At 59.5% G+C, this 57,340-nt stretch carries 50 protein-coding genes, 4 tRNA genes and 2 pseudogenes (1 of these 56 running past the window's edge); 26 read left to right on the plus strand and 30 right to left on the minus strand.

What is annotated here, in order from left to right:
• The 3 genes from ACVWNW_RS02150 to ACVWNW_RS02160 all read left to right on the plus strand — a co-directional run.
• Window positions 1-263, plus strand: the end of a protein-coding gene (locus ACVWNW_RS02150) for a hypothetical protein (RefSeq protein ID WP_454482774.1). The gene continues 1,243 nt to the left of window position 1, outside the view; the window shows 263 of its 1,506 coding nt (coding positions 1,244-1,506); its start codon lies beyond the left edge, outside the window; its stop codon occupies window positions 261-263.
• A gap of 80 nt (window positions 264-343) precedes the next feature.
• The gene (locus ACVWNW_RS02155) at window positions 344-1,042 is read left to right on the plus strand and encodes a hypothetical protein (RefSeq protein ID WP_454482776.1); all 699 of its coding nucleotides are present in this window, start codon (window positions 344-346) and stop codon (window positions 1,040-1,042) included.
• 272 nt (window positions 1,043-1,314) lie between these two features.
• A complete protein-coding gene (locus ACVWNW_RS02160) occupies window positions 1,315-1,785 on the plus strand; it encodes a GNAT family N-acetyltransferase (protein WP_052733363.1) in 471 nt (156 codons plus the stop codon).
• A 45-nt stretch (window positions 1,786-1,830) separates the two neighbouring features.
• On the opposite strand, the gene ACVWNW_RS02165 is transcribed toward ACVWNW_RS02160, so the two are convergent.
• The 8 genes from ACVWNW_RS02165 to rpmE form a co-directional block, all read right to left on the minus strand.
• The gene (locus ACVWNW_RS02165) at window positions 1,831-3,237 is read right to left on the minus strand and encodes a PIF1 family DEAD/DEAH box helicase (RefSeq protein ID WP_454482778.1); all 1,407 of its coding nucleotides are present in this window, start codon (window positions 3,235-3,237) and stop codon (window positions 1,831-1,833) included.
• 40 nt (window positions 3,238-3,277) lie between these two features.
• A complete protein-coding gene (gene orn / locus ACVWNW_RS02170; RefSeq protein WP_454482780.1) occupies window positions 3,278-3,979 on the minus strand; it encodes an oligoribonuclease in 702 nt (233 codons plus the stop codon).
• A gap of 194 nt (window positions 3,980-4,173) precedes the next feature.
• On the minus strand, window positions 4,174-5,721 hold the full coding sequence (guaB, locus tag ACVWNW_RS02175; protein WP_029678705.1) for an IMP dehydrogenase: 1,548 nt from the start codon (window positions 5,719-5,721) through the stop codon (window positions 4,174-4,176).
• A gap of 66 nt (window positions 5,722-5,787) precedes the next feature.
• Window positions 5,788-6,978 (minus strand): MraY family glycosyltransferase, encoded by a 1,191-nt coding sequence (locus tag ACVWNW_RS02180; protein ID WP_046323220.1) that lies wholly within the window; start codon window positions 6,976-6,978, stop codon window positions 5,788-5,790.
• The gene (locus tag ACVWNW_RS02185) at window positions 6,975-7,634 is read right to left on the minus strand and encodes an L-threonylcarbamoyladenylate synthase (RefSeq protein ID WP_454482783.1); all 660 of its coding nucleotides are present in this window, start codon (window positions 7,632-7,634) and stop codon (window positions 6,975-6,977) included. Before ACVWNW_RS02185 ends, ACVWNW_RS02180 begins: the two co-directional genes overlap by 4 nt.
• A 76-nt stretch (window positions 7,635-7,710) precedes the next feature.
• Complete coding sequence (prmC, locus tag ACVWNW_RS02190) at window positions 7,711-8,670, minus strand: peptide chain release factor N(5)-glutamine methyltransferase (protein ID WP_454482785.1); 960 nt, start codon at window positions 8,668-8,670, stop codon at window positions 7,711-7,713.
• A complete protein-coding gene (prfA, locus tag ACVWNW_RS02195) occupies window positions 8,667-9,755 on the minus strand; it encodes a peptide chain release factor 1 (protein WP_454482787.1) in 1,089 nt (362 codons plus the stop codon). Before prfA ends, prmC begins: the two co-directional genes overlap by 4 nt.
• Window positions 9,756-9,858: 103 nt before the next feature.
• Entirely contained in the window at window positions 9,859-10,071 is a 213-nt protein-coding gene (gene rpmE, locus ACVWNW_RS02200) for a 50S ribosomal protein L31 (RefSeq protein ID WP_015022244.1), read from the minus strand.
• A gap of 208 nt (window positions 10,072-10,279) precedes the next feature.
• On the opposite strand from rpmE, the gene ACVWNW_RS02205 reads away from it, so the two are divergent.
• On the plus strand, window positions 10,280-11,053 hold the full coding sequence (locus ACVWNW_RS02205) for a (S)-acetoin forming diacetyl reductase (protein WP_198230172.1): 774 nt from the start codon (window positions 10,280-10,282) through the stop codon (window positions 11,051-11,053).
• Window positions 11,054-11,130: 77 nt separating this feature from the next.
• Here the strand turns inward: ACVWNW_RS02205 and ACVWNW_RS02210 are convergent, their stop codons facing one another.
• Together ACVWNW_RS02210 and ACVWNW_RS02215 are read right to left on the minus strand one after the other, a co-directional pair.
• Window positions 11,131-12,342, minus strand: coding sequence for a MalY/PatB family protein (locus tag ACVWNW_RS02210; protein ID WP_198230173.1), 1,212 nt, complete (start codon window positions 12,340-12,342; stop codon window positions 11,131-11,133).
• Between the two features lie 71 nt (window positions 12,343-12,413).
• Complete coding sequence (locus ACVWNW_RS02215; RefSeq protein WP_198230174.1) at window positions 12,414-13,919, minus strand: amino acid permease; 1,506 nt, start codon at window positions 13,917-13,919, stop codon at window positions 12,414-12,416.
• 159 nt (window positions 13,920-14,078) lie between these two features.
• Here ACVWNW_RS02215 and ACVWNW_RS02220 point away from each other — a divergent pair, with 159 nt between their 5' ends.
• The 4 genes from ACVWNW_RS02220 to ACVWNW_RS02235 all read left to right on the plus strand — a co-directional run bounded on the left by ACVWNW_RS02220 (window position 14,079) and on the right by ACVWNW_RS02235 (window position 17,796).
• The gene (locus ACVWNW_RS02220) at window positions 14,079-14,900 is read left to right on the plus strand and encodes a helix-turn-helix transcriptional regulator (RefSeq protein ID WP_454482790.1); all 822 of its coding nucleotides are present in this window, start codon (window positions 14,079-14,081) and stop codon (window positions 14,898-14,900) included.
• Between the two features lie 1,442 nt (window positions 14,901-16,342).
• Entirely contained in the window at window positions 16,343-16,819 is a 477-nt protein-coding gene (locus ACVWNW_RS02225) for a hypothetical protein (protein WP_454482792.1), read from the plus strand.
• A gap of 195 nt (window positions 16,820-17,014) precedes the next feature.
• Window positions 17,015-17,599 carry a hypothetical protein gene (locus ACVWNW_RS02230; protein ID WP_454482793.1) on the plus strand — a complete coding sequence of 195 codons (585 nt, stop codon included), beginning with the start codon at window positions 17,015-17,017 and terminating at the stop codon, window positions 17,597-17,599.
• Entirely contained in the window at window positions 17,596-17,796 is a 201-nt protein-coding gene (locus ACVWNW_RS02235; protein WP_144177305.1) for a hypothetical protein, read from the plus strand. Before ACVWNW_RS02230 ends, ACVWNW_RS02235 begins: the two co-directional genes overlap by 4 nt.
• 162 nt (window positions 17,797-17,958) lie before the next feature.
• Here the strand turns inward: ACVWNW_RS02235 and ACVWNW_RS02240 are convergent.
• The 3 genes from ACVWNW_RS02240 to ACVWNW_RS02250 all read right to left on the minus strand — a co-directional run bounded on the left by ACVWNW_RS02240 (window position 17,959) and on the right by ACVWNW_RS02250 (window position 20,449).
• Window positions 17,959-18,035, minus strand: a tRNA-Ile gene (locus ACVWNW_RS02240).
• A gap of 70 nt (window positions 18,036-18,105) precedes the next feature.
• On the minus strand, window positions 18,106-19,734 hold the full coding sequence (locus ACVWNW_RS02245) for a peptide ABC transporter substrate-binding protein (RefSeq protein WP_454482795.1): 1,629 nt from the start codon (window positions 19,732-19,734) through the stop codon (window positions 18,106-18,108).
• Between the two features lie 88 nt (window positions 19,735-19,822).
• Complete coding sequence (locus ACVWNW_RS02250) at window positions 19,823-20,449, minus strand: ECF transporter S component (RefSeq protein WP_454482797.1); 627 nt, start codon at window positions 20,447-20,449, stop codon at window positions 19,823-19,825.
• Window positions 20,450-20,752: 303 nt separating this feature from the next.
• On the opposite strand from ACVWNW_RS02250, the gene ettA reads away from it, so the two are divergent.
• Window positions 20,753-22,429 carry an energy-dependent translational throttle protein EttA gene (ettA, locus tag ACVWNW_RS02255; protein ID WP_110413267.1) on the plus strand — a complete coding sequence of 559 codons (1,677 nt, stop codon included), beginning with the start codon at window positions 20,753-20,755 and terminating at the stop codon, window positions 22,427-22,429.
• Between the two features lie 38 nt (window positions 22,430-22,467).
• Window positions 22,468-23,382, plus strand: a complete 915-nt coding sequence (locus tag ACVWNW_RS02260; RefSeq protein ID WP_454482799.1) for an acyl-CoA thioesterase — start codon at window positions 22,468-22,470, stop codon at window positions 23,380-23,382.
• Between the two features lie 105 nt (window positions 23,383-23,487).
• Here the strand turns inward: ACVWNW_RS02260 and ACVWNW_RS02265 are convergent, their stop codons facing one another.
• From ACVWNW_RS02265 to ACVWNW_RS02310, 10 genes are all read right to left on the minus strand, one after another.
• Window positions 23,488-24,042 (minus strand): DUF3180 domain-containing protein, encoded by a 555-nt coding sequence (locus ACVWNW_RS02265; RefSeq protein WP_454482801.1) that lies wholly within the window; start codon window positions 24,040-24,042, stop codon window positions 23,488-23,490.
• On the minus strand, window positions 24,039-25,121 hold the full coding sequence (locus ACVWNW_RS02270) for a dihydroneopterin aldolase (protein WP_454482803.1): 1,083 nt from the start codon (window positions 25,119-25,121) through the stop codon (window positions 24,039-24,041). Before ACVWNW_RS02270 ends, ACVWNW_RS02265 begins: the two co-directional genes overlap by 4 nt.
• An 82-nt stretch (window positions 25,122-25,203) precedes the next feature.
• On the minus strand, window positions 25,204-27,318 hold the full coding sequence (gene ftsH / locus ACVWNW_RS02275) for an ATP-dependent zinc metalloprotease FtsH (RefSeq protein ID WP_198191070.1): 2,115 nt from the start codon (window positions 27,316-27,318) through the stop codon (window positions 25,204-25,206).
• Window positions 27,315-27,917: a hypoxanthine phosphoribosyltransferase gene (gene hpt, locus ACVWNW_RS02280; RefSeq protein WP_110425672.1), complete on the minus strand. Its 603-nt coding sequence runs from the start codon at window positions 27,915-27,917 to the stop codon at window positions 27,315-27,317. The genes ftsH and hpt overlap by 4 nt, the downstream gene beginning before the upstream one ends.
• Window positions 27,904-29,013: a tRNA lysidine(34) synthetase TilS gene (tilS, locus tag ACVWNW_RS02285; RefSeq protein ID WP_454482805.1), complete on the minus strand. Its 1,110-nt coding sequence runs from the start codon at window positions 29,011-29,013 to the stop codon at window positions 27,904-27,906. The genes hpt and tilS overlap by 14 nt, the downstream gene beginning before the upstream one ends.
• Before the next feature lie 19 nt (window positions 29,014-29,032).
• A complete protein-coding gene (gene dacB, locus ACVWNW_RS02290) occupies window positions 29,033-30,460 on the minus strand; it encodes a D-alanyl-D-alanine carboxypeptidase/D-alanyl-D-alanine endopeptidase (RefSeq protein ID WP_454482807.1) in 1,428 nt (475 codons plus the stop codon).
• Between the two features lie 115 nt (window positions 30,461-30,575).
• Entirely contained in the window at window positions 30,576-32,207 is a 1,632-nt protein-coding gene (locus ACVWNW_RS02295; RefSeq protein WP_313840686.1) for a hypothetical protein, read from the minus strand.
• Window positions 32,204-33,049: an ABC transporter ATP-binding protein gene (locus ACVWNW_RS02300; protein ID WP_144177528.1), complete on the minus strand. Its 846-nt coding sequence runs from the start codon at window positions 33,047-33,049 to the stop codon at window positions 32,204-32,206. Before ACVWNW_RS02300 ends, ACVWNW_RS02295 begins: the two co-directional genes overlap by 4 nt.
• A gap of 55 nt (window positions 33,050-33,104) precedes the next feature.
• On the minus strand, window positions 33,105-34,331 hold the full coding sequence (locus tag ACVWNW_RS02305; protein WP_110425676.1) for a glycosyltransferase family 2 protein: 1,227 nt from the start codon (window positions 34,329-34,331) through the stop codon (window positions 33,105-33,107).
• Window positions 34,331-35,770: an AI-2E family transporter gene (locus tag ACVWNW_RS02310; RefSeq protein WP_198230184.1), complete on the minus strand. Its 1,440-nt coding sequence runs from the start codon at window positions 35,768-35,770 to the stop codon at window positions 34,331-34,333. The genes ACVWNW_RS02305 and ACVWNW_RS02310 overlap by 1 nt, the downstream gene beginning before the upstream one ends.
• 90 nt (window positions 35,771-35,860) lie before the next feature.
• Here ACVWNW_RS02310 and ACVWNW_RS02315 point away from each other — a divergent pair, with 90 nt between their 5' ends.
• From ACVWNW_RS02315 to ACVWNW_RS02375, 13 genes and pseudogenes are all read left to right on the plus strand, one after another.
• Window positions 35,861-36,757, plus strand: coding sequence for a glycosyltransferase family 2 protein (locus ACVWNW_RS02315; RefSeq protein ID WP_110425678.1), 897 nt, complete (start codon window positions 35,861-35,863; stop codon window positions 36,755-36,757).
• A gap of 114 nt (window positions 36,758-36,871) precedes the next feature.
• Window positions 36,872-37,870 (plus strand): lipid II:glycine glycyltransferase FemX, encoded by a 999-nt coding sequence (locus ACVWNW_RS02320; RefSeq protein WP_454482811.1) that lies wholly within the window; start codon window positions 36,872-36,874, stop codon window positions 37,868-37,870.
• 104 nt (window positions 37,871-37,974) lie between these two features.
• A tRNA-Glu gene (locus ACVWNW_RS02325) sits at window positions 37,975-38,046 on the plus strand.
• A 971-nt stretch (window positions 38,047-39,017) separates the two neighbouring features.
• Window positions 39,018-40,280, plus strand: a complete 1,263-nt coding sequence (locus tag ACVWNW_RS02330) for a helix-turn-helix domain-containing protein (RefSeq protein ID WP_454482813.1) — start codon at window positions 39,018-39,020, stop codon at window positions 40,278-40,280.
• Complete coding sequence (locus ACVWNW_RS02335) at window positions 40,277-40,864, plus strand: WhiB family transcriptional regulator (RefSeq protein WP_015021885.1); 588 nt, start codon at window positions 40,277-40,279, stop codon at window positions 40,862-40,864. Before ACVWNW_RS02330 ends, ACVWNW_RS02335 begins: the two co-directional genes overlap by 4 nt.
• Window positions 40,855-41,454, plus strand: coding sequence for a ParA family protein (locus ACVWNW_RS02340; RefSeq protein ID WP_015021886.1), 600 nt, complete (start codon window positions 40,855-40,857; stop codon window positions 41,452-41,454). Before ACVWNW_RS02335 ends, ACVWNW_RS02340 begins: the two co-directional genes overlap by 10 nt.
• The gene (locus tag ACVWNW_RS02345; RefSeq protein WP_046323240.1) at window positions 41,451-41,702 is read left to right on the plus strand and encodes a hypothetical protein; all 252 of its coding nucleotides are present in this window, start codon (window positions 41,451-41,453) and stop codon (window positions 41,700-41,702) included. The genes ACVWNW_RS02340 and ACVWNW_RS02345 overlap by 4 nt, the downstream gene beginning before the upstream one ends.
• A 210-nt stretch (window positions 41,703-41,912) precedes the next feature.
• Window positions 41,913-42,305: a hypothetical protein gene (locus ACVWNW_RS02350; protein WP_046323241.1), complete on the plus strand. Its 393-nt coding sequence runs from the start codon at window positions 41,913-41,915 to the stop codon at window positions 42,303-42,305.
• An 11-nt stretch (window positions 42,306-42,316) separates the two neighbouring features.
• Entirely contained in the window at window positions 42,317-43,171 is an 855-nt protein-coding gene (locus ACVWNW_RS02355; protein ID WP_141650097.1) for a hypothetical protein, read from the plus strand.
• Window positions 43,172-43,182: 11 nt separating this feature from the next.
• On the plus strand, window positions 43,183-43,911 hold the full coding sequence (locus ACVWNW_RS02360; protein ID WP_015021890.1) for an ABC transporter ATP-binding protein: 729 nt from the start codon (window positions 43,183-43,185) through the stop codon (window positions 43,909-43,911).
• Complete coding sequence (locus tag ACVWNW_RS02365) at window positions 43,892-45,049, plus strand: ABC transporter permease (protein WP_046323242.1); 1,158 nt, start codon at window positions 43,892-43,894, stop codon at window positions 45,047-45,049. The genes ACVWNW_RS02360 and ACVWNW_RS02365 overlap by 20 nt, the downstream gene beginning before the upstream one ends.
• A gap of 42 nt (window positions 45,050-45,091) precedes the next feature.
• Window positions 45,092-45,592 (plus strand): hypothetical protein, encoded by a 501-nt coding sequence (locus tag ACVWNW_RS02370; protein WP_454482817.1) that lies wholly within the window; start codon window positions 45,092-45,094, stop codon window positions 45,590-45,592.
• A gap of 380 nt (window positions 45,593-45,972) precedes the next feature.
• Window positions 45,973-48,507, plus strand: a pseudogene (locus ACVWNW_RS02375) (LPXTG cell wall anchor domain-containing protein); the annotation flags it as partial.
• 68 nt (window positions 48,508-48,575) lie between these two features.
• On the opposite strand, the pseudogene ACVWNW_RS02380 reads toward ACVWNW_RS02375, so the two are convergent.
• The 4 genes and pseudogenes from ACVWNW_RS02380 to trmB all read right to left on the minus strand — a co-directional run.
• Window positions 48,576-49,115: pseudogene (locus tag ACVWNW_RS02380) on the minus strand (FGGY family carbohydrate kinase); the annotation flags it as partial.
• A gap of 24 nt (window positions 49,116-49,139) precedes the next feature.
• Window positions 49,140-49,526 carry a VOC family protein gene (locus ACVWNW_RS02385; RefSeq protein ID WP_198203535.1) on the minus strand — a complete coding sequence of 129 codons (387 nt, stop codon included), beginning with the start codon at window positions 49,524-49,526 and terminating at the stop codon, window positions 49,140-49,142.
• 112 nt (window positions 49,527-49,638) lie between these two features.
• Complete coding sequence (locus ACVWNW_RS02390; protein WP_454482819.1) at window positions 49,639-51,660, minus strand: GTP-binding protein; 2,022 nt, start codon at window positions 51,658-51,660, stop codon at window positions 49,639-49,641.
• Window positions 51,661-51,702: 42 nt separating this feature from the next.
• Window positions 51,703-52,515 carry a tRNA (guanosine(46)-N7)-methyltransferase TrmB gene (gene trmB, locus ACVWNW_RS02395; RefSeq protein WP_454482821.1) on the minus strand — a complete coding sequence of 271 codons (813 nt, stop codon included), beginning with the start codon at window positions 52,513-52,515 and terminating at the stop codon, window positions 51,703-51,705.
• A gap of 149 nt (window positions 52,516-52,664) precedes the next feature.
• On the opposite strand from trmB, the gene galE reads away from it, so the two are divergent.
• From galE to ACVWNW_RS02410, 3 genes are all read left to right on the plus strand, one after another.
• On the plus strand, window positions 52,665-53,675 hold the full coding sequence (gene galE, locus ACVWNW_RS02400; protein WP_454482823.1) for a UDP-glucose 4-epimerase GalE: 1,011 nt from the start codon (window positions 52,665-52,667) through the stop codon (window positions 53,673-53,675).
• Between the two features lie 72 nt (window positions 53,676-53,747).
• Window positions 53,748-53,821, plus strand: a tRNA-Asp gene (locus ACVWNW_RS02405).
• A 46-nt stretch (window positions 53,822-53,867) separates the two neighbouring features.
• Window positions 53,868-53,943 (plus strand) — tRNA-Phe (locus ACVWNW_RS02410).
• 1,085 nt (window positions 53,944-55,028) lie between these two features.
• On the opposite strand, the gene ACVWNW_RS02415 is transcribed toward ACVWNW_RS02410, so the two are convergent.
• From ACVWNW_RS02415 to ACVWNW_RS02425, 3 genes are all read right to left on the minus strand, one after another.
• The gene (locus ACVWNW_RS02415) at window positions 55,029-55,568 is read right to left on the minus strand and encodes a low molecular weight protein-tyrosine-phosphatase (RefSeq protein ID WP_454482825.1); all 540 of its coding nucleotides are present in this window, start codon (window positions 55,566-55,568) and stop codon (window positions 55,029-55,031) included.
• The gene (locus ACVWNW_RS02420) at window positions 55,568-56,236 is read right to left on the minus strand and encodes a dihydrofolate reductase (protein ID WP_454482827.1); all 669 of its coding nucleotides are present in this window, start codon (window positions 56,234-56,236) and stop codon (window positions 55,568-55,570) included. The genes ACVWNW_RS02415 and ACVWNW_RS02420 overlap by 1 nt, the downstream gene beginning before the upstream one ends.
• A gap of 89 nt (window positions 56,237-56,325) precedes the next feature.
• On the minus strand, window positions 56,326-57,201 hold the full coding sequence (locus tag ACVWNW_RS02425) for a thymidylate synthase (RefSeq protein ID WP_454482829.1): 876 nt from the start codon (window positions 57,199-57,201) through the stop codon (window positions 56,326-56,328).
• Window positions 57,202-57,340: the final 139 nt, after the last annotated feature.

The following is a 57,340-nucleotide window of genomic DNA, read 5'->3' on the forward strand; positions in this document are numbered from 1 at the left end:
GGACATTGGATGATGGTGCCAGCGTGTCCGCCTTCGTGCTGGAGCAGTTGCCCCAGCGCATGAGAGAGACCGTCTACGAGTCGATGGGCAGCAGAGGAAGCGGGGCATCCGGGATGGGAAGCGCCCGAGGCCCTGCCGCCGATCTGCTCAACGATGCCACTAATGAAGAGTTCCATGCCTATGTGCGTCGCAACCTCTCTGGGCTCGAACGCTGCGCCATCACGCCGTCCGATATCATCAATGATCTGGGGAAGAACCACTGATGGGCGGCCGGCATCGACGTGGTACCTTGAAAGGCGGAATCCCGGTCGGATGGTTGGCTGGGCGACGCCCATGGGCGGCTTTGGCATTTGTCGTGCTGGCTGTGACCGTGCCCTTCCTGCTTGCCACCGCCTCCGCTTCCGCTACCGGCGGGGAGATCTATGCCCGGCCAGCCTATTATGGGTACGTCTGCGTTCCTGATCCACATGCAGCGGTATTCAACGGCGCCGTACATACCCAATGCCCACAAGGTAAAAGCGCCGTGCCCAGTATGGTGCCCATGGCCGAGCTGGCCTACGCGGCGTTCAGCGCATGCGCCTTGGTCATGCTTGCCCCGCTTATGCCCACCTGGGAGCGCCTGAACCTGGCACGCGTCCGTTGGCGAGCCCTGGCCGCAGGGACAGGCGTGCTGATGCTGCCGTTTCTTCTCAGCTTTCTCCTTACCATACCGGACTCCCACGGCGGCCCAACCAGCGTACAGTCGCTGCTCAGACTGGCTGCCTGCAATGGCTTGGTCGACGCATCCTTGGTCATGCTCGGCATCGCATTGCTTGGTCGTTTCTACGGGCTTGGCCTGGGCGTAGGGCTGGCAGTGTTCAATATCGCCAGCCAAGGTATTCAGATAGGCATGGGAATGACGCTCCGTCTATACCCCGAAGACATCAAACCGCCCATTCCTGCGCAGGGGACTTGGCCGGCGATTGCAGCGGTCTTGACAGTCTTCGCCGTCTTATTCTGGACGGTCACCGGAGGCCGGGGAATGATCTTGGACAAGAAATAAAGGGCCAGCACAGCTGCTTGTGAGATGTGTGAGACCCTGCCAACTTTAACGGCGCAGGAGTTCGTCCGAGTCCCCCTGGCCGTCAACCGGATCTACGTATATGCCCCGTATGACCGAACCCGAACCAAACGGCACATACCGGAAAAGATCGGTAAATCCTCAACCTGACATCCGGCATCTCTCCAGCATTACCCTCCCCCATAAAGAGGGCCAAGATATGATGGTTGTATATCGAATAGGTTTTCTGATTTACAAGGACAAGGCGGGCACCTATGTCATCAGAGCCAGGTGTGACCATCCAGACCTTTACCAACCTTGACGCAGAGCACATGACACTCCTCCTGGAGGCCGATCCTTCAGAACTGATAATCCGTGACGTTTTCACCCATTCCTGTGCTTATGAAATCCGAGTGGAACACGCTCTGACTGGTGTCATGCTGCTTGTCAGACCAAACACGGATACCTTGGAAATCGCCAATATCAGTGTGGGCCGTGCTTATCGCCGGCAGGGACTTGGAAGCAGATTAATAGACCGAGCCAAGATGGAGACCGTCAGGCTGGGTCTGAGAAGATTGGAAGTAGGCACCGGATCCACCAGTTTTGAGGCCCTTTGCTTCTACCAAACATGCGGGTTTCGCATGGACCGCATTGAACGGGATTATTTTGTAGACCGCTACCAGCAGCCCATTGTCGAGAACGGAATCATCCTGAGAGACATGGTCCGCCTGTCATGGTGCCTCTAGCGACCCGGATGACTACACCGGATCAAGACCGGTAAGGGCAACCAATCAGAAAAGTTCGTTCTGGCTGAATTCGTCTTCTGGTTCCTGACCTACGGCGCGCTTGGTGAAGGACTCAGGACCCTCATCCTTCAGACGGGCGCAGGCCGCCTTGGACTCGGCCCTCAATCCCGCATCCAGAACGACGGCATCGGGAGAGACCAGGAAGGCATGCTCATTGATGCCCGTCAGGTAGAGCCCATCCAGGCTTTCCACACGGGAGAGGGCCACGTAGCCCATCCCCGGCGCGAAGGTCCGTCTCAGGTCCATGACTGCCCTGTCCAGGGTCATCCCCTGGGACTTGTGGATAGTGATCCCCCAGGCGCAGCGAAGAGGCACCTGGTTGACGGCGGCCAAGACAGTGTCCCCATCCATGGTCTCCCAGGCGGCCGGCTTCATGGTGACTATGTTGCCGTTCTGGAAGGAGACGATCGGCCATCCCCCCTTGGCCGAGCTGGTGAATCCGCTGACTGTACCAATAGAGCCGTTGACATATTGATGGTCCTGGTCGTTGCGCAGGGCCATTACTGCGGCTCCGGTCTTCAAGGCCAGATCCTCGGGGGCCAGCATGTTTTTCTTCAGCCGCTCCACCAGTCTGGCCTCGCCTCGGGATGTGGCCTGGTAATGGTGGGCCTCTTCGTCGATGGCGGCCAGGCGCTGGTCGTTGAGCGTGTCAGCCTGCTTGTTGACCGGGAAGAGGTGGACTGCCACCTGACCGGGTGCGGGCACTGCGCCGACGCGGGAGGCCAGGACCTCATGGTCCTCCTGGGTGACGCCGCCCTCCCTGATGTCAGTTAAGACGGTCAACAGCTGGCCATCGTCCTGGCGATGCTGCTCGGTCAAGTAACAGATAATCGGGTCCAGGTCCTGCCAGACCAGAGATTCGGTGACGAACCCGTCCGGGTCCTTGTCGGCCTGGGCATAGCGTTCCCGGGCAGCCTGGAATTCAGGGCTGGGCAGTATTCCTGCAACTCGGTTGGATCGAGTCACCGGCGGCAGCTGGAAGAAGTCCCCGGAAAGAACCACTTGGATCCCTCCGAATGGTTCGGGGCTGTGACGAACCGCCCGGCAGGCCTGGTCCACCATGTCGAAGAGCCAGGCATGCATCATGGAGACCTCATCGATGACCAGGATGTCGGTGCCCTCGATCTGTCTACGACGGCGGGTCTTGATCCGCTTCAGGAGCGATTCGGTCATGCAGGTGGCGATGCCCACACCGCTCCAGGAATGGATGGTCTGGCCGTTGATGTGCGTGGCGGCGATGCCGGTCGAGGCCGTCACCGCCACAACCGCTCCGGCCTGGCGAGCCTGGGCGACGAACTCATTGAGCACAAAGGTCTTGCCTGACCCGGGGGCGCCTGTGATGAAGGCATTGGCCCCCGCACTCAATATGGTCAAGGCTTCGGATTGCTGCATGCCTCCATGGTGCCACGTCAGAGGTACATGGCCACGCCTGTCAGTAGTCGGTCTTCTCAGGCTTGTTGGCACCCTCTACCGGATCGCCGGACTCTTCGTAGTGGCGCAGAAGGCTGGTCTGCTCGATTTGTTCCGCTCCGGCTTTGGACTGCGCCCCGTCAGGTCCGGGAGCCGGAAGGAAGAACATGGAGCGGTAGTAGCGCAGTTCGTCCATGGACTCGATGATGTCGGCCAGAGCCCTGTGGCCGCCATGCTTGGCTGGCTTGTTCTTGTAGACGTCCGGGTACCAGCGGCGGGACAGCTCCTTGAGGGTGCTCACGTCGATGACCCGGTAATGCAGAAGAGCCATCAGGTCGGGCATGTACCGGTCAAGGAACTTCTTGTCGGAGCCCACTGAGTTGCCTGCCAGGTGGGCTTTGCCATTCTTGGGCAGGAAGGGCTTGACGTACTCGATCACCTGACGCTGGGCCTCCTCCAGGTCAAGGCCGGTCTTCATCTCCTCAATCAGACCGGAGGAGGTGTGCATCTTCCTGACGAAGTCCCCCATGTGATCCAGGGCCGCCTGGGAGGGCTTGATGACCAGGTCGATACCCTTGTCCAGGACCTTCATGTTGAAGTCGGTGGGGACCACGGAGACCTCGCACAGCTCGTCATGGAAGATATCCAGACCGGTCATCTCGCAGTCTATCCAGATCATGCGGGATTCTTCCGCAGTGAAGGTCAGATCATTCTTGTCGCTCATCTGTACGCCTTTCAGATCCGGGTCGGGCCCCGGATCGCTCCTTCCGCCGCCTTGGACGGAACATTACAAGATACCGCCAGCATGTGACGGGCGGAGGGATCGTCAGCCCGTCCGACCGGACCGTAACGGGCACGAGATATGCAATCGGCGCAGGTCCTGATGAGATCCTGCGCCAATCACCTGCCTACGTAGGCTCAGTTGTGGAAGCCTGAGTAGTTGGGGGCCTCCTTGGTCATGACGATGTCATGGGGGTGCGATTCACGCAGACCAGCATCGGTGATCCGAATGAACCGGCCCTTGCGCTGCAGCTCGGGAATGGTGCGGGCACCGGTGTAGAACATGGTCTGATGCAGGCCGCCGACCAGCTCGTAGAGCACATAGTTGAGCGGACCACGGTAGGGCACCTCGCCCTCGACACCTTCGGGCACCACCTTGTCGGAGCTGGTGACGTCAGCCTGGAAGTAGCGGTCCTTAGAGTAGCTCTTCTTGCCGCGCGGAGCCATGGCGCCCAGCGAGCCCATGCCCCGATAGACCTTGTACTGCTTGCCATGCAGGAGGACCTTCTCGCCAGGGGCCTCCTCAGTGCCTGCCAGCAGACCGCCCAGCATGACCGAATCGGCCCCGGCCACGATGGCCTTGGCAATGTCTCCCGAGTAATGGATTCCACCGTCGGCCACCAGAGGAATCCCGGCAGGCCGACAGGCCAGGGCGGCATCGTAAACGGCAGTCAGCTGGGGCACACCCACGCCAGCCACCACGCGGGTAGTGCAGATGGAGCCAGGGCCCACACCGACCTTGACCGCGTCAACACCGGCATCGATCAGAGCCTGGGCACCCTCGCGGGTGGCCACGTTGCCGCCGATCACATCCACATGGTCGAAGGCATGATCAGCCTTGATCCTGCGGATCATGTCCAGCATGAGCTTGGCGTGACCATGGGCGGTGTCCACGACCAGAATGTCGACCCCGGCATCGGCCAGGGCGGTGATGCGTTGCCAGGCATCGCCGAAGAAGCCCACGGCGGCAGCCACACGCAGACGGCCGCGCTCATCCTTGGTGGCCTCGGGGTACTGCTCGGTCTTGACGAAGTCCTTGACGGTGATCAGCCCGGTCAGTTTGCCCTCATCATCAACCAGGGGAAGCTTCTCCACCTTGTACTTGGCCAGAAGCTGGTGGGCGTCTTCCTTGGTGATGTTGGACGGACCGGTGATCAGGTGGTCCTTGGTCATGATGTCGCTGACCTTGAGCCGGTCGAAGTCAGCGGGATTGACGAAGCGCATGTCGCGGTTGGTGATGATGCCCACCAGCCGCTGCCGACGATCCACCACGGGCAGACCGGAGACCTTGTAGGTGGAGCAGAGCTTGTCCAGGTCGGTCAGTGTGGCATCTGGAGTTACCGTCAGGGGGTCGGAGATCATGCCGGATTCGGACCGCTTGACAATGTCGACCTGATTGGCCTGATCTTCGATGCTGAGGTTGCGGTGGAGGACGCCGATGCCGCCGTTACGGGCCATGGCCACAGCCATGGTGGCCTCAGTGACGGTGTCCATGGCAGCCGAAAGGACCGGGGACTTCATGGTGATGTTCCGAGTCAGCCGGGTGGTGGTGTCTACTTCGGAGGGGATGACATCGGATTCGTTGGGTAGCAGGAGGACGTCGTCATAGGCCAGACCGATTTTCTGGAAGGCGTCGGGGAGTTGAGTGTAGGAGGAGGGTTCGCTTTGTGGGTTTTCCATAGCCATAGCACCATGCTACAAGTGCTTCTTGACCGTTAACGGTACCGTGTCCGTACTATTTCATCCAGTGAATCAGTTGTCGTCATCCTTATCATGATGGCTCTTGCGATGCCAGGGCGGTCTGGCCGCATGCTGTGGGCCTTGCGCGGCGAGGAGGGCGTTCTCACGCCTGATTTCGGGAAGTCGACGGCGGTAATAGGGGTAGAGGGTGGCGAAGGTCAGCAGTATGGCGGCCAGTGCCAGACCGATCAGGACATATCTCAGACGGAAGAAAAGAATAAAGAGCGAACCGAAGGCGATCAGGGCGGCCCAGCCCCAGAGAATAAGAACTGCAGAACGAACCGTGTGACCGATACGCAACATACGGTGGTGCAGGTGCATGCGGTCGGGGTGCATGGGTGATTGCCCGTGGCTGAGCCTTCGGATGATGGCCAGGCACATGTCCAGAACAGGCAGGAAAAGCACCAGGATGGGCAGAAGAATCGGCATGAAAGCCGGCAGATAGATGCTGGCATGAATAGTGGCCGGATCCAATCGGCCGGTGACCACAATAGAGGCGCAGGTAATCAGGTATCCCAGCAGCATGGATCCTGAGTCGCCCATGAAGAGTTTGGCCGGATGCCAGTTGTGCAGGAGGAAACCCACGCAAATGCCCACCATGGCCACGTCGATCAGGGTGGCCAGAGAGGCGTAGTCGGGCGAGATGCGGGCGATGATATAGGAGTAGATGGCGAAGGCAATGCCCCCGATGGCCACAATGCCTGCAGCCAGACCATCCAGTCCATCCACAAAGTTGACCGCATTGATGGAGGCCACGATCAGGAATGCCGTTATGGCCATGGACAAGCTGGGCGAGGCCGCCACCAAGGATCCCAAAGGCAGGGAGATGATCTGGATACCGCCCCAGGAGACGAAGACCGAGATCAGCAGCTGGCCAGCCAGCTTGAGCATCCAGTCCAGGTCCCAAAGGTCGTCGGCTATACCCAGCAGGCAGATGGCCACTGCCCCGGCCAGAATGACCCAGGCCTGATGCCCGGACTGGAAGAGGCCAGTGATGAAGGGAATACGGGAGGCAAAACACATGGCCACAGCAAAGCCGATCAACATGCCCAGGCCACCCATGCGAGGGGTGGGCACCTTATGAACATCACGAGCGCGAACCACGCCTACGGCACCAACACGGATGGCGAGATGACGGACCATGGGCATGACCAGCCAAGTGGCCCCGCCAGCGATAGCAGCAATGAACAGGTATACCCTCACTGGCCCTCCCCTACGTCGGTTTGGTCCGACAGAAGTGCACGGACCCGGGCCTCGCCGATCACGCCCTGCCGCAGTACATGTATCCCATCAGGATCAGTCTTATCAGCTTCCACCACCGTGCTGGCCACCGAACCGGGAGTCGGCCCCCCGTCCAGGTAAAGGTCGACACTGTCACCCAGCTCGGCTCTGGCCTGCTGGACGGTCTCCACACTGGGATTGCCCGATCGGTTGGCACTGGAAGCAGCCAAAGGTCCGGTCACCTGCAGGAGCGCCCGACAGATGGGCGAGTCAGGCACTCTGACGGCCTGGGTAAGACCATCGGGCTCCATCCGAGAGGTGCGCAGAGGGCAGGACTGTCCTACAAGGGCAATGGGCGAAAAAGGACCCGGTAGGAGCGCATCGGCCAGGCAATCCAGAGGTGTGGGCAAGCGGAGGTCCAGCTTATCCATGGCCTCCACTCCATCCAAAAGCACCTGGATTGACTTTGTTCTGGGACGATGCTTGGCCTGGAAGAGCCGATCGATGGCCGCATCGTTGCATGGATCGCAGACGATGCCATAAACCGTGTCGGTAGGAATGACCGCCAGCCCCCCGGCAGCCACCACCCGGGCCAGCAACTGCGGCGACCGACTGTCATAGGTCATCACCCGGCTCATACCCTGCATCACGACCTTTCGGCTCGACATGTTCATGTGACCAGCTACTAATCTATCCCAGGACCACGGCAGGCCGCTAGGAAGCAAAGACTGGCCGCCGAGCGGTAAGGTAGCGGTCTCGGCCGGCCAGATCCTGATGGGTGCATGCCTCAAGGTATCCTCGCTCCTGTGCGGCAGCAACCATGGCCGGCCCCTGGGAGGCATCATGTTCCATAACCAGCAGACCACCGGGAGCCAACAGGATTTTGGCCCTGTCCAGAATGCGGCAGGGCAAGGCGCACCCGTCAGGCGAACCACCGTAGAGGGCCAGATCTGGATCCCAGTCACGCACCTCGGGCTGGCTAGGAATCGCATCCAGAGGGACGTAGGGTGGGTTGCTGATAACCAGATCCACCTGGGCATCCAGATCAGAAAGGGTGGCGGAATCCGTGGCATCAGCCAGCAGCAGCTGATAATCGGATCCAGCCTCCCGGATAGCAGCCTCCTGAGCGGCGGCGTTCAATGCACCCCACCGATATGCCTGCTCGTCTACCTCCGCGGCCCGGACCCGCACCCCTGGAACCTCTATGGCCAGAGACAGCCCGATGGCCCCGCTGCCAGAGCACAGGTCCACCGCCAGTGGATGATCCATTCCAGCCAAGGCATCCACTCCCGCCTGGACAACCGTTTCGGTCTCAGGACGAGGGATAAAGACCCCTGGTCCCAGGCAAAGATCCAAATAACGGAAGTAGGCATGGCCAAGAATGTACTGCAGAGGTTCGCGTCCGGCTCGCCTTTGCAGATAGGACTGATAACGTTCAAGGGCCGCCGACTGGGAATTGTCAGTGTATGTGCGACCAGCACCTTTCGTCAGCAGTTCCTCAGCAGTCCGATCCAAGAGCAAAGCCTGATCCAGCTGATGCAGATCACACTGCAAGGCATCGGCCAGCAAAAGCCTGGCATCATTGAGCGGAGTAGGCACACCCGCCTGGGCCAGCAGGCGATGGCCCCTGTCAACCAGCTCAGCCAGACTGGCCCCGTGCTCCAGCTGATTCACCCCTGTGATGCCATTCTGCGGGCCTCGTCGGCCTGAATGTCGGAGTCGATGACAGCCTGCAGGTCGCCATCCAGCACCTGCTCCAGGTTGTAGGCCTTGTAGCCGGTGCGATGGTCCACGATGCGGCTCTCGGGGAAGTTGTAGGTCCTGATACGCTCGGACCGATCCAGGGAACGAACCTGGGAATGACGCATGTCGGCAGCCTGGGCAGCCTCCTCCTCGTGCTTCATGGCCAGAAGACGGGACTTGAGTACCCGCAGGGCAGCCTGACGATTCTGTATCTGAGATTTCTCGTCCTGCATGGAGACCACGATGCCGGTGGGAATATGGGTCATGCGCACAGCGGAGTAGGTGGTGTTGACGGACTGTCCTCCTGGGCCGGAACTCATGAAGATGTCAACCTTGAGATCCTTAGGGTCAATCTCAATCTCGTCATCGTCCTCATCGGCCTCCGGAAAAACGATGACTCCAGCGGCTGAAGTCTGAATGCGGCCTTGGGACTCGGTGACGGGAATGCGCTGGACCCGATGGACGCCGCCCTCGTACTTGAGCGAGGCCCAGACGCCGTCGGCAGGAGCTACCTGACCACGAGCGCGGATAGCCAGCTGAGCATCCTTGACTCCTCCCAGCTGGGTGCGGTTCTCGCTCATGATCTCGGTGGTCCAGCCACGTTTTTCGGCATACCGCACATACATACGCATCAGATCGCCAGCGAAGAGGGCCGCCTCCTCGCCGCCGCTGCCAGCCTTGATCTCCATAATCGTGTCACGGCCGTCATCGGGATCGCGCGGAATAAGAGCAGTACGCAGATTCTGCTCCAGGTCCGGTATTCGGTCAGCCACGGCTTTGGCCTCTTCGGCGAAGTCAGGATCCTCCCGTGCCATCTGTTCGGCCGCCTGACTGTCCTCCAAGGCGCTTTGATAGGCCTTATAAGCTTCAACGATGGGAGCGAGTTCAGCATGTCTGCGGCCCAATTTGCGGATCTGCACCGGATCTGATGCCGTTTCGGGCTGACTCATCTGCTTTTCCAGGCGACCGTACTCCTCGACGGCAGCCACCGCCGCCGGAAACTGCTCCTCGCTCATCTACACCCTTCCCGTCCGCTCATCCGCATGGTTCAAGTCATAAAAAACGCCAGTCCCCACCGGGCATAGCAGAGCGACCCGGAAGGGACTGGCGTTGGAAGTGCTACTTGGTCCTCTTGCCGTAACGGGCTTCGAACCGAGCCACGCGACCACCGGTGTCCAGAATCTTCTGCTTGCCGGTGTAGAAGGGGTGGCAGTGCGAGCAGACATCAACCGTCATATGATCGCCGGGAGCGGTCGAACGGGTGATGAAGGTATTGCCGCACGAGCACGTGACCTCAACGGGATGATAATCGGGATGAATTCCCTGCTTCATGGTTACTCCTAGATTCAAGGGCCCCGGGTCGACCGCCCCTGCGGCGGACGTGAACCGGCAACCGCGTAATAGTCTAGCGCAACCCGGGGAAAATACGACCCCCTTGCGCCACACGCCGAATCCACCAACCCGGAGCAGCCAGTCGAGCTTCCTTTAGAATCGAACAGTCGGACCGGCCGGCCCGACAAGGCAACAAAGGAGGGCAGCAATGCAGCAGGAAGTAGCGTTCGTTACCGGGGCGGCTCAGGGGATCGGCGAGGCTATTGCCCGTCGGCTCGCCAAGGATGGGTTCGCCGTGGCCGTGGCAGACATGAATACAGACAAGGCCCAGGCTGTGGCCAACTCCATCAATCAATCGGACGGACGAGCCATGGCCGTCACCCTGGACGTGACCGACCGTGTCCAGGTGCGTTCCGCCGTCGAGAAGACGGCTACCAAACTGGGCGATTTCAACGTGATCGTCAACAATGCCGGTCTGGGGCCGACCACCCCCATCGAGTCCATCACCCCAGAGCTGTTCGACAAGGTCTACCACGTCAATGTGGCAGGAACCATCTGGGGCATGCAGGCGGCCGTTCAGGCCTTCCGCGATCGGGGCCACGGAGGCAAGATCATCAATGCCACCAGCCAGGCAGGCGTGGTGGGCAACCCCAACCTTATGCTTTATTCCTCCACCAAGTTCGCCATCCGCGGCCTGACTCAGGTGGCTGCACGCGACCTTGCCAAGGAGGGCATCACCGCCAACGCCTACGCCCCCGGCATTGTCAAGACGCCCATGATGATGGACATCGCTCATCAGGTCGGGGTCAACGCCGGCAAGGATGACGAGTGGGGCATGTCCACCTTCTCGGACGGCATCGCCCTGGGACGGCTTTCCGAGCCGGAGGACGTAGCCAATGCCGTAGCCTTCCTGGCCGGGCACGACTCTGACTACGTCACCGGCCAGACCCTGATTGTGGACGGCGGCATGCAGTTCCAGTGAGTCTGCAGCAAGGATTCGCTCACATATGATGGACCCCCGCTGATCGGTTCCGCCCGACAGCGAGGGTCCATGATCATTCAGGCGTTGAAGACGTACTTGTCCAGACGGTCCATAGCCTCCTGGACGCGGCTCAAAGGCAGGGCCAGATTCATGCGGATGGCGCAGGGAGCCTTGAACTGCCGCCCATCCTGAACGGCTACACCCACATCCCAGGCACGCTTGAGCAGCTGATCCAGGCTCAGATCGTGGTCCTTGCACCATTGCGTGCAATCAAGGAAGAGCATGTAGGTGCCCTGGGGCTTGGAAAGCTCGACTCCCTCGAAATGCTGCCGGATGTAATCGTAGGCGTAGTCCACATTTCCGGTCAGAACCTGCCGGAGTTCGTCCACCCACTCCTGGCCCTGGGGCTTGTAGGCTCCGATCAGGGCATGCATGGACAGAACGTTCATGTCGTTGTAGTGGGCCTTGGATCCCTTGGCCACAATCCTGTCGCGCAGGTACTTGTTGTAGATGATGTGGTAGGAGCCGACCAGTCCGGCCAGGTTGAAGGTCTTGCTGGGCGCATAGAAGGCAGCCGTCCTGTTGCGGGCATCCTCGCTGACCGACTGGGTGGGGATGTGCTTGTTGCCTGCCAGGATCAGGTCTGACCATATCTCGTCGGAGATGACCACGCAGTCGTTCTCCTTATATACCTCCATGGCCTTCTCGATCTCCCACTTCTCCCAGACGCGGCCGCAGGGGTTGTGTGGGCTGCAGAAGACCGCCACGTGGATGTTGTTCTCCTTGAGCTTGCGGTCCATGTCCTCGAAGTCCATCCGCCAGACGCCCTGCTCGTCCTTCTTCAAGGGGCTGTGCACGATGTGGTAGCCGTTGTTCTCGATGCACATCGTGAAGCCGACATATGTCGGACTGTGAAGTAGCACAGCATCGCCAGGAGCCGCAAAGGCGGTCAAGGTGGAAACCACTCCGCCCAAGACCCCATTCTCATAGCCGATGGCCTCAGCCGTCAGGCCCTCCACGCCGTTACGGGTCCGCTGCCAGTTGATGATTGAATTGTAGTAGTCATCACTCGGATCGAAGTAGCCGAAAGCCGGATGCTTGGCACGCTCGATGATGGCCTCGGGGATGGTCGGCACCGTGGGGAAATTCATGTCGGCCACCCACATGGGAATGATATCGAACCCCTCCTTGGGCGGATCAGGAGCGAAACCAGGCTGGGCGCCCAGACCGTCAACCGCAATGGCATCCTTGCCATGCCTATCCATGATGCTGGTGAAATCGTAGGTCATTGTATTCCTTCCATGTTTTGGCCGGACGAGCCGACCGTCTTTTTCAATTAGCCAGATCCTCGGCGATACGATCAGGAATCCGCCATGGTCTCATGACCCTCGCCTGAAAGTGTAGTGTCCAAATCCGCTTCTCCGTTAGTGGGCGCCGGATTGACCAAGTCTTCATCCGAAGTTGTCTCAGTCTGCTTGTTGCTGCTTCTGCGTTGAAGAACGAACAGAACTGCAAGAAGGATCATCCAGGGTATGGTCACCAGGTAGCTGATTCTGTATTCCGGCATTATTGCCATCATTATCATGACCAGCCCCATGAACGCGAGCGCATAGAAATTGCTGAAGGGGTACAGAGGCAGCTTGAAGGTCAGCTCGTCCTCTTTGCCCTCACGGCGCTTTATGGAACGGAAGTGATACTCGCTGACAAGCTCGGCCACCCAGCTGAAGACCAGCATGAAGACCGTGATCGATGAGAAAAGTGCGAATGCACGCTCGGGAAGAACAGCCATCAGCGCTATGCCTACCAGCTGCATAAGCACTACAGTCAGCACGCTGACGTATGGAATCTTCTTCTTTGACACCTTGGAGAGTATAGGGGGAGCGCTGCCTTGGAGCGAAAGGTTGTAAAGCTGACGGCTGTACATGAAGATGCCGCTGCTTACGGCACTCAGGGACGCGGTGATGACGACAAAGTTGATGATGGAGGCCGCAGCCGGGATACCCAATGACGCGAAGACACGGACAAAGGGAGAACCCACACCCTTCATCTTATCCCAGGGCCACATGCACAGGATCACAAAAGTGGATCCCAAGTAAAACAGGACAATGCTCCAAAACACCCCGTTGACGGCGCGAGGCATGGTTTTCTTGACATCTTTTGCTTCACCTGCCGTATAGGCGACCGACTCCGAGCCTCCAAAGGCAAAAGCCACCATGACCACAGAAAACAGCAGCCCGGACAGGCCATTCGGCATGAATCCATCGACTGTCAGGTTCGTGAGCATGACTGGATGTCCCCCGTTGCCAATGCCGGTGAAGATGATGATCAGGCCACCGATGACCATAACAATAATGGTGACTACCTTCACGGCCGAAAGCCAAAACTGCGACTCACCATAGAAGCTGACGGATATCAGGTTGATGACGCCCATCAGCACCATGCCAATCAAACCGCTGGCCCATATGGGAAAGGAGGGAAACCAAAACTGGACATATTTACCCAATGCTGTAAATTCCGCTCCTGAACCAGCCACGCAACCGAGCAGACTGGTCCAACCAATTGCATACCCCACGAAAGGATGAATATATCTGCTGGCATACGATACGGTTGCGCCTGATACCGGTTCAGCAGTGGCCATTTCGCCCACTGCCCGACAGACTATGAATATAGCAGCGCCTGCCAGTGCGTATGCCAACAAAACGGATGGACCCGCATAAGATATTGCCCCGGAGGACCCGTAGAACAGGCCGACTCCGATTGCACCGCCAATCGCCATCATGGCCATCTGCCGAGTGTTGAGGCTACGTTTCAAATCCTCATCTTCATATTGCTCGGCCGAACTGGATTGTGAATCAGATCTACTCATGTGCTGCACCTCCTCCTTGAGTTGTTTATATTATTTTATCACAGCAATAATATTTTGTCTTTAATAAAATAGCTTTTTTGCATTGTGATAGAATTTCCTCTATATGTCGGTATTATTTCCTGTTTCAAATACAGACCTTCAGGGGGAAAGGAGTGCAATATGAACGGAACAGAGAACATCTCAACATCCCTACGCCCCTTTATTCCCTTGGTGGACTTCCTTGGCGAGCTATTGGGACATGACACCGAGGTCGTCCTGCAGGACGTAAAGGACTTCTCGCACTCAGTCGTTGCAATAGCCAACGGACATGTCAGCGGACGCAAAGTAGGCAGTCCCGCCACCGACCTTGTCCTGAGAATTTGGCAGAACCGCGAATACGAACACCGAAATTACCTGGTCCGTTACGCCGGCTATACACATGAAGGCCGCCCTATTGTCTCCTCCACCTTCTTCCTGCGTAATACAGAAGATCAGGTCATCGGTTTTCTCTGCATCAACTTTGACAATTCCATCTTCAAAGAGACCAGCAAGGCTCTGCGAACAGCCAGCGACTATCTGGATTCCATCAGTTCCAACGGATCTCCATTCCCTACACATCACATCATGAAAGATCGATCGGATCCTGACGCACAAACCATGGATACGCCCGATGAGCTTGGCGATGCAATAATTTCAAATGATGCATCTCTTCAGCAGGCGGTCACCGATGGGACGCATGAAACCCTATCCGTGAACGCGGAGGATCTGACAAACCAGCACATCCAATCATTTGTAGCGGAACACAGGGTTCAGCCCGAGCGGATGAACAAATCAGAACGACTGAAACTCATCACCGACCTTGACGATTCGGGTATCTTCCTGATCAAAGGTGCAATAGATACCGTGGCTGGTGCACTGGGCATTTCAGCACCAACGGTGTATAGATACTTGCACTTGATCAGAAAGGAAAAGAGAGGAAACAAGGAGCAGCCTGTCGAGTAACATCAATAAGAGATCTGAGGCCAACGGTTAATCATTTATGGACCAATAACACTCTTCTGTTGAAATATTCGCAACTGCAGATGTACCCAGCCCGGGATCACTGTCTAGGTGTCAGTCATATTCATGCCAATAAGTGGTTATGCCTGGATTTTGAAGTCCAAGAATGAACATACCTTCGGTTTCTGAGGGCCCAATATATTCAAGGGCGCCCCTAGAAAATAGACCCGACGAAACAATGCGAGCTACCCTATTAATTCAAGCAAGCAGGTAGCTTGTTTAGTAGGCACGTGCCGCTTATCCCCTTCAGCCAGGAGGAGCGGAGATGCGCAAACCGCTCTGCCCGAGGCCAGCAATCTTTTCATCAAATCCATCTGACCGGAAGCACGGTGACGGCACCCTTCTCAGCTTTGACACACCCCCTCCAGGGTGTATGATTAAGAACAGATATACGGGGGACGTATACACGATGGACCTACAGGGACTGAATTATCTTCAGTTCCAGAGGAGATGTACATGCGTATAGTTTCCCGGCATATGCCGACGGCTCTGACTCGAGCCCGTCCCGTATTCTTTTCCCTGATAAATTCTCATACTTAGCGGTTCTACGGAAACGCTTCCGGATTATTGTGGCATGCGCAGATTTTATGGCTGTCTACGTATGCACGCTTGGGGCACCGAGAAGTGGACATACACCGAGGGTGCTCTATGATCCGATATAAAAAACGCGCCTAGCTCTTTTCCCCCGGCTTACATGTGAAGCCATACATATTTGCATCGGTGAATCATGGATGCTAGAGCTAGGCAGCGAGAGGACGGCCCCGACAATAGCCGGGGCTAGTCCTTCTACTAAGACTATCAAGAAAGTTCGGTGCACAACACCATCGCTATTCCGCTGGCAGTCATTGAAGACACGGACCAGTGTTGGGCTAGGTTAACCAATTGACTTTAAGATGAGAGACCTTGATCCCCTAATTCGTCTTATCTATAAAGTCCGAACAACTTTTAGAAGATTCCGAAGGCTTGCTTGTGTTGTTCCTCAGGACCTTGAACCCTGGACCGAATGATTATGCGCGAGTCGTCCTTGAGTCGGTCGGTACTCTCTTAGGCGCACATCAGCAGATGGTCGACGTTCACCCGCTCTTGGGATGCGACCCAATGCTCTTCTCTCCCCAGTACATCCAAGCATGCGATAACAGCCAGGTCGACAGGTATCTGACGCCCAGGCGCAGGTCAGACTTCGCTGAGCATCTTTGCCGCATCAGCCGCATCAAACAATATGGAGGGGCAGCCTTTGCGCATCGGAGCGGTGGATACACTTTTGCTTTGACATTGGACGTTTAATCACTTTTTGTATCATTGCCGTTGCTATTATTCACAGTGTTTTTCTTGTGCTTGTTCCTGATAAACTTGAAACAGTTAATCATCTCCGAAAAGGGAACACCATGCACTTTGACTTGACCGTGACAATGAGCGTTTTACTAAGTCTCGTAGTCACTATCGCCGGTTCGGCCTTCAATTGGCTGAAGGCTCGGAAAGATACCGAGTCCGCTCAAAAACGACGGAGGGAAGATCTGAAGAACATTAGCGATCAGATCAAGGCACTCAAGGATCACGCCAACGCATTGAAGCTGCAAGCCGACTTGGAAATTAAGCGGGAGACGATACCTCGATGGGAACTCACAAACAATAATGGAATCATCTATGCCGTTTCCAACCTCAATTCTTATAAAGCAAAAAACGTAGAGGTTTCCTCTCCTATCAAGACTTACAAGTTGGGTGACATTGAAGCTGGTTCACAAAAGACGTTCAACTTTACAGAATCATCCTTGATGGACGACTTCAGCAACGTAGCAATCCGGTGGAAAGACCAAGAGGAGGAATCACATACTCTGACCATGGCCGTGCCTGCCAAACAGTGAAAGCAGCAATCACGCCACCAGCCTCTGGTCCTTGGGCTTAACAGCTGAGGCCATGTAAGAAAGCGACCCCTACCAGCGCGTACTCGATCCGACCACACGCACTGCAAAGCGCAGAGTTGATCCAACAAGTACAAATCACCGTACAGAACAGCTGGTACCCTGCTGGCAGTCACCAAGACAAGGAGAAAAAAAAAAATGAAGAGAACAGCAACTGCTACCTTAGTTGCTCTAGCTCTAACGCTGGGACTGTCAGGCTGCGGTGCAGCCAACAGCAAGTCAACCCAACAGGCAGACAAGACTGCCACGGCGTCGCAGACGCCCAAGAAAAACAGTCGAGGCAACATCGTCAAACACATCGGCGACGAAGCCGGCGTCATCGGCGAAGACGGCAAGGACGTTGCGGACTGGACGGTATCCAATATCATTCCTGACCCGACTTGCTCAAACCCCGAGCACGAGCAGCCAGAGCACGGCCATTTCATCGAATTCGACGTAAACGCCGCAACAACAGAGAATTACAATCCCGATCAATACGGCTCTTTGAATGTCGGCATCGCCTACCTTTGGAAGCTCATCCAGAAAGACGGTACACAATGGAACGGAATGCCCGGATCCTCAGCTGCGGAATCCTGCATGGCGGAAACCGAAAAACTGCCAGGTTCATTGAATCAGAATGCAAAAGCACAGGGGAAGGTTATATTCGATGTGCCCTCCCTGGATGGAACCATGTACTACTCGCAAATGGGCGAAGGGCATGGATGGGAGTATCCACTCCAATGAAGTTCGGCATGCGCACGCCCAGCCCCAAACGCTCGTTCAAGGCGAGGACCACGGGCAAGTGGAAGCGACAGGCAAAGAAGGCCCTCATCCCCGGCTACGGGAAGAAAGGCATGGGGTGGATACGAAACCCCAGGAAAGCCGCCTACAACAAGATCTATCGGAAGACCACGTTCAGCATCTGGGACCTGTTCAAGTAAGGCAAATCAGCAGCCCCGCTGCGGCGGGGCTTTCTCAATCCCCCTGACCGGGTCCGTTTCCCCTGCAATATAGTATGCATTTGGTATACATTTTGAGCCCGAACCCTATCCCAGCAGATATGAGAAAACCCCCGCAGGCTTTGTGCCCGTAGGGGTTTCGTCTGGTGGGGCCTCAGGGGCTTGAACCCTGGACCGAACGATTATGAGTCGTTTGCTCTAACCGACTGAGCTAAGGCCCCGCGCCGATCGTACCGGCCAGAGTCATGGTATCAAGACGACTCGTCATCAGCCAGGTCCGGATTGTCGGACCTACTTGGTGACCTGATTGTAGACAGGCAGACCCATGTATCCGAAAGGAGCCTGGCGAACCTGCCTGCCGGCCACTGCTGAGACCTTCCTGTACCAGAGTGGCAGTACCGGAAGGTCCTTGAAGAGAACAGCCTCGGCTTGGCGGTAATCCTGCATGGCTTCGTCCTGATCGGTCTTGGAGGCGGCGCGGGAAAGAATAGCATCATATTCCGCGCTCTTGTAGTCCCCATTGTTCAGACCCTTGCCATCGGCCTGGCTGGAGGCATACCCTTGAACCAAGTAGCCTTCGGGGTGGGGATAGTCCGAGGTGATGCCCGAATTGAAAATACTGTTGACCTGACGGTTATGAACTGCCGTATTGAATTCCTTGCCCGTAGGAAAGATATTTGGTTCCGTCTTGATGCCCAGAACTTGGGCATACTCGTGCAGAACCGCATCGACCCAGTCCTTGTCGGTCCCGTCAGCACTGTATGCGATGCGAAGAGTGCCCTCCCAGGGAGATATTGCATCAGCCTGCTTCCACAACCTACGGGCCTGGTCCGGATCGTGGCTCAGCACTTTTTTGCCTTTGATGTCGGAGGCATTCCCCTTGATGGTTGGGGCCAGGAAATCAGTGGCCGGCATAACTGAACCAGCGAAGACCTTTTCGGCTATTTTCGTGCGATCCAAGGCATATGACAGGGCTGCCCGACGAAGGGCGCCCTCCTGCCCCTGGAAATGCTTCAAGCCTTGCGGGATGGTCAGCGACCGGAATGCCGGCCCGGGCTTAATCAAGGGCTGCAGGCCCGAATCGGTATGGAAGGTTTTCAAGCGGGAGACCGGAACCGTATCAAGCACATCCAGATGGCCGGCCTCAACATCGGCATAGGCAGCATCAAGACTCTGGTAGTCCCTGAACTCCAGGCTTCCGTTCCGAGCCTTACGCGGTCCCTTGTATGCGGGATCCTTCTCCAGCTTGATTCCCTGATTGGGTACCCATGATTTGAAGCGGTAGGGCCCGTTCCCGATCGGTTTCTTGCCGAAGGCCTTGATGCCCTTGTAGGCGGATGCCGGCAGGGGTAGGAAGGCCACATCTCCCACCTTGTAGGGGAAGGAGGAATCCGGCTTACTCATGGTCACCTCCAGAGTCAGATCGTCAACCACCCGAAGACCCGACAGAGGGGCTTTGGGGTCGCCGTGCTCATCCTGGACTTGCTCGTACCCGGCGATGGTCGAAAAAGCCGAGGCACCCAGCTGCCCATTGGCTGCATTCGCCGCAAAAGACCAGGAATCCGCATAGGTCTTTGCTGTGATCTTCTCCCCATCGCTGAAGGTGAGTCCTGGTTTGAGGACAATCGTGTACCGGCTTGCATCCTGATTAGGAGTAATCGATTTGGCCTCGACCAGGGTCATCCCGCCTTTGTCGTCGAAGGTGACCAACCCATCGAAGAGCTGAGTCACCACCTTCCAGCCTGCGGTGTCGTTGGTGCTGGAGGGAATCAAGGGGGCCGTAGGTTCGGCATTGTTGACGCTGATGGCGGCCTTAGGGTCGACCCGGTCTTCCTGGGGAGCTGGGGAGGTACCGCAGGCGCCCGCTGCCAGGATGAACGGGAGCATCGCTGCTGCGAGGTAGGAACGAAGCTTGGTCATAATAGGACCCTTCCTGCCCGGTATGGGCTGTCACAGCTGCACAACAAACATATGGTCGATACAGTCGGTCTGACGAGGATACCGATATTCAGACCTGCCTGACATCCTGACCGGATGCCAGCCGATCCAGAGCACCGGTGCGACCGATGGCCCGGAAGAGGAACCAGCTGACCAGTCCAGCCAGAACCACTCCGCTGATCAGTTCACAGATGGTGCCGATAATCCCCCTCGGGCTGAGGAGGGAGACCCCCTGATAGTAAAAGGCCAGGAGAAAAGCGTTGTACACCAAAGATATCAGAATACCCCCCAAAACGGTCGTTCCCAGGGTCCATCGACGGTAACGGAAAATTCCAAAGGCCAGTTCCGCGCAAAGGGCCTCGACAATGGCCTCCACCAAAATCATCGGCACGTTATAGGCATTGCCAGGCAGAATCTCGACCAGGACGCTGATGACGCCAACGTAGACGGCTGCGCCTGGCTTGCGCAATATCAACAGGGAAAGGGTGCAGGGAAAGTAGAAGACCCCATGCAAAAGGGCCGCCGCCCCAGGAAGCAGGGCCGTCATCAACGGGAATATCCACGAGGCGAGCAGACTGGCCAACCAGTAAATCAACCCCGACACCGCGCCCAGGCCTGCGCCGACCGCAATGTCGAGCGGCCTCCAGCGCAGCCGATGAGCTGCGGAAATCCGACTCTGCTGCTGTTTCACCGTCATTGATACTCCCTTACAACCGCCCTAGAGCGGACGGCCCATTCCTCATGCGCACAGCGATAGGACGGGGGCCCACCCTGCCGGCAAAGGCCTGTCCGGCGCTCCTTGACCTGCGCATGCCGGGCGGGAACGTCGACTCAAGGCTACCCCGACCACGGCGGCAGAACCAGGGTCTGGTCATAGGTCTTGTTTATAGGCGGCCATGCACTGCTTCACCTGGCTTATCAGCCCGGCGCATAAGTCAGAAGTGCCCACTACGATGAATGCAGTTTGCACTGTCTTTCTAAGGTTCTGTGAGGTAGCTTCTTGGCCGAATTCATTTATCAGATGATCAAGGCGCGCAAGTCCTTCGGCGACCGCGTCATCCTGGACGATGTGACCCTGAGTTTCCTGCCCGGCGCCAAGATCGGCGTGGTGGGCCCCAACGGCATGGGCAAATCCACCCTGCTGCGGATCATGGCCGGCCTGGACACGGTCAGCAACGGGGAGGCACAGCTCACCCCCGGCTATACGGTAGGCATCCTCCAGCAGGAGCCGCCACTGGACGAAGACAAGACCGTGGGCGAGAACATTCGCATGGCCTTCGGCGACATCATGAGCAAGGTGGACCGCTTTAACCAGATCGGCGAACAGATGGCCGACCCCAACGCCGATTACGATGCTCTCATGACCGAGATGGGTCAGCTTCAGGAGCAGATTGATGCAGCCAACGGCTGGGACCTTGACTCCCAGCTGGACCAGGCCATGGATGCCCTGCAGTGCCCTGACCCGGACACTCCTGTCTCGGTCATCTCTGGAGGCGAGCGCCGCCGTGTAGCTCTATGCCGGCTTTTGCTTGAAGCCCCCGACCTGCTGCTGCTGGACGAGCCCACCAACCACTTGGACGCCGAGTCCATCCTCTGGCTGGAGCAGTACCTGCACACCTACAAGGGTGCCGTCCTGGCAGTGACCCACGACCGGTACTTCCTTGACAACGTGGCCGAGTGGATCTGCGAGGTGGACCGCGGCCACCTCTACCCCTACCAGGGCAACTACTCCACCTATCTGGAGACCAAGGCCAAGCGTCTGGAGGTCCAGGGGCAGAAGGATGCCAAGCTGGCCAAGCGCCTCAACTCCGAACTGGAATGGGTCCGGTCCTCCCCCAAGGCCCGGCAGGCCAAGAACAAGGCCCGTCTGGAGCGCTACGAGCAGATGGAGAACGAGGCCCGGAACAACAAGAAGCTGGACTTCTCCGAGATCCAGATTCCGCCGGGGCCCCGCCTGGGTTCCAAGGTGCTGGAGGCCGAGCACATCCACAAGGCCTTTGGCGACCGCGTCCTGATCGATGATCTGAGCTTCACCCTGCCTCGAAACGGCATCGTGGGCGTCATCGGCCCTAATGGCGTAGGCAAGTCCACACTCTTCAAGACCATCGTGGGCCTGGAGCCACTGACATCGGGCACCCTGGAGGTCGGCGACACAGTCAAGATTTCCTACGTAGATCAGAACCGCGAGGGCATCGACCCCAACAAGAACCTCTGGGAGGTGGTCTCCGGGGGGCTGGACTTCATCGAGGTCGGTGGCGTTGAGGTGCCTACCCGCGCCTACGTGGCCTCCTTCGGCTTCAAAGGCTCGGATCAGCAGAAGCCGGCCGGCGTCCTCTCCGGCGGCGAGCGCAACAGGCTGAACCTGGCACTCACCCTCAAGCAGGGAGGCAACCTGCTCCTCTTGGACGAGCCCACCAACGATCTGGACGTGGAAACCCTGGAAAGTCTGGAGAACGCCCTGCTGGCCTTCCCCGGCTGCGCTGTGGTCATCTCCCACGACCGCTGGTTCCTGGACCGAATCGCCACCCATATCCTGGCCTGGGAGGGCACGGACGAGAATCCGGCCTCCTGGTATTGGTTCGAAGGCAACTTCCAGGCCTACCAGGAGAACAAGGTCAAGCGTCTGGGCGAGGAGGCCTCCAGGCCCCACCGCATCCACCGCAAGCTGACCCGCTGAACAGATGCATTACAAGGAATCAAGGGCCGAGGAGAAGCATGAGCACCGAGGATGAACCGCTGGCTCGAGCCATCGCTGCGCTGAATCTACAGGAACAGCAGCACACCGACGGCCGTTCCAGCTTTCGGGGCGACTCGCTGGACTTCCCCACAGGTCGCCTTTATGGGGGCCAGCTGCTGGGACAGGCCATCATAGCCGGCGGACGGACAGTACCCGAAGGCCGACTGCCACACTCGATGCATGCCTACTATCTGCGCACTGGACTCCTGGATCAGGACGTTCAAGCGGAAGTCGAGACCATCCGCGACGGGCATTCCTTCTCCTCCAGACGAGTTGATCTGCACCAGGGGGAACGGACCATCCTCAACGCCCTGCTCTCCTATCAACAGGTCGGCCAGGAGGGTGTCCGCTATGACGACCCCATGCCCACGGGTCTGCCCGATCCGGAGGATTTGCCTGGCTCCCGGGAACTGATGGAGCACTATGCCGACCAATCCCCTTTCGCTGACTACTACGCCCATCAGAGCCCCTTCGACATGCGTCATGTAGGCGGCACGGTCCTGCTGGAAGATGCGGATGATGCACAAAATGGTAATTCCAAGGATGACAGCAGGAGTCGCCAGGCCGTTTGGAGCCGCACCCAGGGAAGGGCCGACCTGGACCCGCTGATGCGCCGGGCCTTGCTGGCCATGGAATGCGATCAAATCATGATGGAACCCGCCCTGCGTCGTGCCGGACTAAGCATGACCACCCCGGGGATTTCCTTCGCCTCCATCGACCATGCCATGTGGTGGTACCAAGATCTGGACCCCTGTGACTGGCACTGTTTCATTCAGGAGTCCCCCGTAGCCGACCACGGCCGTAGCCTATGCCTAGCCAAAGTCTACAACCGTCGGGGCGATTTGGCAGCCTACATGGTTCAGGAAGCCATGATCAGGGTGCCTAAAGACTGAGCTTCCACTAGGTCATCGAGTATTCTCACAGCAAAGGATCAACAGCCTGGTCGGCAGCAAGCCGTCCAGCTTCAGGAATGTCCTCAGCACCGCCTTGGACGCTGTTCAGGGGTGTCTTTTGCCTGAATCAGTTTTTATCTCCGCCCTATCAGCGGTATCGGCCGCATCGGGCATGGGTCTTCGTGAGGACTTGCGCCGATCGGGGTTCTCGGGCCCGTCGTCCGGAGGCAGTTGGCACAGCCACTCCCCCACAGCTCCGGCCACCACATCGATCAGACAGACAAGGGAGGCCACCAGACACTCCTGCATGACCCGTGTGTAATAGGGCGCACCTGCATGACCCATGCTGATCAGCGCCTGACTGCCATACCAGCCCAACAGGGCAGCACAGGCAATGCCCAAGGCCTTGCTCATAATCAGCACGTTGACCGCGAAGCGCAAATCCATCTCCTTGCGGTCTCCCTTGGCATAGCGATGCACCTGGAAGGCCATGACCAGGATGGCCACCCCCAGAAGGAAGAGCAGCACGCTGACCAGCCAGGGAACCCCCATGAGATCCGTCCTGGTAGACATACCGAGTTCTGATATACCGGCACCTCCCATCAAACCCAGGATCAGGGCGACCAGGTAGTGCACGAGCGGGGTGCGGCGGGCCCTCATGACAACCCGTCCAGAATCCAGTCCTCCGAGACCAGGCTGATGCGATCACGGTCAGGAGCACGGTTGGACAGACTTGCCAGACAGGATCCGCCAGCCCCAGGCAGGCAGTGTTCAGGCTCCAAATAAGCCCAGGGAATCAAAATGCGCGATGGCGCATCAGCAGCCAGCAGAGGCGGATGGTTTTGCGAAGACAGAACCGAACCGTCCAAGGTCTCCACTTCCACTACATCGGCATCCAGTCCACCCATCTGTCTGATAGGAGCGGCCACCATGTCCAGGGCCGACCGCAGCTCCTCCAGACTCAGCGGTGTCTGCAGGATAACCACGGCCGATAGGCGCTGATCCCCCTGACCGTCCCGGTAGGCATATAGGGGCGAGATGCCAACCAGCTGACTGCCAGGGATCCCGTCCAGGGCTGCAAGAGCACGGAGCATGGTCAGCCGGTCGGTTCCCGATGCCCCTTCCAGCGCAATCACATCACGCATCAGGAGGCCTTGCGGTTGAGCGCCTTCAACAGTCGACTGACTGGACACCTCGTTATCATTCTCCAGATCTGAGGACAGGTCGTTCTGCGTAGAAGGGGTCACAGGATGACGCAATCGCGCCTGCGCGGCATGAACGGAATCGGCCTGACCAGACAACAGGAGCGAGGGATGCCCTAGAGCAGCATTCCCGGCGCCGCTGACTCGTCCAGACTCCAAGCTGCCAGGGTTGCCCTCCAACTGGTCGTCGGCAGCTCGCTCCAAGGTGATGCCCACCTGAAAATCGACCCCTGTTCCCTGGTCAGCGCCCAGACGGGTGACTGTGACGCGGGTGCGACGGATCTGGTGGGAGAGCAGGATGGAATCAGCTACCTTGGCGGTCAGAGATTCCAGAATCTCGTTAGCCGGCTCGTTTTGAATCAGGTTTACAATCCTACGGACAATCTGCACATAGTCCACAGTCTGTGTGCCGTCGTTGAGTCTGCCTGCCTCACTCAAATCCAGGTAGAGGACGGCATCGACCTGATAGCTGAACCCAGGCTTCTGCTGGTCATGCAGGGGTGCGACCTTGATGGAGCTCAGACGAATGGAATCCATGATGTACGCTCCTCCCTTGCCTTGGAACATTCACTGCCACACGGCCCGGGACCATATGCAAGGCACCGAGCCGGTGCAGAATTCAGTGCTGGTCCTCTGTGGACGGCCCGTTTACGCTGCGCCTGAGTGCCTCGGGAATCTCCACGGGGGGCTGCTCGGAGTCCGGCCGATCTGGTGCAGACAGCCAGAGCTGACGCTCCGGAGCCTTGCGCAAGCCAGCGAAGACCGCAGCCAACTCGTCCTTGTTCAGGGTCTCTTTGACCAGGAGCTGCCGAACCAGTTCGTCCAGCACGTCACGGTTCTCGGTGATGATACGCCAGGCCTCTTGGTGGGCAGTCTCGATGAGATTGTGGACTTCCTCATCGATGGCCTCGGCTGTCTTCTCCGAATAGTTGTGGGGCTTCAAGGCATCGAGCCCGGCATCCTGGTCGTTCTCGTCAGCCCACTTGATGGCGCCAAGCTTTGACGAGAACCCATACTGCAGGACCATCTGCCGGGCGATGCTGGTGGCCTTCTCAATGTCATTGGAAGCGCCGGTGGTTGGGTCATGGAAGACCACTTCTTCTGCCACTCGGCCGCCCATGGCGTAGGCCATCTGGTCCAGCAGCTCGTTGCGGGACTGTGAATAGCGATCTGTGGTAGGCATGACCGCGGTGTAGCCCAAGGCGCGTCCACGCGGCAGAATGGTCACCTTGGTAACCGGGTCAGTGTGGTGCAGGGCCGCAGCCACCATGGCGTGGCCGCCCTCGTGATAGGCAGTGTTGCGCATCTCGGCCAGAGCCATGCCCTTGGTCCGCCGCCGAGGTCCGCTGAGCACACGGTCGATGGCTTCGTCGATGGCCCGATTGTCGATCAGCTGGGCATCCGAACGCGCAGTCAGCAGGGCAGCCTCATTGAGCACGTTGGCCAGGTCGGCGCCGGTAAAGCCGGGCGTACGCACAGCCACAGTGTGCAGGTCCACATCCGGCACAAAGGGCTTGCCCTTGGCGTGGACCTTGAGGATGGCCTCACGGCCCTCGAGGTCTGGGGCCTCCACAGCCACCTGACGGTCGAACCGGCCGGGCCGGAGCAGGGCCGGATCCAGAATGTCGGGGCGGTTGGTGGCTGCAATGATGATCAGGTTGGTGTCGTTGTCAAAGCCGTCCATCTCGACCAGCAGCTGATTCAAGGTCTGCTCGCGCTCGTCGTGGCCGCCGCTCATGCCGGAGCCGCGCTTGCCGCCCACGGCATCGATCTCGTCGATGAAAATAATGGCCGGTGCATTCTTCTTGGCCTCGTCGAACAGGTCACGCACTCGGGAGGCGCCCAGACCGACGAACATCTCGACAAAGTCGGAGCCTGCCATGGAGTAGAAGGGCACGCTGGCCTCGCCGGCGATGGCCCTGGCCAGCAGGGTCTTGCCGGTTCCAGGAGGACCATAGAGCAGGACGCCACGGGGTATGCGGGCGCCCAGAGCCTTGTACTTGGAGGGATCCTTGAGGAACTCCTTGATCTCCTCCACCTCCTGGACAGCGGCTTCCTCGCCGGCCACATCCGAGAACTTGGTCTTGGGGGTCTGCCCGTCGTTGAGCCGGGCGGAGTTCTTCTTGCCGCCCATGCCGAACATGCCGCCACCGGCCGCCGAAGACATTCGCGAGAGCAGGAACCAGAAGACTCCCAGAATGATCAGCATGGGCAGGATGGACGAGATCAGGTAGCTCATCATGCTGGTCTGCGGCACCACCGAGTTGTACCCCTCGGAGGGCTTGGCCTTCTCTACGGCCTTGACGACCTGCTCCCCCTGGGCCTCCACGTAATAGAACTGCACGTCCTTGCCGAAGTTCTTGGAGGTGCGGTTGCCGCGGAAGCCAGGTACATCCTTGACGAAGTCGCTATTGAGCTTGAGCTCGACGACCTGCATCTTCTCGGTGATCTCGGCTTTCTTGACCATGCTGCTGCGGTCGTTCAGCAGCTCCAGGCCATCCTGGGTGTCGATGGTCTGGGCGCCGTTCTGGCTGCTGAAGAAGCCAAAGATGGCCAGGATGATGACCACAGCCAGAATCCCCCAGAGCCAAGGGGAACGCCAGAAGGAGCGGTTGCCCCCGTTGGGACCAGAACCGTTGTTGCCTAGGTTGAAGTTGAAGGGGTTGTTCCCCTTGTCACCGTTGTCCCTGCCTCCGTTGGGCGGACCCTGCTGCGGTCCCTGCGAGTAGCTCATGACTGCTCCCCCTGATCCTGATGATCCTGTTCCTGGGTCGGGTCCATGTATTCCTCGGACCTGAGTACGGCTATCGAGTCAAGATTACGGTACTGCTCGTCGTAATCCAGCCCAAAGCCCACAACGAATTCGTCGGGTATGGCGAACCCCGGATACTTGACATCCACCTCGACCTCGTGTCGCGAGGTCTTGTCCAGCAGAGTGAAGATCTCCACCGATGCAGCTCCCCGCTCCTTGAGATGCTCAACCAACCAATGCAAGGTGTAGCCGGAATCGATAATATCCTCAACGATCAGAATATGCCGTCCGCGCACATCGCAGTCCAAATCCATTCTGATATCCAGGTCCCCCTTGGAAACACTGGTCTTGCCGGCCGGATAGCTGGAAATGCTCATGAACTCGATCTGAACCGGAATGGTGACAGCCTGTGAGAGGGCGGCAAGCGTGTTGAAAGCCCCCTTGAGCACGGCCAGCATGATTGGGTTCTTGCCCTGGTAATCCCGGCTGATCTGCTCAGCCGTCCGATTGATCAGCTCCTCTATCCGTTCCTTGGACACCAGTTCATGGTCGATATGGGATTGAATATCAGCGATGCGCATGGTCTCCATCATTGCATATGAGAATGACTTGACCCTTACGGATTGCTGTATGAGAGCTGGGAAAGCGTGGGCCCTGCTGGCCGTGCCATCGGCAGACCAAATCATCCAAGGCCCGGACCTGCACGGCCGTGAACCTTATTCCCAGCTTGGTCAACACCTGAGCCAGCAGACGGGTACGCAGAGCCGGGTGACAGTCGGCCAATCCGCGGGCATCCAAGCAGACCAGAACCCCTTCGGCCTTTTGGCCCGAGTCAGGGCTCGCAACCAGCCGCTGGTAGAGTCCATCCACCTGGGAGTCCAGGTAATCCTGATCCAAACGGGCCATATCCGCACCCAGAGCAAGGCGACGGACCATGTCCCGGCCAGCGAAGCGATTCAAGGCAGGCAGCAGGTCATGACGGATCCGCGAGCGCAACGGCAGCGTCTCGGGAAGCGTACAATCGGCTGGCTGATCGTCGCCGTTGGTGGGGTCGTCCCACCAGTCGATCCCCTGCTGGCGGCAAATGGCTGTGGTATCTTTCCGGTCCAGGTCCAGGAACGGCCGCAGGTAACGCATTCCTTCACGCTCTATATGCCGAGCCATCCCGGTGATGGCCTCCAGCCCCTGGGAGCGAATCAGGCCAATCAGCACTGTCTCAGCCTGATCATCACGGGTGTGCGCCAGGAGGACAGCCTTGGCGCCCAACTCAAGGGCCTGCCCGGAGAGGGCCTGGTAACGGGCTGCACGGGCATCGGCCTCAGGACCAGCCGAAGTGACGGGTACATCCACTTTGGTGACGCGGACCGGATCCAATCCCAACTCCCGGCAGGTTCCAGCCGCGCACTCGGCAACCCGATCCGAATCAGGCACCAGACCGTGATCAATCAGCAAAGCCCCGCACCGCAGACCGGTCATATCGGCCACCAAATGGGCCACGGAGGCCAGGGCCAGGGAATCCCGGCCTCCAGAACAGGCCACCAGGACCAGTGGAGCATCCGAATCGGGCCGGTGCACCCCGTGATGGGTGAACCGCCGATCCTGCAGGCCCAGGCCCTCCCGGTCCAGGGTCGAACGCAGGAGCCCCACCGCCTTTTTCATCTCCGCTGAATAGACCATGGTCCAGGCGTCCTCCCGTTCAGAGCCGATCCAGGGATCCGACCAAGGTGTCCACAGCCTGCTGGGCAGCAGCCACATCCTCGGGATCGTTGACGACTACAGCAAAGACCAGAACACCGCCTGAGCGTCGAATCACATTGCCTGCCAGTGAAGTCACCTGATCCAAGGTACCGGTCTTGACCCGGATCAGCCCGTCGGCCTGATTGTCGATTTCGCGTCTGGCTGCCGTGCCGGTCAGCCCCACCACCGACAGACCCTTGACCAGGGGGGTCAGCCCCTTCTCGGACAGGGCCAGCTGCTGAACATCCACCAAGGTTCCCACCTTTAGGCTCGAGCCAGGGGTCAGCCCCGAACAGTCGGCCATGTTGAGGCCCGCAGTGTCCACACCCAGCTTGTTCAGCGTGCTGGTCACGGCTTTCACAGCCCCGGCTGGGCTGTTGGGCATGTCCAGGGCCAAGGCGGTCAGGCGGCCGAAAAGCTCAGCCAGGCTGTTGTCGGAATTGCGCAGCATCAGCGACATGATCTCGCTGAGCCGTGCCGAGCTGATACGGGCCAGAACCTTGCCCTGGGCATGGTCGATCCTGTTTGGCTCCTGCGCATTGTCCACCTGAATCCCGGACTCCATCAGGCGACTGGCAAAGACCGCTGCAGCAGCCCCTGCCGGATTTTGAACCCTGGGCAGGTAGACACCGCCTGCATCTGGATAGGCAACAGGCTCGGCCTGTCCCTGCCTGGCCTCATCCACGGCCATAGCGACAGGCTCCTGGAAGTAGATTCCATCAGCATTGTTTTCTTCGATTCCCTTCGGCGCCCGATCGTCGCCGAAAAGCGTGTCCTGGTAAGCCAAGGTCACTCGGCCGACCCCCTGCTTGTGCAGGGCCTGGGCCGTCTTCACGGCCAGAGTTCCCAGTCCTGCCCGGCCGTTGACGTGCAGGGGATCGTCCTTGCCGGCGCCTAGCAGCATATCGCCGTGACCGCGTAGGGTCAGCGTCGCCTGTGAGGAGGAAGAGGAATTCAGAACCGCCTCAGTATCCAGCTGGGAGGACATATCCAGAACGGAAGCGGCTGCGGCTGCGGTCAAGGTCTTCATGGTGGAGGCCGGCTGGCGTGCCTGGTCGGCGTTCTTCTGAGCAAGCACCCGTCCGTCAGCCTGTCGCACAACCAGCGAGTATGCATTGCCTATGCCCGGTGTGTCAGTGAAAGCGTTGACCAGCTGCTGGACCTGACCGGCATCCACCGCGGACCCGGGCTTGTTGGCGGTGAAGGTCGGCGGTTCGCCCATCATGACAGCAGGGGGGACCGAAGAATGACTGGTCTTGGACAAAGTCAGCGGCCCGGGCACCAGGTCAGCCAGATCCATGCAAGCATAGCCGACGACCAGTATGACAGCCACAAGCATGGCCAAGGCCACCCGCCAGCGTCGCTTGATCTGACGACGGCGTGTCATGCGCTGCTGATGTCTGTCACCCAATTGCTCTCTCCCGGACTTGCATTCGCCAACCAAATTCGGCTCGGTTCGGTCGGCATCATCCAACTAGCCTAGTACTGGTCCTGTCGCTGTCTCAGGACTGCAGAGAGGCATAGCGATCCAGAGTCAGCAGAATGGCCGACTGACGACGATCGAAGATCCGAGACCCTAAAGCTACACCTACGGCAAGCACAACCAGGCCGTTCGCCAGTGCGACCGGCACAGGCAGCCAGAGCGGAAGAACCCCGCCCGTGGTCATGGCCAGCAATGTCACCAAGAATGTGGGCAGCATGATCACCAGGCTAGCCAGCAACTGCAGTATTGGCAGGAAGCCTTGGGCAACAGCACGTCCCTGCGGTGAGGTGAAGGGCTGGTCCATAGAAGGTACCGGATAGATCAGCAGGGCCGAGAAAATCTGGGCAACTCCCAGCCCAGACAGGAGCAATCCTACGGTCACAGCCAGCATATCCAAGGAGATGATCAGATCTCGCCCGCCCTTCATTGCCCCGGAAAGTGTCAAAGTCACCAACCCAAGCAGGAGCATGCAGGGCAGAGCTACACTCAGATGGCTGCGGACACGGGACTGCCGGTCCTCACGACCCTTCACTCCCGACGCTATCTCCATACGCAGTGCGAGCCCATCGTAGGCCAAGGCGTTGCCCTCGGGAATCTCCAGCATCAGGGCGCCCAAGATCGGTCCCAACCATAGCAACATGGGCATCTGGCGGAAGATCACCGCGTATAGAATCACCACGACAAGCAGAAGCGGATAGCTGGCAAGCTTGCGGGGATCCTGACGAAGATAAATCAGCAATCGCGCGGCCATGGCATCCACAGTGTCCCGGGACCGGCCCAGCATCCCCAGCCCCTTGGGTGCACCCGACCGTTCAGCCCTCGCCCCGGCGTACAAACGGTCATGACGCAGACACAGCATGCCGATCATGAAACAGAGAGCCAGGGTGGCCAGCTCCATACACAGCCGTCCGAGCAGAGCCCACCATGATCCCGAAAGGAAATCCTCCGGCAGGCGGACAGCGGCACCCAGTGGCGTCCAGGCCAGTATGTCGGCCGCGGACTTGAGGGAGTCAGTGTCGACTGCCATGCCATCCATAATCCCGCTGTCCAGCAGAGAGGGCAGCAGACACAAAAGCATGATCACCACGGTGACCAGCAGATAGAGCCCGGATCGGGAGCGCTGAGAAACCATCAAGGTACCGACCAGGTCCAAAACAGCCCGGGACAGGGCCAGCATCACCATGACAGCCAGGAGGGCCGCGACCAAAGCCACGATCGCGGCTCCGACACCCATGCGTGCATAGATGGCCGTCAGGGACAGGAAGCAGACGAGGCCAGTCAATCCCGTAGGCCCAGTCAGCCCGGCCAGGTAGAGCCCCACTTGCAGCTGGCTGTCAGGAATCCCGTAAAGGACGAATCGCGAGGGGCCCAGGATCGACCCCTGGCCCAGGAAGGCCAGTTGAATCAGGACCACTCCCAGAGTCAGCCCGACCAGGAACAGGACCAATAAGGTTCCCATACGCTGCCGGTTGCCCGAACCGGCACTGGGCAACCAGCCTCCCAGTGTCAGTGAAGCCTGCCATGAAGCCAGGCAGATGCCTATGACCATGAGCAGACTGATGATGGCTCCGACCATCTGCCAGGAAGAGTGCTTGATCGTGCTCCAGGTAATGGACCAACGCATGGCGATGATGGTGGATGCCGTGCTCATTCCGCCTCCCGGTCTTCCTCAGATCCGGAGCCGTTCAGCCAAGCGATTCGCTTAGCCTGGTGACGGCCGCCGACTAGCTCCAGGAAGCGATCCTCCAGATCCTCGCCTGCAGCGACCTGGGCCACCGTGCCATCAGCCCGAACCAGACCATGGTCGATGATGGCCACATGGGTGCACATCCGCTCCACCAGAGCCATGACGTGCGAGGAAATGACCACTGTTCCCCCGGTATCGACATACTCGGCCAGGATGTCCTTGAGATTGGCGCTTGAGACTGGGTCAACCGATTCGAACGGCTCATCCAGCACCAGGAGTCTAGGAGAATGAATCATGGCTGTGGCCAGGCAGATCTTCTTGGCCATGCCCGATGAATAATCACAGACCCGCTTGCCGCCGGCATCAGTCAGATCGAAGGCCTCCAGCAGGTCCCTGGCCCGGCCCAGCGCCTCACTACGCGGCATCCGTCTAAGCATGCCCGAATAGACCAGCAATTGCAGACCTGTCAGCCTGTCGAAGATCTGATCACCCTGGGGCATGACGCCGATGATCCGCTTGGCCGTATCCACGTCCGACCATACGTCCCTGCCCAGAATCATGACATTGCCGGAGTCCGGCACCAGAAGTCCGGTCATCATATTCAGCGTGGTGGTCTTCCCTGCACCATTGGGGCCGACTATCCCATAGAAGGACCCCTTGGGAATGTCCAGAGAGAGGGCGTTGACAGCAGGCCGACCCTGGTAGCACTTGACCAGGGCGCGAATAGAAACCGCTGCCTGCGGATCCGGCGGAGGGACCACTGCCGTCTGGGCGGTCATGCTGGTTGCTTGCACTTCATCGGACATGGCCTTAAGTCTACTAACAAGTCACTACCTCGCTGCCGATTGAGGGCAACAGACCTCAATGCCCTGAGTGCTCGATGGGTTTCCATCCCGGATTGGCGAAAATGGCCTGGAAGGAGATTGGCACGTAGCTGAGCATGAAGATGGGGAAACTCAGGCAGTAGGCGAAAAGCTCCTTGTTGGATGCGCCGATCTTGTCGCGCTCGGCCAGCACGGTAAGGGCAGCCAGGCCCATCATGGCCAGGAGGCCCAGAATCCCGGCTGCAATGCCATCCACCAGGGTGGTCATCTGGCTGGCCCAAGTCACGAAACCCAGAGCCGGGAAGAGCAGACCGAAGAAGCAGCGGACCAGCCCCAAAACTGTCAAGGGGCAGATCAGGATGGTCAGGTCAACGGCCGAGAAATCACGTTCGCGGAAGGCCCGGGAAATCAGAGCAGGCCCGTAGTAGCGGAAGACCTGAAGGAAGCCCTTGCTCCAGCGCAGCCGTTGCCGCCAGCTCTGCTTGAAGGTGACCGGCTGCTCGTCATAGAGGATGGCGGTGCCGCAATAGCCGATGCGCTCGCCGTGCAGAACCGAGTCCATGGTGAACTCCAGGTCCTCGGTCAGCAGGTGGAACTTCCAGCCGTTGTTGCGCTCCATAACCTCTCTGGAGAACATGAACCCGGTGCCGCCCACGTGGCAGCTGGAGCCGATGACCATCCTTGAGGTGTTGAGGAACCGGGATTCACGGATGAACCATAGGGCCGAACCCGAGGAAACCCAGTTATCCGCAAAGTTGACCGAGTTCCGGTAGCTGGTCAGTATGCGGAAGCCGGATTGGAAAGCCTTGTTCATTTCCTCGATGTAGTGGCGGTCCAGAATGTTGTCCGCATCAAAGACGAAGTAGGCATCATAGTAGGAGTCAAGACCCCGATCGAGTATCTGCTCCAGCAGAAAGGTCAGAGCGTAGCCCTTGCCCACCCGGTCCGGGTCCTGCCGCTCGACTACATGGCAGCCGAGGGATCTGGCCAGTCCGGCGGTGTTGTCGGTGCAGTTGTCGGCCACCAGCCATATGTCGACCATGGAGATTGGGTAGGTCTGCTCCTTGATGGAGTTGATCAGATGACCGACGACATGCTCCTCGTTGCGAGCGGAAATAAGGACGGCGAACCGCTTGTCAAAAGGAGCATCGGGAAAGACCACCGGCTTGGAGACAAAGGAGATGACGATGCAGATGGCCTGGTAGACGATGCCCACCCCGCCCAGCAGCATCATCAGTACGTCCAATACCTTGAGCAGGGCCATCAGCGCCACTCCTTGCGGGGGTTGTCCTCCCCCTCGGAGGCCTCGTCCCCGGTCTCGGTACCCTTGAGCGGCCTGTGCTTTACCGGGGCCGAGGCGGACTTGGGTATAGGCACCGTAGCCGACTCATCCAGATCTTTGGCCGTCGGCGAGGATGTCGGGTAAAGCTGGCTGGCAATGGTCATGACAGGGTCGTCCACTCGAACCCTGGCGCTGGTCCCCTTGGCGGACCGGCTGCCCACGTGGCTGGCCACCGGCTGGACCACGTGCTCGTTGAATGCCTCGACACCTTCGACCACCTTGGACTTGCCGACCGGCTTGGGATCCTGCATGAGCGGAGAATCAATCAGCTCGTAATGCTTGACCGAAGCCGAGAAGATGGCCTGGAAGCTGGCCGCCAGAGGCAGGGCCAGGAAGGCGCCCAGGGCACCGAAGACCGCGCCCAGTGCCAGTACGGACAGGAAGGCGATGGCAGGGTTGAGGTCCATGGTCCGCTGGGAGATCTTGGGGGCCAGAATCATGTTTTCGATCTGCTGGTAGATGATGATGTAAACCAGCACAATCACAGCCACCAGTAGTCCACGGCTCCCCCAGGCCACCACTATGGGGACGGCCCCGCCTATGTAGGTGCCGATGGTAGGCACGAACTGGGATACCAGCCCGCAGAAGAGGGCCAGCGGCAACCAGTAGGGCACCTTGAGAATGACCAGGAAGACCGACATGCAGGCTGCGGAGATGAGCGCCAGAATGGTCCTGCTGAACAGGAAGCTGGAGATCTGGTCCTGGGCGATGGTCCAGACGAAGAGGAAACGACGCTGGCTCCTGGGTGCCAGCCACTGACAGAGGCTGCGGCGCAGCTTGGGGCCTGCTGCGGAGATGTAGTAGATGACCAGCAGGACGGTCATGATATTGATGAAGGACCCTGCCAGCCCCACGGTGGTGGTCAAAGCCTGCCCCGCGAAGTCCGTCACCCAGGATGTCTGGATATTCTTGACGATCTCCCCGCCCAAATCCTGCATGGCCGGCAGGTGCCAAGGGGTGCGGCTGGCGATGAATTCCGCCACCTGCTCATAGAGGGCCGGCAGCCCGTTGGCCATGCCGATGACCTGCTGGACCAGCAGATTGCCGAACATACCCAAGAGGACGATCACAATAATAATCAGACCTATCAGGGTGACCGCCGAGGCCGCTCCTCGCCGCCAGCCATGCTTGACCAGCCTGAGCACCAGGGGCTCCATGGCCAGGGAGACGAAGATGGCGATCACCACGTCCAAGACCAGGAATTCGATCTTCCACCAGGAGGAGTAGGCGAACCAGGCCAGGAAGACGGCTATGACCACGTAGAGTAGGGCGCGGCCGAACCATTCCGGAGGTCGGCGTGGATCCCCCTTGGGCGGGAAGACCGTCGCGAAATCGAAGCGCTGCTTTTGCTCGTTGGCCATATGTTCCATTATCCCAAGATGGCTGACATGGCGGGCTATTGAGCGCAGGTTGAGCCGACGGTGTATCCGGGCACACGTATCCTGAGGGGTATGTTGACCGTTTCCATAGTCATACCCGCCTGGAATGAGGAAGAACGCATTGAAGACTGCCTACTGAACGCCACCAGGCAGAGCCAGGCACCCAAGGAGGTGCTGGTAGTCGACAACCACTCTACGGACGCAACGGCCTCCATCGTCCAGCAATTCATCGACCAGCACCCTGACCAGCATGTCAAGCTTCTCCATCAGGACAGCGAGCAAGGGTTGATTCCCACCCGCAATTACGGACTTGACCGGGCAACCGGCGACGTACTGGGCCGAATCGATGCGGACTGCATGCTGCGACCGAACTGGGTCGAGGTGGTCTCCGGCGTCTTCACCCGTGATCCAAAAGCCATGGGCGCCACAGGACCAGTGGCCTATTATGACATGCCGGGCAAGAAGATCGGGCTCAAGGGCGACAACACCATCCGCCGGGCCATCTACCGGGCCGACGACGGGCAATACCTGCTATACGGATCCAACATGGCTCTGCGCGCCACGGCCTGGCGGGCCATACGCAACCAGGTCTGCAGGGACAAAGAGGACATCATGCATGAGGATGTCGATATCTCCCTGCACCTGATCGACCAGGGGTTCAAGACGGTCTACTGCAAGGACATGAACGTGGGCATCAGCGCCCGCCGCATGGACACCTCCTTCACATCCTTCCGCCACTACATGCAACGCTTCAAGAACACCTTCGACGCCCACCCGCAGCACACCAGGGAGCAGAAGCCCGAGCACACCCTCTACGCTATCTACCCGATCCTGCGAGCCTTCTACCCCGTCTACCAGAAGTACCTGGAATCCGCCGATATCAACCCTGCGGAACGTGTCTGGATCCGCGAGCAGATGGAACTCTTCCACCGTCGCGACCAGGAACTGGGTTCGGACGACGACCGGTGAAGCCAGTCCTTATATCCTCTGAGCAGACTAGGATTTGCAATGATTGAATCCTCTTTGGGCCGATGCTTCCCCCTGTAGCAAAGATAAAAGAGGAATTACTGAGGAGTTGAGATAATGCCGATTCTGACCGCTGACGATTCACGGATAGACGCATATGAGGATTATGTAAGAAAGGCACCTTTCACCTCCGTAACACAGTCCGTTGAGTGGGGCAGGATCAAGAACAACTGGGGCAGTTTTTACGTTTATCTGGGCCCCATTGAGAGCCCGAGAGCAGCCATGTCGGTTCTGACCATCGACGGCTTCGCATACGCCACCAAGGGTCCGGTAGGCGACCGCTTCGACGTAGATACCCTCAATGCCCTCGTTGAGGAGGCCATGCCGGAGCTGGAGGCCCGGAACTGCTTCCTCCTCCGCCTGGATCCTGAAGTCCCCTTCGACGACGATCTCAACGCCAGGCTCAAGGCTGACGGTTACGTGATGCGCAACAGAAACCTCCCCAAGGAGGAGGCCCATGCCACCACCCAGCCCCGCTTCAATGTGGTCCTCGACATTGACGGCGTAGATCCGGATGACCTGATCATGACCTTCCATTCCAAGACCCGCTACAACATCCGTTTGGCTGGACGCAAGGGGGTAAAGGTGGAGCGTGACGAGACTCAGGAGGCCATGGACGAGTTCTACCACACCTATGAGGTGATGAGCCAACGCCATGGCATCGCCTACCGCCCCAAGGCCTACTTCGACAGAATGGTCCAGAACTGCGCCGGCAAGGGAATTCTGGGCATTTACCTGGCCCGCGTTGATTCCCAGGCGATCGCCGGTGCCCTCAACTTCGAGTTCGGCGACAAGTCGTGGTACATGTATGGAGGCAGCCTTAACATCATGCGCAACTACATGGCACCTTACCTGGTTCAGTGGGCGCAGATCGAACACGCGATTGCCAGCGGCAAGAAGCGCTATGACTTCGGCGGCATATTCGGCTTTGACGACAGTGACGGCCTCTACAAATTCAAGAGAGGGTTCACCCATAACAACGAGTGGGTCGAGTATATAGGCGAAATCGACAAGGTTCTCGATCAGGAACGGTACCAGGCCTTTATCAAGAAGTAGGCCAGGCGGCCAGGCGACACACTGCCCGGGACCTCACTCGAGCCGACCTGCGACAGGTCGGCATTTGCCATGGTCCAGGGGTATCGAGTACCATGGCTTCGTTCGCCCCCGTCGTCTAACGGTTAGGACACCAGACTTTCAATCTGACAGCGAGAGTTCGACTCTCTCCGGGGGTACCGGTTTGCTCCTGTCGCCATCATTGTGATTCGGCAGGAGCCTTTTGTTTTCAACGGGTCGCACCTGCCGGCGATGTGGCGTGCCAGGAGCGTCGAGGTCAGTGCTGCCACCAACGATGCACCTTTGCCTTCGTTTGTGTTCGTGTCGTCGTTGTTGACGATGTCGTACAGCGTGTCGTCGAGCAGTTCGGCCGGAGGCATGCCGAGGGTGACGGCCGCGGCCGCGATGGCGTTGAGGTCCCATGCGGCGTCGAGGTTCATTCTGGCCGATATGGTGGCCTTGGTCACGCCGGCCGCCTCGCACAGGGCCTGCTGTTCGAGTTCTTCCTTGGCCAGGTGCAGTCGCACGTTCCATGCGGCGACTTCCCGCAGGTGCTCTCCCAGTTCGACGGCCTGTGTCCTTGCCGTGGTGTTGCCGGTCATGTCCGTTCCTTTCGCTCGCGTGCCCTTGGGGGCTTGTGCGCACCATGCTATGGGCGGCGCGCTTGGTTGCGCAATACGACCGCCTCCCCGGTTCGGTCTGGTCGAACCGGGCCGGGAAAAACATGGAAAACGAAAGCGCTCCGCACTGTGTTGGCGCTTGGTGCGGGGCTGATCGACAACCTTGGGCGGGATTCCGAGCGATTCAAGTGACATGAGTCCCGGGATTCGCCCTCCATTGAAAGAGAGTTATCGCAATGACCAATCCTACCATCGCTTCCGCCCCGCGTGCGGCGGGAGCCATGAAAACCATCCCGTCGCTGCGTGTGCGGATCGCCCGCGCGCACCTGCTGGCGGTGTTGCTTCATCCCGCGCGCTCGTCGCGCCGTCGTCGCCGGAGCGCCTGAGATGGGCCGGGCTGTGGCGGCGGTGGCCGTCGTCGCAATCGTCGTGTGTCTGCTGGCGGTGTGGGCGTTGTGCCGCGCGGCCGCGTTGGGCGACCGCATCGGCGAACGGCTCCATGATGCCAGGGGTCGCGAGGAGGATGCGCGATGAGCGGGCCGGCGGAGCAGTGGGCGTGGCAGTTGCAGGACGAGCGGCTGAGCCTGTCGGAGAAGTTCGTGTTGGTGTATCTGGCGCGAAGGGCGTATTACGACGACGGGTGCGGCGCGTGGCCGTCGGTCAACACCATCGCGGCACATTGCCATTGCACGCGCCGTTCCGTGCTGCGCGCGTTGAAACGTTTGCAGGAGCTGGGCTACTTGCGCGAGGGTGACCAGGAGCTGGCCGCGCGCAATCCCCGCAGCCACGAGCCCATCCCCAGGGGGCATCGTTCCAAGGTGTGGGACGTGGTGATGAAGGGCGCGCAGACCGAGCCGGAGGATATCACCGATCCCGGCGAGACCGACGCAGGCAAGGACGTTCCAGCGAAACCCAGTACAGCCGAACCATCGCGGAGCAAGGAGTGCGCGCGGGGTGACATGGCGTCACCTGACGCAGTGTCACCTGACACAATGTCACCCCAGGGCGATCCCGCCGGTGAGGTGACATCTTGTCCGAAGAGAGGTGACATCATGTCACCCAATAGACAAGTGATAACCAATGCTCCCCTTGTCCCCTACGGGGACATTCCCCTCGCCGGGGAACAACCCGAGGAGGAGCGAAGCGAGCGTGATGCACCGGATTGGCGTCTGGCGCTGCCTCCCAAGGGCGTACGCGATCCGCTGTGGACGCCAGGGGCGGAGGATGCGGACGAGCGGGTGCGTTCCCGGGCCCTGCAGGAGGTTCGCGTGCTGACGCTGATCCATGACCGTGTGGCGGCCATCGACCCGAAGGCAGCCAGGCCGGCGTCGATGCGAGACCGACGCAAGGTCCACGAGCTGCTGATGGAACGCTCTCTGACGGAGGTCGAGACGATCCTTGATTGGGCGTATGGCAATCCGCGCTGGATCTCATGGCTGGTGGACGGCACGATGGTCGAACGCTACTTCGCGCAGGTCAGCCTCGACATGCGCACCAAGCGGGCACGAGGTCCGCAGCATTCCGGCAGCCATGCCGCTGCTGCCGAGCTCACGCCGGTCCATGATCCAGACCGGCCGGTGGCGGTTAGTTCGGGCTTGGCCTGGCGGGTGCCGGTCTACGGCGGCGGCATCCTGTCGATCGCATTGTGCCAGGCGCACCTCGACGGCGAAACCAAGCAGGCAGAGTGTCCGGTGTGCGCCTACGACCGGCGCAACCAAGCCAGCCACGCCATCGGCCTAGAGAAAACCGACCGCGCCGAAGACAAGGAATCCCACGAGGAGGCCAAGGCATGACCGGCATAGCGGATGCCGCGCCCCGTTCGCCGGAGGCGTGGAAGAACATGGGATGCTGCGCGGATTTCCCGCAGCCGTGGGCCGACCTGATGTGGGGCCTGGAGTTCGAGGACAAGCATCCCCTGGCCCGCGTGTTCCGACAGGCGGGCGCGTCGGTATGCGAGCACGACTGCCCGGTGAGGGCCGAATGCCTGGCCTACGCCGGTGCCGCCGGCCTGGAATGGGGCTTGTACGGCGGCCGCTCGTGCACCGACCGGCGCCAGATCGCCCGTCTAGCGGAAGCCGACGGCGTGCCCTGCCGCGACCGCACGGTGCCCTGGGCCCGGCGCTGGGGCCTGTTCGTCGACTGGCTCCAAGCCCATCCCGAAGTCTTCGACACGGCCCGGGGCAAGGCCAGCATGGAACGCGGGCAACGCCGATGGCGCGCCGCAGGCCGCGCCCAACCCAAGAATGAGCCGCATGACCGTCAAACCATCATGCAAACAGACAATCAAGCAATCCGACAATCAAGCAATCAAACAACCGACCATGCCGGCGATCCGGCGAATGGTCCCGAATCCAAGGAGGAAGCATCATGCGAGTAGCGTTGGCGAACGCGAAGGGCGGGGTGGCCAAGACCACCAGCTGCATCTATCTGGCCGCCGTGCTGGCCCGGCGCGGAATCGAGGTGGCGGTCTACGACGCGGACCCGCAGTCCAGCGCCAGCCTATGGGCGGCCGCCGCCGAACAAGCGGGAGACCCGCTGCCCTTCGACGTGCTGCCGGCCAACATGGCCACCCTCGCCCATCTGGGCGGCGACCCGGCCGCAAGGGAATGGTCGATCATCGACGCCCCTCCGCAAGGCCCGCTGCTCGACAAGACGTTGGCCGTGGCCGATTTCGTCATCGTGCCCACCTCGGACTCGCCGATGGACCTCCAGCAGGCATGGGACACGCTCGACCGCGCCCGACGCGCCACCAGGGCGGCCCTACTGCCGGTGCGCGTCGAAGCAAACACCAACGCCTGGGCCCAGACCCTGGCCGCGTTGGAACAAACCGACACCGCACGCTTCGACACTTTCATCGCCAAACGACAACCGATCAAGACCTCGCTCGGCATAAACCCCAAGCAACTGTACGAATACCGGGACCTAGCCGACGAACTAACGCGCATCGCCAAGGAGGAACTGGCATGAAAGGCAACTACCAACCACTGCCCAGACCCGTGCCCTTCGACAAAGTCCTCGACCAACAGGCCGAAGACAAGCAATCCGCCGGGCAGAACAACGCCGGCGAGCCACTGGTCATGTTCTCCCTGCGCCTGCCCGTCCGTCTGAAGAACCGCCTCAAGATCGCCGCCACCGAACACGGCACGCCCATGCAACAGATCCTGCGCCACGCCATCGAACACGAACTCGACCACTTAGACAGCAACCATGAATGAGGAAAACAATTCGCACTGGCAAGACCGATACTTTTAGCGCTAGGCTGTTGTCTGAAGCCAAAACAACGAAGGGAAACACGGTTGACAAACGTCAAGGCTTATGACTTGACATCTGTGCAGAAAACAGGGTATCCGCTGATATCGGGAGAGCTAAGACGCGGTTGACTTGGCCTCCATATTGACATGCTTCCCAGAGAAAGAGAGCATATCATGAAACGTCATATCAAACTTCTTACGGCAAGTGCGGCTGCCGTTGCCCTCGCTATCGGTTGCGAGGGGACAGCATGGGCCGATAATGCCTATGTGTCGGGAGAACTCAATAAGTCCGGCAGCCTTGTGCAGTACGACTACACACGCACGCATACATTCACCGGCCCTATCAGCCTATCAGTGAATAACATGCCGTCAAACTATCTGCGCCTCGGGCTTCGTAACATGAAGGCATCAGGAGGACCGCAATTCACGGACTCACTTCAGTGGAATACCGTTGGAGCTAAGTCTTGGGATAATATTCTCGTTGGCACTCGTTTCGCCTTCCAAGGCAGAATGGGAGCTTGCACTTGGTTCTGCGACACTAATTGGGGTGGTAACCTCACATACTAATGGAGGTCAAGATGAATATTCGACGTATGCAGCGGGCGATTGTCATCTTGCTGATACCTCTTGCACTTGTAGGTTGCTCTTCGACTGAAAACAAGCAGTATGGAGAGCAACCTGCAAGTGCGTTAAGTAATCGGACCGCGCAAACGGTGCGGGTCGAGACCGGTGACATCGTTCCCACGCGTTCTTTGAAAGCGCAGGTCGGCGCTGGCGTTGATTTCGCCGTGCTGGCGACCAAGGTCGGCGTCTTCGTCCCGTCGGTGGAATCCGGCCAGCGGGTCGAGCAAGGGACTGTGTTGGGAAGTGTCGAAGACCGGCAATTGGTTTCTCCCGTGGGCGCGACCGTCGTGAGCGTGATCGCTGCGCGAACGACCGTCCCCGCCAACTATCCGGTCGTGACCCTGCGTTTCGACGGCTTCGGCCTGACCGGGGATCTATCCAATCTCGTGGCGACCGTCGGCAACGCTCCTTTCGCCGGGAAATTCCAGGTCACGGATGGCGTCGGCCCGACGGACTGCTCGGGCGTCGTGCCATTGGCCTCGGACGCATCCTCCGGAGCGGAGGGACAGTCCTCCACGATTTCGATCTCCGATTCCTACGCCTGCCTCATTCCCACCGATTCCTTGGTGAGGGCGGGACAGTCGGCGATACTGGTCGTGACGGCACAGGCACGCAACGACGTCGCGTTGCTGCCGGTCACCGCCGTGGCCGGCAGACTGCAGAAGGGACAGGTCCGCCGTCCCGACGGCACGGTTCTCGACGTCGGCCTGGGCGCCACGGACGGCGCCCGCATCGAAATCACCTCGGGACTGAAGGCGGGAGACGCCGTGTCGGCCACTCCTCCCGATCTGGATTCGCAATCCAAGTAGGGCGGCACCGCATGTCTGAATCGACGAAGCCGCTCGTGGCCCTGCAGGGAGTGTCGGCCGTCGTGACCCTGGGCAACAAGGACAGGCTCACGACGGTGAACGACGTCTCCCTGGAGCTGTTCGCCGGCATGACATACTCGATAGTGGGCAAGTCGGGAGCCGGCAAGACCAGCCTGATAAGCATCATCGGGATGCTGAACACGCAGTTCAGCGGCCGTTACCTGTACAAAGGCCAAGACGTCGGCGCGTTGTCCGACAGGCGGCTTTCGTTCATGAGGGCCGGGCACATCGGCTTCGTGTTCCAGAACTATTCGTTGATCGGTCATCTATCGGCGCTCGAAAACGTCGAGCTGGCATTGTGGTACGGCCAGCATGCCCGCCGTCCCCGCGCCACGGGCGCTTCCGCCTCGGCCCGCAGGCGCAGGTGCCTTGCCGCGCTCGCTTCGGTCGGTCTCAGGGACAAGGCGGGGGAACTGCCGAAAAGACTCTCGGGCGGCGAACAGCAACGGGTGGCGATCGCCCGCGCCCTGGTCAACCAGCCCGAGCTTCTCATCTGCGACGAGCCGACCGGAGCACTCGACACCAAGACCAGCGGCGAGGTGCTTTCGGTGCTGCGGGACGCAGTGCGCGAGCATGCCACGACCTTGCTGCTCGTCACCCATGACGATGATCTCGCCGCCACCTGCGACATCACGTACACCATGTCCGGAGGCGAGCTCCATGCTCCGTCAATTGATTAAGGATCTACGGCTCGCCCCATTGCGATCCGCACTCACCGGTCTGTCGATGCTCATAGGGATCGTGGCGGTCATACTCGCCGTCCTCGCGGGAACCATCGGCAAGGACTACCTGGTGGCGATCAACGAACAACTCTACGGGCGCACCCCGCTGGTCACCGTTTCCATGAACAGCCCGAGGCTGAGCGACGCGGATGATTTCTCGCGCCTCGCCGACGCAATCGCGGCCAAGAACCATGAGACGGCAATCATCCTCAACCTTGATACCGACATCACGTTCTCTCCCGGAACGCAGTCAAGCGGAGGAATCAAGGGAGACGTCGTGGCGACCACTCCCGGATATTCGAGCATCTACAACCTTCCGATGAAATCCGGACGCTGGTACGCCGGCGGCGAACGATCGACCGCATCGATCGTCGTCAATCTCGCCGCGGAACAGAACCTTCCCAAGGACTCCACCGCATACGCGAAGACAAACCAAACCACGATCGCGACCCCGTTCACCGTGACCGGCGTCGTCAACGACGGACGCACGGACCCGACCATCTATGTCAACGCCCAAGCGCTGACCCAATACATGAGGATCGTTTCGCGAAGCGCTACCATCCTCTGGCTGGATTTCCCGCAACTCGGCAAGCAACGGGTCAGGACCGTTGTCGAGGACATCCTGTTCGACTCCATAGGAGGCTCCGTGTCCGGCGTTCAGACAATCGACAACGCGCAAAGCTACGAATCGGTGATCACGGTCATGCAAATCGCGTTCGGCGTCTGCGCCATCCTGCTGCTCTTCGTCTCGGCCATCGGCATCGTCAACATCGGCCTGGCGTCATTGGAATCCAGAACACACGAGCTCCTCGTCAGACGCGCGCTCGGCGCCACGCGGGCATCCCTCATAGGCCTGGTGATCGGAAGCCAGCTCATCATCGGTCTTTCGGTGTCGCTATTGGCCGTCGCCATATCGGCATGCGCGGTAGGCGCGCTCCCGGCGTTCCTGCCGTCATACTCGCCTCTGCAACCCCCTGCGTTCCCCCTCGCCGCCGCCATCGCAGCCGTCTCGGCGGCGCTGGCGACCTCGATCATCGGGAGCCTCGTCCCCGCCATACGCGCGGCCAGGCTCCAACCGGCACTGGCACTGCGGTAGCCCAAACACCACACACATCACCAACAAGGAGATGCAACCAAGATGAAATCCACCCTCACAAACGCAGGCAAGAAAGCGCTGGCGACGGCATGCGCCGGCATCCTCGCCCTGAGCCTCGCCAGCTGCACCAACGGCGACGTCTCGAGCGCGGGCGACTCCAGGAAAATCGTCGGCTACGACGAGATCAACAAGGAATACCGGGAATCCATCGGCAAACTCTCCTGGCCCCAGGACTACACCCCGCCTGAATCCATGCCGTCGGATTCCGGCACGTCCTTCCAACAAGGATGGGGAGACACCCAGGCGTCCAATCTCTTCCAGTGCGCGTGGGAGAAGGAATGGCTCAACACCTATTCCTCTCAACCGGAGCGCAGCGAAGAAGCGCTCAAGGAACTGGAGAAAGTCCCCGAGATGGGATTCATGAGCCCTGACCGAGCCGATGACGCGACCCGACGATTCTTCAAAGACAACATCGACAAAGCCAAACTCGGCGACCCCTCCGGCATCCAACAAGACGTCACCGCAAACTGTCCGGCAGCCTAAGACCTTAGGATAACTAAGAATTATATTCTCAATGTATCGCATTAGATAACGATGTATTCTGATGCATTTTACTGTTGCATGAGATATGGCTTGGTTCCCATCTCAATAGAAATGGAATCAAGCCATTTTAATTTAATAGATGGTTGAATAAATATTCGTGCATGTAATGGCAGACTGTTTGAATGGTTGTCCGCTGCTGATTGCAGTTAACGGGGGGAAGCTGGGGGAAGGCGTCCCGGCGGAAGGCCCGCCGGTGCGTTCTTCTTCCAGGGACAAGGAAGGATGCGGGCGTCCGTGAATGGTCGCCCGCATTTTCCGTATCCGTGTGAAACGGGAGGGAGCGCATCATGGGGCGCTTCCGACTGAAAGGACGGATACGTATGTCAGGTGGGAAGAAGAGCAGGCGCACGATGCTGGTGGCTGCCCTGACCGCAGGGGCGTTGGCCTTGGGATATCTGGCGCCAGCCGCGTTCGCCGAGGGCGGTGGTGGCGGTTCCGGCGAGGGCGGTGGCGGTTCCGGCGGGCAGGTTCCATCGCAGACCGCCGACGTGCATTGGATCTACAAGGATTCCTGGCCCGCCACTCTGGAGGGCATGAAGCAGGCGATACGTGATTCGGGCACCACCCTGTCTTCCGATTTGGAGGATGGGTCGAATCAGTTCGTGGATATGAATGCCATCCTTGCCGACGCGATCTCGGAGTGCAAGGCCTCATACACCGGGGAGGGTGACGCGGAATGCCGGATGGTCGCTGTCGGCTACGCGCGCCTCGGCAACGGCGTGTTCAGCGGTTCCTATGTCAGTTCGAACGCGCGTCAGCGTTGGGAGTCCCAATGGGCCGCCGAAGGGCGCGGCACCTACCAGTACCAAGGCCAGTCGTACACGACCGGCACCACGTGGACCGATCGACTTGGCGTGCGTTCGGTGGATAGCCTGGTGCAGGATTCCATCAACGCCAATCCCGATGCCTCGTTCCGTGTGGTCGTGCTGGCCAAGAACCAGCCGCCCGTCGATTATCCGTTGACCGTCACCACCTCGCACCGCCAGCAGACCGACATGCAGGTCGGCTCGACCACGCCGGTCGGCGACACCATCCACGCGAACAACGGCGGCTCGTCGATCAAGGAGACCCTGCACGGCACCGCGATCGTGCACTACGATGGCGGCCCCTACACGCCGACGGGCAGCGTGAGCAAGCCGATCAGCTTCGCCAACAGCGGCGACACCGTGATCGACAACCTGGCCTCGCCGGGTGATTTCGGCATGGATTCCTGGGCCGAGGGCACATATTGGATTGACATCCAAGTGCCCAGGCAGGGAAGCATGCAGGCGGCCGTGGACACCACGGACCGGGATCCGGCGGAGACCTGGAAGGTCAGCGCCGTGCCGCCGGCCGATCCGGTCAAAAGCATCGAGGAAGGCGTCAGCGCCGACCAGATGACCAACCGCACCACCATCACGTATGGGACCGGCCGGGGCGGTTACGAGCTGAGTTTCAGGGACGTGATCGAACCCAACGGCGTCGATTACACGGTGGACGGCTTCACGCTCGTGGACGCCACCGACAACAATCGCGATGTCTCCAACGAGTTCGAGATCGGTTGGGACCGCGCATCGAACACGGTCAGCGCGGTCCGTTCGGCCAACAAGGGCATGATGCCGTTCGACCACGAGTATGTGTTCGGCTTCGATGTGACCGTCAGCCTGCCATCCGATTACCAGAACATCAGCGACCATGCGTGGGGCAAGTGGAACCAGCTGCCCGAGGCCGACGCGGGAGAACGCGAGTTCGACACCTGGCGTCCCAATCCCGACAAAAGCTGGATCATGCTCGACACTAATGGCAAGTGGCAGGCCGTGATCGACCCCGACCGCACCAACCAGACCGGCGGCGACGGCAAGGTGTTCCTCGACGGAGACCGCGTGGCCTCCGTGGTCAACGGCACCGTGCCGGCGAACCTGATCCAGGCCCCGCGGACGCTCACCTTGGTCGATGATTGGACAGCCGCCGACTACCTGTTCGACGCCGATGAAGCGGCGAACGTCCGAGTGTACGAGGCGGACGCGGGCACCGATCGCGAAAGCAGCGTAAGCGACATCGCCAACCGTGGCCGTGACATCACCGACCAGTGGGACATCACAACCGATGGCACCGTGGTCACCGCCACAGCCAAGGCCTCCTACCTGACCGGACTGAAGGACTTGGAGAAGGCCAGGCAGATCACGATGCTCGTGCCCGGCCGCGCGAACTACGCCAACGGGGCCGGAGCGGGCCAGGTGCGCGATGACTTCGGCATCGAAGCGGACGACGAGATCACGTTCTGCACCGCCGGCAAGAACGGCGCGGAGTTGACCAACGCCGGCTCGCAGACCATCAACACCCACACGGTCGAAACCAACGAGCCGAAGGTCTGCGGTTACGTGCCGTCCGTGGTCAAGGATGTGGTCGGGGAATCCTCCCAAGGCGGCGCCCAGGACAGCGTGGACGGCAAGATCGTCTTCCCCGGCCAGCGTCTCGAATACCGTCTGGAAACCCAGCCGCACCTGCCCGACAGTCTCGCCTACACTATCGTCGAGGTGGCGGTCACCGACACGTATGACGAGCACTTCCAGCCGGACAAGCAGACCCTGGAGGTCACCGACCTGACCACCGGCAAGTTCATCCCCAAGAGCCAGTACCGCAGCGAGTGGAACGACGCGAACCATGCCGTGCGTCTCGTGTTCGCCGACGACTATGTGCGGGCGAACTGGCTGGCGGGCACGAATCCCAGAATCATCATCAGATTCGAGGGCGTCGTGGCCGAGGATGCCCCGGCCGACACCGTGGTTGACAACCAGTGGGCGTTGACCTTGAACAACTCGGTCACACCAAGCAACAAGGTATGGAACGATCCGCCCGACTTCCAGCCGGGCAAGATGGCGCCTGCCGTCGAGCAGGCCGTCATATCGCCGCAGTAGGCACCGGTCAGCCACCAAATCAGATAATCCTTGGCATCGATGAGCACGTGGCGAACCTGCGCATACCGGTCGGGCTGATACCTGGACATCCACATCAGCTTGGCTATAGGCAGGGACCCATCGCACGGATTCCCCATTCGGGCGCGGAAGGAATCAGCCCCATACATTTCCGTCAGCTCAGCAGACTCTTCTTCAGCCCTGCCGTCCGCGTACAGGATCGCCGGCCCGACAGGCTGCCCCTGCGCATCCAAGGCGATCAGGTCCTGCATCTGTCCGCTCATGATGATGCCGGTGACCTGGTCGCTCTTGAAATGCTCAAGAATCTTCCCAGCTTTAGCCAAAAGGTCACGGGACACCTCGATGAAGGCCTGCAGCCAATCCTCGGGATTCTGCTCGACACGTCCGTCAGTTGTGTCAATGGGCAGAAGACCGCTGGACGCACACACCCTGGCAGTGCCTTGGTCATCCACAAGAACGGCCTTGACCTGCGTGGTGCCCACATCGAATGCGGCTGTATAGGTCATACCGGTCATCCTAGGCCTTCCCAGCCGCCCAGATGACGACATGATCCCGTATGTGGACTGACGCGGTTACCTTTGGGATCCCGACCAGTCCACCACTGCTTCGACATTGTTTCCATCCGGATCCAAGACGAAAGCAGAATAGTACCTGGGATGATAATCACGCAGCCCGGGGGCACCATTGTCACGGCCCCCGGCAGCGAGCGCCTCCCTGTAAAAGGCATCTACCGTTGCGGCATCAGCGGCCCTGAAGGCTATGTGCGTCACCGGTGAACCGGTCCCGTCCTCGCCTGGTGTCAGATAGAAGTCCGAGTGGGCCCCATCATCCTCAGCACCGAACCCAATGGTGGGCTCATGGTGGGCCTTGGCCACATACCCCAAAGGTGCCAGGGCTTTGCTATAGAAATCGATGGAAGCCCGGATATCCCGAACCTTCAGCGTCAGATGATCAATCATGTTCGTAATTCTAGGTGAATCATCAACCAATAAGGGCAGACCGCCCAGAATGATCTTTTCCCCGTGCCACTCGATGCCGATGATCACCGAACACAATCCTCAAGGCTATGGTTCAGATGTACTGGCCGCCGGGTAGGTGCATGAAGTCCTCCACCTTGTTCCATTTGACCGCGTATCCAGCTCCGTGGGCACAGAAGACCGAGTCAGGGGTGTTCTCCAGGTCGGACTCGGGATCGTACCCGATGGAATCCACAAGAGCATCCTGGTCCTGGCAGGGACGATACCCATTGAAGAAACAGGTCAGATGTCCGCGGCCATGGGTGTAGGTGCTGACCTGGATGGCATAATCACGCATCTGAGATACTGGCGCATCCCCTTCCAATTCGACAGTATCCCCGTCTGCCTGCGGTTCCGAGAAGCCGCCCTTCATCCGGTAGATGTCCGACATGGCCCTGCCCAAATTCTTCTGAGGAACGGTGAGTCTGAAATGGTACCAGGGCTCCAGAAGTATATTGTGCGCTTTCATCAGCCCCTGCCGGACGGCCCGGTAGGTGGCCTGGCGGAAGTCCCCGCCCTCGGTGTGCTTGATATGGCCGCGGCCATCCAATAGGGTGATGCGCATATCGGTGATGGGCGAACCCGTCAGAACTCCCAGATGCTCCTTCTCCGCCAGGTGGGTCATGACGAGCCGCTGCCAGTTCCCGTCCAGGCGATCGAGACTGCAGGTCGACGCAAAACTGAGACCACTGCCCGGCTCTGTAGGTTCCAGGAGCAGATGGACTTCAGCGTAATGGCGGAGGGGCTCGAAATGTCCAACGCCTTCGACGGGGGCCGCAATGGTCTCCCTATAAAGGATTCCGCCCTGGCTGAAGGAGACCTGCATGCCGAACCGTCGCTCCAACTCCTCCTGAATCACCTCCAACTGAACCTGGCCCATGATACGCAGGTGAATCTCCTGGAGCTGTTCCTGCCAGGCCACATGCAGGAGGGGATCCTCATCCTCCAAGATGCGCAAGGCACTCAACAAGTGGTGCGGGTCCACCCCTTCGGCCTCCACTGCATAGGACAGCACCGGCTCCAGCACAGGAGTCAGATCCTTCCGCTCGCACCCAAGCCCCTGCCCCGGACGTGTCAGGTCAAGGCCGGTTGCCGCCACGATGCTTCCGGCCTGGGCGCAATCCGTCAACCTATAGGAGTCTCCCGAATAGACACGAAGCTGATCAACCGTCTCCCTGGTCTCAAGGCGTCCGTTCTTCCCTATATCTCCGGCTGTCCTGTACGCCTCCGCAACAGAATCCGATTCCTTGCTGGCTTCATCTCCATGGCGGAGTTCGGTGACCAAAGAGGATTTCACCGGCAGCTCGCCACCGGTCACCTTGAGCCAGGTCAATCTGGCACCCTTGTCATCATGCGATACCTTAAACACCCTTGCACCGAACTGTTTGCCGTACACCGGCGAAAGGGTGTACCGCTCCAGCCCCTCCAAGAGCGCGTCGATTCCGTCCAAGCGCAGGGCAGACCCAAGGAAACAGGGGAAGAGGCAGCGGTCGGCAACCAGTCTCGCCAGACTTTCATCCGATATGCCCTCGGTCTTGAGGTACTCCTCCATCACATTCTCGTCGAGCAGGGCCACATCCTCCATATCGCCATGCCCAAGTCCACGGCTCAAATCGAAGCAGTCCGGAGACCAGCGTTGCTTGCAGCTTTCAAGAATGCGGGCGGCATCAGCACCAGGAGCATCCAACTTGTTGATAAAAATGAAGGTGGGTACCCCGTAGCGTGCCAGAAGTCGCCAAAGCGTATCGACATACCCCTCTAATCCGGCTGTGGCATCGACGACCAGAAGAGCATAGTCCAAGACTGAGAGAACCCTCTCCATCTCGGCTGAGAAATCCACATGGCCGGGTGTGTCGATGATGGTCAGATCGACATCGCGATAGGTCAACCGGGCCGGCTTGGAGAAGATGGTGATGCCACGTTGACGCTCCAGATCGTTGGTATCCAGGTAGGCATCGCCATGGTCCACCCTGCCCAGACGGCGAATTCCTCCGCCCCGGTAAAGCATGGCTTCCGAGAGCGTGGTCTTGCCGGCATCGACATGGGCCAGCATTCCCACCACTATTCTCTTGACCATCGGGGGCCTCCCTCGCTCTTCATGTTTATGCGCACTCTATGGTCAGTCTGCCGAAACCTGATAGGTCAGGTCGTGGATGACCCGTCCGGCATTGATCCCCTTACGCTCGAAATTGGTCACGATTCTGCCGTCGAACCGCTCCGACTCCATGAACACGGCATGAGGCAGGGATTTGGCCTGATCAGCCGTCCCCTTACCGACATGTTGGGTGGGCAGACTGACTCGTAGATTGCCCAGGTTTTTGAATCTCGGATTCTTATCCATCACCTCATGCACATGCAGGGCGTAATCCTCGATGTCGGTTGCAATTCGCCAGATGCCGCCAGGTTCCAGACACTCCGCCAAGTCATCAGCCAGAGCCGGTTGGACCAGACGACGCTTGTGGTGCTTCATCTTGGGCCAGGGGTCGGGGAAGAAGGTCCAGACCTCCTTGATCAGCCCAGTATCCATCCGGGCTAGAAGGTCCGGGGCGTTGACCTGGGCAAGCCGCAGATTATCAAGGTCGGATTTACCAGCCATCAGCATGGTATGGGCCAACCCCGGCTGATAGACCTCCAGGGCCAGGTAGTTCCGATCAGGGTGCTCCCGGGCCGCGGCCACTACATTCTCCCCGTTGCCTGATCCGATTTCAACGATCAGCGGGGCATCCCGTCCCCAGATCGACCTGACCATTGCTGCATCACAACGCAGGTTCTCGGCAACTGTCAACGAGCCCTCAGCCTGGCCCAAATCGAGCAGGTATCTGGTGGAATACCGAGCCCAAGCCCTCGCCAGCCGGTCGTTCAGCTTCTCGGACCGCCTCACATAGGAGACGATGGACCTCATGGGGGCCTTGCTCTGTCTTTCTGCACTCATCACAGCTCATATATATCCTAGAAAGCGGATACAAGCGGGCACAACAGTCACATGTGCCCGTGATATACTCAATCTAGAACAAAAAACAACAAAAGATTGCAAAACCGAACAAGCTCTTACGTCCGGTTTTCGACGGGAAAGGCATGCAGATGTCAGTTTTGGTTACAGGCGGCTGCGGATACATCGGCGCCCATGTGGTCCACGCCCTGCAAGAGGCCGGCAAGGAGGTCGTCGTGGTCGATGACCTCAGCTATGGCAAACCCGACCGGATCGGCAAGGCCCGTCTCTACGGCGCTGACGTGGCCGCTCCTGGTGCCGACGAACGTCTGGCTGAGATCATCGGGGAGAACAAGGTCGACTCGGTCATCCACTTCGCCGCCCGCAAGCAGGTGGGTGAGTCCATGGAGAAGCCCATCTGGTACTACCGGCAGAACCTGAACGGCATGATCAACGTCCTGTCCGCAATGGCGAAGACCGATGCCAAGAAGCTGGTCTTCTCCAGCTCGGCCGCAACCTATGGCGAGCCTCCGGTCGACGTAGTTCCCGAGGATGTACAGCCCATGGTCCCCATCAACCCCTACGGCCAGACCAAGCTGGTCGGCGAGTGGATGGCCCGGGCCTGCGAGCAGCCTTACGGCATCCGCTTCTGCGCTCTGCGCTACTTCAACGTTGCCGGCTGCGGACCGGTCAGCCTGGAGGACCCAGCCGTCCTCAACCTAATCCCCATGCTCTTCGACAGGTTGCGGCAGGGAAAGGCACCCGCCATCTTCGGCGACGACTACCCCACCCCGGACGGTACCTGCGTGCGAGACTACATCCACGTCTCCGACCTGGCTGACGCCCACATCGCCGCCTTGGACTACCTGGACCGCGACCAGCGCCGCTACGATGCCTTCAATGTGGGCACCGGCCAGGGTACATCCGTTCGACAGATCGTGGACGAGGTCAAGAAGGTGACGGGTCTGCCCTTCACTGAGGCCATCAAGCCCCGCCGCGCCGGCGACCCACCGCACCTGATCGGCGATCCCACCCGAATCAACACCGAAATGGGCTGGCATGCCAAGTACGGCGTCGAGGAGATCGTTGAATCAGCCTGGAAGGCCTGGCAGGCCAACCCTTCCCACCACATCGACACCGATAGCTGGCAGCAGCAGGACTAGGCAGCGACGCGCCGGAGCTTGCATTCCTCCGGCGCTCATGTAAACTTTCCTCTTGGCTGTTCGAGCAGCCTCGGCTCCGTAGCTCAGTTGGTTAGAGCGCCGCCCTGTCACGGCGGAGGTCACCGGTTCAAGTCCGGCCGGAGTCGCTGGGAATGGTCTGATCCGGTTGTCAGGGTCTTTTCGACTATTCATGGCTCTGTAGCTCAGTTGGTAGAGCGAGCGACTGAAAATCGCTAGGTCAACGGTTCGATCCCGCTCGGAGCCACCATAAAATCCCCCACTCGCTGGAACGGCGGGCCTGAGGGGTTTCTGTTTTCTTGGCCTTTTCGATTTTCAGAACCGACCTCAGCGTTTACCCAGCATATTCACCGTCATCCCAGAATATCCCCAAACAAGACATTGGAGCTCCTCAGCGGCCCTGCTGCTGTACAGGTTGCGCTGCATGCACAAATCCTGTGTCATGCTTGGGTTGCTGTGTATCTTGTCGAATCCCTGAAGAACTGCTCCACGCCCCCCACATACTTGGCTATCCTGCACATCCCTATCGTTGCCGGTGTCGAAGCCTACGACTGACCACTTCAGTCAGCAGACCTCCCCCATGCGCCAACCCGCCCCGACCAGAGACTTAAACCGATCCACGAAACCGCATTTCACCAGTACCTCCTCGCGCTCGACCGGTATGGGCTCGGAGCCGGGCCGACCGGGCAGCTGGAAACGGCCAACACCCAACTTAAGCAGGCCTGCAGGTCCATTCTGCTAGTCCGGATCGCAGGCCGATGCATGACTACCACGAAGACTTCGAGGCCTTCACCGAGGACAGACAGCCTACGACGACAGGGATCGAACAGGCCCGATCTGTGCAAACGCCCGGTACCGCCACCGGCGAACCCCGCTGAACAAGCCGAACGCAAGCTCTACATCCTGCCCATGCACGTCACACCCGTAACGCCTCGCACCCACCAGACCAAGAGCACGTGATAACCTAGCCCCAAGGCCTGGAGACCCTCCGGGGTAGTGAAATAACCTACGGAAACCAGGGGATTGCCCCCAGGCCCACTCCCACAGCAAAGCTACAGATGCAATAAGTGGTGGAGTAATCGCAGCAAGCGGAGGAGCGCTTCCCGGCCTTTCCAAATTCAAAATGGCATGCCTCAATCCCACCGCATCAGAAAATGCGAGACTGACTATTTACGAATTCCCAGCATTTACCCACCACATTTGCAAACAATCCTCGACAAGTCTCGTCATCTAGACGGTTCGATTCAGCTCGGGGTCACCAGCCAGTAAGCCTCTAAGATTCATAAGGAAACAAGGGGCCTAATTGTTATTTACAGTCATCAACCGCTCGTGCATTCAGGACAGCTGACGCACCACCCAGTCGACGATGTAGGGCGCGGTGTGCTCAATCTGATCGATGGCCACCTCGAACTCATGTGGGCCGCCATACCAGGGGTCCACCAGATCGATTTGGCTTTCCCGGCCCGGCGCTGGCTTGGGCAGATCCGGATCGAAGCTACGGTACAGGTGCACAGCGGATCGCTTGCCTGATGGCAACAGACGCAGCAGGGCACGCATATGGTCGACCGTCATGGGCAGGAGCAGGTCCGCGTCTTCAGCCTCCTCCCGGGTGATCCGGTGGGCGAAGTGGTCAGCCGGCACCACATAGCCCCGCTCGCGCAGAACCTTCTGAGCGCGCCGATCTATGGGGTTGCCGAACTCTTCGTCACTGACCCCGCTGGATTCCACCCTGACCTGGTCCTCATCCAGTCCACGATCTTGGAAGAATTTACGCAGGATGATCTCAGCCATGGGTGACCGGCAGATGTTGCCGGTGCAGACGGTCATGACGTTGTAAGGGCCCCGTGAAGCCTTTCCTTCAGAATCCTGGGCCATCAACGCACCTTCCCATAAGTGATGTACCGGAAGCGCCGGATGGCATCCGCCTGGGCTGGTTTGGCAGGGGTCATCCAACGGCTCTCGTCGCGCACCTGCCAGAACCGCTTGTTGACAAGCTCCTCCATATCAGGCACAAAGACATCAGCTGGAGTCCGCAGATCCAGGTCGGTCACATAGGCCGCATCAGCCAGCGGAAAGAAGGTGCTGAAGACCCCTGCGCCGCCGATGATCCAGATTTCGCTACGATCCATCCCATCGTCAGGAATGGCTTCCTGCCTGGCCAGTTCCAGAGCATCGTCGGCCGCAGATACCACAGTGGCGCCTGGTGCATTGAACCCTGGGTCACTGGATAGAATGATGTTGTCCCTCTTGGGCAGGGGTCGCTCCCCCATGGAGACCCAGGTCCGCCGCCCCATGATGACAGGATGGGATACGGTCAGCTCCTTGAAGTGCTGCATATCCTCGCTCAGATGCCAAGGCAGCGCATTGTGGTAACCGATGGCGCCACGCCGACCGTCAGTGGCCTGCGCCTGCGCCCAGATCATATTGACCGATGAGCGGCGGCCTATCTCTTCTTCCTGATGCCGCCAATCCTCATCGCCTAGAAGCCCGGCCTGACCGGGCTCGGGTTCGTGATAGCCACTTCGACTATTGTCATGCTCCATCTGTTGCGTTCACTCCTCATAGTGAGTAGATATACGAGAACATTCTAATCTTCGGATTCGACGGTGCCCGTATTCGGCTCAGCGCACCTTCAGACCGCCACCGGGGCCTTGATGGCGGGGTGGCATTGATAATCCACTACCTCGAAGTCTTCATACTGATAGGAGAAGATGGAGTCGGCCTTGCGGATGCGCATGGTCGGGTAGGGATAAGGATTGCGCGACAGCTGCTCCAGAACCTGCTCCACGTGGTTGTCGTAGATGTGGCAGTCGCCACCGGTCCAGATGAAGTCCCCAGGTTCAAGATCGGCCTGCTGGGCCATCATCAGGGTCAGCAGGGCATAAGAGGCGATGTTGAAAGGCACGCCCAGGAACATGTCGCAGGAGCGCTGGTAGAGCTGGCAGCTCAACTTGCCGTCGGCCACATAGAACTGGAAGAGCGCATGGCAGGGTGGCAGAGCCATGCTGTCAACCTGGGCTGGATTCCAAGCAGTGACAATCATTCGACGGGAGTCCGGATGGGTACGTATCAGATCCAGCACCTTGGCTATCTGGTCAATGGTGTGATGGGGATCCTCCGGCGTCGGTGCGGGCCAGCTGCGCCACTGGACCCCATAGACCGGACCCAGATCCCCGGTTTCCGGGTCGGCCCACTCGTCCCAAATATGCACGCGGTTCTCCTGCAGCCAGTGCACATTCTGCGATCCCTTCAGGAACCAAAGCAACTCGTAGGCGATTCCCCGGAAGTAGACCTTCTTGGTGGTGATCAAGGGAAAGGAATGCGACAGATCGAAGCGCATCTGCCGCCCGAACAGGGATATGGTGCCGGTCCCCGTCCTGTCGGACTTCAGGGTGCCCTCGCGCAGGATGGTGCGCACCAAGTCCTCATAGGGGGTGGGAATGTCCGAGTCGGGACGCTCAGGGATACGTGTACGAATACGCTGCAGTTCTTCGGGAGTCAAGGCCATGCGGCCATACTATCAAGTCCTCGGTCAGCTGAGCGCGCCCCGGTGACGAATTGCACAGTCCGGGTTAGATTGGAGGAACAGGTCCGGCCACAGGGTCGGATCCGGATGACGCACCCATTGGGTGCCGGACAAGGAGGAA

The organism is Bifidobacterium sp. JNUCC 75, from assembly GCF_054819865.1.

Excerpts from the sequence above, each read along its gene's own strand:
- ACVWNW_RS02160 (WP_052733363.1), top strand. The coding sequence starts at position 1,315 with ATGTCATCAGAGCCAGGTGTGACCATCCAGACCTTTACCAACCTTGAC.
- ACVWNW_RS02165 (WP_454482778.1), bottom strand. The coding sequence starts at position 3,237 with ATGCAGCAATCCGAAGCCTTGACCATATTGAGTGCGGGGGCCAATGCC.
- orn (WP_454482780.1), bottom strand. The coding sequence starts at position 3,979 with ATGAGCGACAAGAATGATCTGACCTTCACTGCGGAAGAATCCCGCATG.
- guaB (WP_029678705.1), bottom strand. The coding sequence starts at position 5,721 with ATGGCTATGGAAAACCCACAAAGCGAACCCTCCTCCTACACTCAACTC.
- ACVWNW_RS02185 (WP_454482783.1), bottom strand. The coding sequence starts at position 7,634 with ATGAGCCGGGTGATGACCTATGACAGTCGGTCGCCGCAGTTGCTGGCC.
- prfA (WP_454482787.1), bottom strand. The coding sequence starts at position 9,755 with ATGAGCGAGGAGCAGTTTCCGGCGGCGGTGGCTGCCGTCGAGGAGTAC.
- rpmE (WP_015022244.1), bottom strand. The coding sequence starts at position 10,071 with ATGAAGCAGGGAATTCATCCCGATTATCATCCCGTTGAGGTCACGTGC.
- ACVWNW_RS02205 (WP_198230172.1), top strand. The coding sequence starts at position 10,280 with ATGCAGCAGGAAGTAGCGTTCGTTACCGGGGCGGCTCAGGGGATCGGC.
- ACVWNW_RS02210 (WP_198230173.1), bottom strand. The coding sequence starts at position 12,342 with ATGACCTACGATTTCACCAGCATCATGGATAGGCATGGCAAGGATGCC.
- ACVWNW_RS02215 (WP_198230174.1), bottom strand. The coding sequence starts at position 13,919 with ATGAGTAGATCTGATTCACAATCCAGTTCGGCCGAGCAATATGAAGAT.
- ACVWNW_RS02220 (WP_454482790.1), top strand. The coding sequence starts at position 14,079 with ATGAACGGAACAGAGAACATCTCAACATCCCTACGCCCCTTTATTCCC.
- ACVWNW_RS02225 (WP_454482792.1), top strand. The coding sequence starts at position 16,343 with ATGCACTTTGACTTGACCGTGACAATGAGCGTTTTACTAAGTCTCGTA.
- ACVWNW_RS02230 (WP_454482793.1), top strand. The coding sequence starts at position 17,015 with ATGAAGAGAACAGCAACTGCTACCTTAGTTGCTCTAGCTCTAACGCTG.
- ACVWNW_RS02235 (WP_144177305.1), top strand. The coding sequence starts at position 17,596 with ATGAAGTTCGGCATGCGCACGCCCAGCCCCAAACGCTCGTTCAAGGCG.
- ACVWNW_RS02245 (WP_454482795.1), bottom strand. The coding sequence starts at position 19,734 with ATGACCAAGCTTCGTTCCTACCTCGCAGCAGCGATGCTCCCGTTCATC.
- ACVWNW_RS02250 (WP_454482797.1), bottom strand. The coding sequence starts at position 20,449 with ATGACGGTGAAACAGCAGCAGAGTCGGATTTCCGCAGCTCATCGGCTG.
- ACVWNW_RS02260 (WP_454482799.1), top strand. The coding sequence starts at position 22,468 with ATGAGCACCGAGGATGAACCGCTGGCTCGAGCCATCGCTGCGCTGAAT.
- ACVWNW_RS02265 (WP_454482801.1), bottom strand. The coding sequence starts at position 24,042 with ATGAGGGCCCGCCGCACCCCGCTCGTGCACTACCTGGTCGCCCTGATC.
- ACVWNW_RS02270 (WP_454482803.1), bottom strand. The coding sequence starts at position 25,121 with ATGGATTCCATTCGTCTGAGCTCCATCAAGGTCGCACCCCTGCATGAC.
- ftsH (WP_198191070.1), bottom strand. The coding sequence starts at position 27,318 with ATGAGCTACTCGCAGGGACCGCAGCAGGGTCCGCCCAACGGAGGCAGG.
- hpt (WP_110425672.1), bottom strand. The coding sequence starts at position 27,917 with ATGCGCATCGCTGATATTCAATCCCATATCGACCATGAACTGGTGTCC.
- tilS (WP_454482805.1), bottom strand. The coding sequence starts at position 29,013 with ATGGTCTATTCAGCGGAGATGAAAAAGGCGGTGGGGCTCCTGCGTTCG.
- dacB (WP_454482807.1), bottom strand. The coding sequence starts at position 30,460 with ATGACACGCCGTCGTCAGATCAAGCGACGCTGGCGGGTGGCCTTGGCC.
- ACVWNW_RS02295 (WP_313840686.1), bottom strand. The coding sequence starts at position 32,207 with ATGAGCACGGCATCCACCATCATCGCCATGCGTTGGTCCATTACCTGG.
- ACVWNW_RS02300 (WP_144177528.1), bottom strand. The coding sequence starts at position 33,049 with ATGTCCGATGAAGTGCAAGCAACCAGCATGACCGCCCAGACGGCAGTG.
- ACVWNW_RS02305 (WP_110425676.1), bottom strand. The coding sequence starts at position 34,331 with ATGGCCCTGCTCAAGGTATTGGACGTACTGATGATGCTGCTGGGCGGG.
- ACVWNW_RS02310 (WP_198230184.1), bottom strand. The coding sequence starts at position 35,770 with ATGGCCAACGAGCAAAAGCAGCGCTTCGATTTCGCGACGGTCTTCCCG.
- ACVWNW_RS02315 (WP_110425678.1), top strand. The coding sequence starts at position 35,861 with ATGTTGACCGTTTCCATAGTCATACCCGCCTGGAATGAGGAAGAACGC.
- ACVWNW_RS02320 (WP_454482811.1), top strand. The coding sequence starts at position 36,872 with ATGCCGATTCTGACCGCTGACGATTCACGGATAGACGCATATGAGGAT.
- ACVWNW_RS02330 (WP_454482813.1), top strand. The coding sequence starts at position 39,018 with ATGAGCGGGCCGGCGGAGCAGTGGGCGTGGCAGTTGCAGGACGAGCGG.
- ACVWNW_RS02335 (WP_015021885.1), top strand. The coding sequence starts at position 40,277 with ATGACCGGCATAGCGGATGCCGCGCCCCGTTCGCCGGAGGCGTGGAAG.
- ACVWNW_RS02340 (WP_015021886.1), top strand. The coding sequence starts at position 40,855 with ATGCGAGTAGCGTTGGCGAACGCGAAGGGCGGGGTGGCCAAGACCACC.
- ACVWNW_RS02345 (WP_046323240.1), top strand. The coding sequence starts at position 41,451 with ATGAAAGGCAACTACCAACCACTGCCCAGACCCGTGCCCTTCGACAAA.
- ACVWNW_RS02350 (WP_046323241.1), top strand. The coding sequence starts at position 41,913 with ATGAAACGTCATATCAAACTTCTTACGGCAAGTGCGGCTGCCGTTGCC.
- ACVWNW_RS02355 (WP_141650097.1), top strand. The coding sequence starts at position 42,317 with ATGAATATTCGACGTATGCAGCGGGCGATTGTCATCTTGCTGATACCT.
- ACVWNW_RS02360 (WP_015021890.1), top strand. The coding sequence starts at position 43,183 with ATGTCTGAATCGACGAAGCCGCTCGTGGCCCTGCAGGGAGTGTCGGCC.
- ACVWNW_RS02365 (WP_046323242.1), top strand. The coding sequence starts at position 43,892 with ATGCTCCGTCAATTGATTAAGGATCTACGGCTCGCCCCATTGCGATCC.
- ACVWNW_RS02370 (WP_454482817.1), top strand. The coding sequence starts at position 45,092 with ATGAAATCCACCCTCACAAACGCAGGCAAGAAAGCGCTGGCGACGGCA.
- ACVWNW_RS02385 (WP_198203535.1), bottom strand. The coding sequence starts at position 49,526 with ATGATTGATCATCTGACGCTGAAGGTTCGGGATATCCGGGCTTCCATC.
- ACVWNW_RS02390 (WP_454482819.1), bottom strand. The coding sequence starts at position 51,660 with ATGGTCAAGAGAATAGTGGTGGGAATGCTGGCCCATGTCGATGCCGGC.
- trmB (WP_454482821.1), bottom strand. The coding sequence starts at position 52,515 with ATGAGTGCAGAAAGACAGAGCAAGGCCCCCATGAGGTCCATCGTCTCC.
- galE (WP_454482823.1), top strand. The coding sequence starts at position 52,665 with ATGTCAGTTTTGGTTACAGGCGGCTGCGGATACATCGGCGCCCATGTG.
- ACVWNW_RS02415 (WP_454482825.1), bottom strand. The coding sequence starts at position 55,568 with ATGGCCCAGGATTCTGAAGGAAAGGCTTCACGGGGCCCTTACAACGTC.
- ACVWNW_RS02420 (WP_454482827.1), bottom strand. The coding sequence starts at position 56,236 with ATGGAGCATGACAATAGTCGAAGTGGCTATCACGAACCCGAGCCCGGT.
- ACVWNW_RS02425 (WP_454482829.1), bottom strand. The coding sequence starts at position 57,201 with ATGGCCTTGACTCCCGAAGAACTGCAGCGTATTCGTACACGTATCCCT.